Source organism: Mycoplasma amphoriforme A39, assembly GCA_000723365.1.
GTDB lineage: Bacteria > Bacillota_I > Bacilli_A > Mycoplasmatales > Mycoplasmoidaceae > Mycoplasmoides > Mycoplasmoides amphoriforme.
On sequence record HG937516.1, the window covers coordinates 288,358 to 346,028 of the forward strand.

General features: G+C 30.9%; 46 protein-coding genes (1 of these 46 running past the window's edge). 25 read left to right on the plus strand and 21 right to left on the minus strand.

Annotation, left to right across the window (positions count from 1 at the left end; all coding sequences use genetic code 4):
* From ABDB96_RS01110 to ABDB96_RS01175, 14 genes are all read right to left on the minus strand, one after another.
* Window positions 1-259 carry the 5' portion of a DUF2179 domain-containing protein gene (locus tag ABDB96_RS01110; RefSeq protein WP_343251681.1) on the minus strand. The gene continues 1,004 nt to the left of window position 1, outside the view, so only the first 259 of its 1,263 coding nucleotides appear in the window; the start codon lies at window positions 257-259; its stop codon lies off the left edge, out of view.
* A 17-nt stretch (window positions 260-276) separates the two neighbouring features.
* Window positions 277-1,608 (minus strand): DUF2179 domain-containing protein, encoded by a 1,332-nt coding sequence (locus tag ABDB96_RS01115; RefSeq protein ID WP_343251682.1) that lies wholly within the window; start codon window positions 1,606-1,608, stop codon window positions 277-279.
* Between the two features lie 36 nt (window positions 1,609-1,644).
* The gene (gene aspS, locus ABDB96_RS01120; RefSeq protein WP_343251683.1) at window positions 1,645-3,399 is read right to left on the minus strand and encodes an aspartate--tRNA ligase; all 1,755 of its coding nucleotides are present in this window, start codon (window positions 3,397-3,399) and stop codon (window positions 1,645-1,647) included.
* Window positions 3,399-4,667: a histidine--tRNA ligase gene (gene hisS, locus ABDB96_RS01125; protein WP_343251684.1), complete on the minus strand. Its 1,269-nt coding sequence runs from the start codon at window positions 4,665-4,667 to the stop codon at window positions 3,399-3,401. Before hisS ends, aspS begins: the two co-directional genes overlap by 1 nt.
* Window positions 4,668-4,888: 221 nt before the next feature.
* Window positions 4,889-5,476 (minus strand): NUDIX hydrolase, encoded by a 588-nt coding sequence (locus ABDB96_RS01130; RefSeq protein WP_343251685.1) that lies wholly within the window; start codon window positions 5,474-5,476, stop codon window positions 4,889-4,891.
* 11 nt (window positions 5,477-5,487) lie between these two features.
* Window positions 5,488-6,222 (minus strand): nitroreductase family protein, encoded by a 735-nt coding sequence (locus tag ABDB96_RS01135; RefSeq protein WP_343251686.1) that lies wholly within the window; start codon window positions 6,220-6,222, stop codon window positions 5,488-5,490.
* An 11-nt stretch (window positions 6,223-6,233) separates the two neighbouring features.
* Window positions 6,234-9,113 carry an excinuclease ABC subunit UvrA gene (gene uvrA, locus ABDB96_RS01140; protein WP_343251687.1) on the minus strand — a complete coding sequence of 960 codons (2,880 nt, stop codon included), beginning with the start codon at window positions 9,111-9,113 and terminating at the stop codon, window positions 6,234-6,236.
* A gap of 17 nt (window positions 9,114-9,130) precedes the next feature.
* Entirely contained in the window at window positions 9,131-11,785 is a 2,655-nt protein-coding gene (locus ABDB96_RS01145; RefSeq protein WP_343251688.1) for a hypothetical protein, read from the minus strand.
* A 32-nt stretch (window positions 11,786-11,817) separates the two neighbouring features.
* Window positions 11,818-13,815 carry an FtsK/SpoIIIE domain-containing protein gene (locus tag ABDB96_RS01150; protein WP_343251689.1) on the minus strand — a complete coding sequence of 666 codons (1,998 nt, stop codon included), beginning with the start codon at window positions 13,813-13,815 and terminating at the stop codon, window positions 11,818-11,820.
* A 52-nt stretch (window positions 13,816-13,867) separates the two neighbouring features.
* Window positions 13,868-15,559 (minus strand): ribonuclease J, encoded by a 1,692-nt coding sequence (locus ABDB96_RS01155; protein WP_343251690.1) that lies wholly within the window; start codon window positions 15,557-15,559, stop codon window positions 13,868-13,870.
* Between the two features lie 119 nt (window positions 15,560-15,678).
* Entirely contained in the window at window positions 15,679-15,948 is a 270-nt protein-coding gene (gene rpsO, locus ABDB96_RS01160) for a 30S ribosomal protein S15 (RefSeq protein WP_343251691.1), read from the minus strand.
* A 158-nt stretch (window positions 15,949-16,106) separates the two neighbouring features.
* On the minus strand, window positions 16,107-16,814 hold the full coding sequence (locus tag ABDB96_RS01165) for a YebC/PmpR family DNA-binding transcriptional regulator (RefSeq protein WP_343251692.1): 708 nt from the start codon (window positions 16,812-16,814) through the stop codon (window positions 16,107-16,109).
* Between the two features lie 152 nt (window positions 16,815-16,966).
* On the minus strand, window positions 16,967-18,550 hold the full coding sequence (locus tag ABDB96_RS01170; protein WP_343251693.1) for an alpha-amylase family glycosyl hydrolase: 1,584 nt from the start codon (window positions 18,548-18,550) through the stop codon (window positions 16,967-16,969).
* A gap of 248 nt (window positions 18,551-18,798) precedes the next feature.
* Entirely contained in the window at window positions 18,799-21,051 is a 2,253-nt protein-coding gene (locus tag ABDB96_RS01175) for an ATP-binding protein (protein ID WP_343251694.1), read from the minus strand.
* Between the two features lie 1,203 nt (window positions 21,052-22,254).
* Here ABDB96_RS01175 and ABDB96_RS01180 point away from each other — a divergent pair.
* The 8 genes from ABDB96_RS01180 (at window position 22,255) to ABDB96_RS01215 (ending at window position 28,315) form a co-directional block, all read left to right on the plus strand.
* Entirely contained in the window at window positions 22,255-23,283 is a 1,029-nt protein-coding gene (locus tag ABDB96_RS01180; RefSeq protein ID WP_343251695.1) for a hypothetical protein, read from the plus strand.
* A gap of 104 nt (window positions 23,284-23,387) precedes the next feature.
* Window positions 23,388-24,068: a hypothetical protein gene (locus tag ABDB96_RS01185; RefSeq protein WP_343251696.1), complete on the plus strand. Its 681-nt coding sequence runs from the start codon at window positions 23,388-23,390 to the stop codon at window positions 24,066-24,068.
* A 687-nt stretch (window positions 24,069-24,755) separates the two neighbouring features.
* Window positions 24,756-25,286 carry a hypothetical protein gene (locus ABDB96_RS01190; protein WP_343251697.1) on the plus strand — a complete coding sequence of 177 codons (531 nt, stop codon included), beginning with the start codon at window positions 24,756-24,758 and terminating at the stop codon, window positions 25,284-25,286.
* A 220-nt stretch (window positions 25,287-25,506) separates the two neighbouring features.
* A complete protein-coding gene (gene rpmH / locus ABDB96_RS01195) occupies window positions 25,507-25,653 on the plus strand; it encodes a 50S ribosomal protein L34 (protein ID WP_343251698.1) in 147 nt (48 codons plus the stop codon).
* 8 nt (window positions 25,654-25,661) lie between these two features.
* Complete coding sequence (gene rnpA / locus ABDB96_RS01200; protein WP_343251699.1) at window positions 25,662-26,015, plus strand: ribonuclease P protein component; 354 nt, start codon at window positions 25,662-25,664, stop codon at window positions 26,013-26,015.
* Window positions 26,016-27,170 (plus strand): membrane protein insertase YidC, encoded by a 1,155-nt coding sequence (yidC, locus tag ABDB96_RS01205; RefSeq protein WP_343251700.1) that lies wholly within the window; start codon window positions 26,016-26,018, stop codon window positions 27,168-27,170. It abuts the gene before it with no gap.
* On the plus strand, window positions 27,160-27,981 hold the full coding sequence (rsmA, locus tag ABDB96_RS01210) for a 16S rRNA (adenine(1518)-N(6)/adenine(1519)-N(6))-dimethyltransferase RsmA (RefSeq protein ID WP_343251701.1): 822 nt from the start codon (window positions 27,160-27,162) through the stop codon (window positions 27,979-27,981). The genes yidC and rsmA overlap by 11 nt, the downstream gene beginning before the upstream one ends.
* A complete protein-coding gene (locus ABDB96_RS01215; protein WP_343251702.1) occupies window positions 27,962-28,315 on the plus strand; it encodes a GHMP family kinase ATP-binding protein in 354 nt (117 codons plus the stop codon). The genes rsmA and ABDB96_RS01215 overlap by 20 nt, the downstream gene beginning before the upstream one ends.
* An 87-nt stretch (window positions 28,316-28,402) precedes the next feature.
* Here ABDB96_RS01215 and ABDB96_RS01220 read toward each other — a convergent pair whose 3' ends face one another.
* Window positions 28,403-28,555: a hypothetical protein gene (locus tag ABDB96_RS01220; RefSeq protein WP_343251703.1), complete on the minus strand. Its 153-nt coding sequence runs from the start codon at window positions 28,553-28,555 to the stop codon at window positions 28,403-28,405.
* Window positions 28,556-28,579: 24 nt separating this feature from the next.
* On the opposite strand from ABDB96_RS01220, the gene ABDB96_RS01225 reads away from it, so the two are divergent.
* The 5 genes from ABDB96_RS01225 to ABDB96_RS01245 all read left to right on the plus strand — a co-directional run bounded on the left by ABDB96_RS01225 (window position 28,580) and on the right by ABDB96_RS01245 (window position 33,541).
* The gene (locus ABDB96_RS01225; protein ID WP_343251704.1) at window positions 28,580-28,711 is read left to right on the plus strand and encodes a hypothetical protein; all 132 of its coding nucleotides are present in this window, start codon (window positions 28,580-28,582) and stop codon (window positions 28,709-28,711) included.
* Window positions 28,704-30,164 carry a glutamate--tRNA ligase gene (gene gltX, locus ABDB96_RS01230; protein ID WP_343251705.1) on the plus strand — a complete coding sequence of 487 codons (1,461 nt, stop codon included), beginning with the start codon at window positions 28,704-28,706 and terminating at the stop codon, window positions 30,162-30,164. Before ABDB96_RS01225 ends, gltX begins: the two co-directional genes overlap by 8 nt.
* On the plus strand, window positions 30,164-31,522 hold the full coding sequence (locus ABDB96_RS01235; RefSeq protein ID WP_343251706.1) for an HD domain-containing protein: 1,359 nt from the start codon (window positions 30,164-30,166) through the stop codon (window positions 31,520-31,522). Before gltX ends, ABDB96_RS01235 begins: the two co-directional genes overlap by 1 nt.
* Before the next feature lie 211 nt (window positions 31,523-31,733).
* On the plus strand, window positions 31,734-33,230 hold the full coding sequence (locus tag ABDB96_RS01240) for a serine hydrolase (protein WP_343251707.1): 1,497 nt from the start codon (window positions 31,734-31,736) through the stop codon (window positions 33,228-33,230).
* Between the two features lie 2 nt (window positions 33,231-33,232).
* Complete coding sequence (locus ABDB96_RS01245; protein WP_343251708.1) at window positions 33,233-33,541, plus strand: hypothetical protein; 309 nt, start codon at window positions 33,233-33,235, stop codon at window positions 33,539-33,541.
* A gap of 509 nt (window positions 33,542-34,050) precedes the next feature.
* On the opposite strand, the gene dnaK is transcribed toward ABDB96_RS01245, so the two are convergent.
* Window positions 34,051-35,832, minus strand: coding sequence for a molecular chaperone DnaK (gene dnaK, locus ABDB96_RS01250; RefSeq protein ID WP_425528237.1), 1,782 nt, complete (start codon window positions 35,830-35,832; stop codon window positions 34,051-34,053).
* 217 nt (window positions 35,833-36,049) lie between these two features.
* Between dnaK and ABDB96_RS01255 the strand changes: the two genes are divergently transcribed.
* Entirely contained in the window at window positions 36,050-37,036 is a 987-nt protein-coding gene (locus ABDB96_RS01255) for a glycosyltransferase family 2 protein (protein WP_343251709.1), read from the plus strand.
* Between the two features lie 144 nt (window positions 37,037-37,180).
* Window positions 37,181-37,411 (plus strand): 50S ribosomal protein L28, encoded by a 231-nt coding sequence (gene rpmB / locus ABDB96_RS01260; protein ID WP_343251710.1) that lies wholly within the window; start codon window positions 37,181-37,183, stop codon window positions 37,409-37,411.
* A 57-nt stretch (window positions 37,412-37,468) separates the two neighbouring features.
* On the opposite strand, the gene ABDB96_RS01265 is transcribed toward rpmB, so the two are convergent.
* The 4 genes from ABDB96_RS01265 to ABDB96_RS01280 all read right to left on the minus strand — a co-directional run bounded on the left by ABDB96_RS01265 (window position 37,469) and on the right by ABDB96_RS01280 (window position 42,633).
* Entirely contained in the window at window positions 37,469-39,607 is a 2,139-nt protein-coding gene (locus ABDB96_RS01265) for an MIP family Ig-specific serine endopeptidase (RefSeq protein WP_343251711.1), read from the minus strand.
* Between the two features lie 496 nt (window positions 39,608-40,103).
* A complete protein-coding gene (gene dnaA, locus ABDB96_RS01270; RefSeq protein WP_343251712.1) occupies window positions 40,104-41,447 on the minus strand; it encodes a chromosomal replication initiator protein DnaA in 1,344 nt (447 codons plus the stop codon).
* 7 nt (window positions 41,448-41,454) lie between these two features.
* Entirely contained in the window at window positions 41,455-41,871 is a 417-nt protein-coding gene (locus ABDB96_RS01275; protein ID WP_343251713.1) for a hypothetical protein, read from the minus strand.
* Window positions 41,872-41,877: 6 nt separating this feature from the next.
* Window positions 41,878-42,633 (minus strand): ParA family protein, encoded by a 756-nt coding sequence (locus ABDB96_RS01280; protein WP_343251714.1) that lies wholly within the window; start codon window positions 42,631-42,633, stop codon window positions 41,878-41,880.
* A gap of 1,222 nt (window positions 42,634-43,855) precedes the next feature.
* Between ABDB96_RS01280 and dnaN the strand changes: the two genes are divergently transcribed.
* From dnaN to ABDB96_RS01330, 10 genes are all read left to right on the plus strand, one after another.
* Window positions 43,856-44,986 carry a DNA polymerase III subunit beta gene (gene dnaN / locus ABDB96_RS01285; RefSeq protein WP_343251715.1) on the plus strand — a complete coding sequence of 377 codons (1,131 nt, stop codon included), beginning with the start codon at window positions 43,856-43,858 and terminating at the stop codon, window positions 44,984-44,986.
* Between the two features lie 3 nt (window positions 44,987-44,989).
* Window positions 44,990-45,970 carry a J domain-containing protein gene (locus ABDB96_RS01290; RefSeq protein ID WP_343251716.1) on the plus strand — a complete coding sequence of 327 codons (981 nt, stop codon included), beginning with the start codon at window positions 44,990-44,992 and terminating at the stop codon, window positions 45,968-45,970.
* A 250-nt stretch (window positions 45,971-46,220) separates the two neighbouring features.
* On the plus strand, window positions 46,221-46,433 hold the full coding sequence (gene yaaA / locus ABDB96_RS01295) for a S4 domain-containing protein YaaA (RefSeq protein ID WP_343251717.1): 213 nt from the start codon (window positions 46,221-46,223) through the stop codon (window positions 46,431-46,433).
* A 28-nt stretch (window positions 46,434-46,461) separates the two neighbouring features.
* Window positions 46,462-48,426 (plus strand): DNA topoisomerase (ATP-hydrolyzing) subunit B, encoded by a 1,965-nt coding sequence (gene gyrB, locus ABDB96_RS01300; RefSeq protein WP_343251718.1) that lies wholly within the window; start codon window positions 46,462-46,464, stop codon window positions 48,424-48,426.
* 144 nt (window positions 48,427-48,570) lie between these two features.
* A complete protein-coding gene (gyrA, locus tag ABDB96_RS01305) occupies window positions 48,571-51,063 on the plus strand; it encodes a DNA topoisomerase (ATP-hydrolyzing) subunit A (RefSeq protein WP_425528241.1) in 2,493 nt (830 codons plus the stop codon).
* Window positions 51,064-51,234: 171 nt separating this feature from the next.
* Window positions 51,235-52,503, plus strand: coding sequence for a serine--tRNA ligase (serS, locus tag ABDB96_RS01310; protein WP_343251720.1), 1,269 nt, complete (start codon window positions 51,235-51,237; stop codon window positions 52,501-52,503).
* Window positions 52,503-53,210, plus strand: coding sequence for a dTMP kinase (tmk, locus tag ABDB96_RS01315; protein ID WP_343251721.1), 708 nt, complete (start codon window positions 52,503-52,505; stop codon window positions 53,208-53,210). The genes serS and tmk overlap by 1 nt, the downstream gene beginning before the upstream one ends.
* Window positions 53,211-53,213: 3 nt before the next feature.
* A complete protein-coding gene (locus ABDB96_RS01320) occupies window positions 53,214-54,044 on the plus strand; it encodes a hypothetical protein (RefSeq protein WP_343251722.1) in 831 nt (276 codons plus the stop codon).
* Window positions 54,037-55,380 (plus strand): tRNA uridine-5-carboxymethylaminomethyl(34) synthesis GTPase MnmE, encoded by a 1,344-nt coding sequence (mnmE, locus tag ABDB96_RS01325; RefSeq protein WP_343251723.1) that lies wholly within the window; start codon window positions 54,037-54,039, stop codon window positions 55,378-55,380. Before ABDB96_RS01320 ends, mnmE begins: the two co-directional genes overlap by 8 nt.
* A gap of 2 nt (window positions 55,381-55,382) precedes the next feature.
* On the plus strand, window positions 55,383-56,168 hold the full coding sequence (locus ABDB96_RS01330) for a TatD family hydrolase (RefSeq protein ID WP_343251724.1): 786 nt from the start codon (window positions 55,383-55,385) through the stop codon (window positions 56,166-56,168).
* Here ABDB96_RS01330 and ABDB96_RS01335 read toward each other — a convergent pair.
* Window positions 56,165-57,490, minus strand: coding sequence for a DUF2130 domain-containing protein (locus ABDB96_RS01335; RefSeq protein ID WP_343251725.1), 1,326 nt, complete (start codon window positions 57,488-57,490; stop codon window positions 56,165-56,167). The two genes, ABDB96_RS01330 and ABDB96_RS01335, sit on opposite strands and share 4 nt — an antisense overlap.
* Between the last annotated feature and the right edge of the window lie 181 nt (window positions 57,491-57,671).

Consider the following 57,671-nt stretch of genomic DNA (forward strand, 5'->3'; position numbering starts at 1 on the left):
CATAAATAAAATAAAAGGCGATCCGACCAATTCCTTGGCTAAATGCACTAAGACCGATATCATATAAACCGGTATTTTCAACAATTAAAACGCCAAAAATTGCTGATAAGATTCCCAAAAAAACTATTCAAAAAATTTGCAATCAAAGTTTTTTAACGTGATGAATGGAAGAAAAAGTCAGAATTGAATCAACAATCCGAACCCGAACAATTGAACCTTCAATTTTAAATTGGTGTTTTGGTTTAAGGTTTTTTAACATTTTGATAATCTAATAATTTATTTTTGTGAATCATTTTTTTCGGTAATCGATCACCCGGTTATTAATTTGTCAGTTTGGTTTAAGTTAATTAAATTATTAGTATCGTTTGGGTTTTGTTTTTTCTTTTTAAAAAAAATAACTGGATTTTTTTTATCTTCTGGTTGTTTTCTAGTTAAATTAATATAACCATCAACCTTCTTAATACCGCTTAATACAAATAATGCATTCGGATCATAACGCCTAACGACATCAAGTAAATCAGCGGTTTCTAAAAACATGCAATTTGTTACTAAAATTTGCTGGGTTTTTTTCGAATAGCCACCTTTAACCTCATGAATACTTAGCGAGTAAGGCCGATTATCAGCAATTAAGGCATCAGCAATTTCTTCGGCCTTCGATGAATAGATTTCAGCACGCATCATGCGAAATTTAGGAAACAATAAATCGAGAAGAAAAATTGTAATTAAACTCATTAGAAATGAAGACAATAAATTTGGCGAAAAGAAAATCCCCGGACTTCATGCTTGTGAGTTTAAAGCAATATCACTTCGATCAATCGGATTGGCATTAATCTGTTGTAGTGCTAAACTACCAGGAATAAACGTCCCGATAATATAACCGATAACTAAGGCAATAACATTAGTGATAAATAAAAGAAAACTAATATCCTTGTAGCGTGATTCTGAGTACCATATTGCCAAAAAATCAAAGTCACCACTTGAGCAATCGGTAATTAAAAGTCCGGCTAAAATTACTCCCTGCAATAAGCCTCACAAAACACCGTATAAAAAAATGGTTAGGTGTTTTTGGGCATCTAAATCATAATTTCACAAAACTAATTGAACAACATGTCGATCAGTGAAATTAGGATTATTAATTCTTAAATCACCAAACAAAAAAATCTTATTAACATTGGGAATAAACGAAATTGCTAACGCCCCAAGGGTTGCTGTCAAAATGTAAATTGATGATAAAATCGTAAATTTTTTTCCAATTTTCAATGCTGAAAAAACAATTAAAGGCACATTTAATAATAAATATAATCCCCAAAACAAGAAATTGAAAATAAGAAACGATCTTGTTTGATTTTTTGTTTGTTCAAAAACTAAATAGTAAAAAAATCGAGCAAAGCCGGCAGCAATCGCATTTAACCCCGTGTGGTAAAGGCCAGTATTTTGAATTAAAAAAACGCCAAAAACTGCAGATAATAAACCAAGAAATAAAACTCAAGAAATTTGAATTTTTATTTTGTTGGTTTTATAAATTGGCGAAAACTTTAAAATCGAGTTGGTAATTTTAACCCGAATGTTATTGCCCTGAACTTGAACATCAAGTTTTTGTTTTTTCACATGCTTGGACATATCCCACTATTATATTAAAAAGGACTAATCTAAAATTTTAATTGATAATTCTTTTAAAAAATCTTCGTCAACAACCGCACTAGGAGTTTCCATCATTAAATCAAAGCCATGTGTATTTTTTGGAAAAGCAATGACTTCACGAATGCTTTGTGTTTTTTCTAAAAGCATCATAATCCGGTCCAGCCCTAAACCAATGCCGCCATGAACGGGTGCTCCGTATTGGTATGCTTCTAATAAAAAACCAAATTTTTCATTGATTGCTTTTTCGCTAAGACCTAACGAAAGCATCACTTCTTTTTGTAATTGCGGGTCACTAATCCTGATGGCTCCGCTACCTAATTCATAACCATTTAAAACTAAGTCATACGAATCGGCCAAAGCCGTTTTTTTATCGCTTTGATAAGTATTTATTGTTTTTTGGTTTGGTGAGGTAAACAAGTTATGAGCAGATTCGTATTGATTGGTAAGATCATTTCATTCGTATAACGGTCAGTCAGTAATTCACAAGAATGCAAACCTATTCGGATCATATAATTGAAACATTTCGCCTAAAGCTTTGCGAATTGCTCCCAATGCAGTACGCACCGTATTGATTTTTAGATCAGCAATAAATAAAAATGTTCCCTTTTCTTTCAATTTAAAGTGCGTTTTTAATTTGGCAAAATTAAGAAATTTACTAATGCTTCCTTCCTTGATTTGTTGTTCATCATAACTAATTCAAGCAAGACCGCTGGCATGATGATCTTTAGCGATTTTTTCAAGTTCTCTAATTTGCTTAGGACTAATTAAATGATTTTCCAAGTGCAATGCTTGCACAAAACCGTTTTTTGCTAAAATTTCTTTAAAAATTTTTAGATCGCTGTCAACAAAAACCGGAGCTGCATTTTTTAATAATAATTCAAAACGAATGTCGGGCTTATCACTGCCATATTGTTCCATGGCATGAGCAAAACTCATTTTTAAAAAAGGCTGTTCTAACTTAATGTTTAAAACTTCTTGAAAGACATAAATGAATAGATCTTCAACGGTTTTTTGAATCATTTCTGCAGATACAAAAGACATTTCTAAATCAATCTGGGTGTGCTCGGGCTGCCGGTCCTTGCGACTGTCTTCGTCGCGATAGCATCGAGCTATTTGAAAGTATCTTTCAACACCGCTAAGCATTAATAATTGCTTGTAAATTTGTGGCGATTGCGGCAATGCATAAAATTTATTTTTCCCCATGCGAGTCGGTACAACATAATCGCGAGCCCCTTCTGGAGTTGGCTTAGTTAATGTTGGGGTTTCCACTTCAATGAAGTCTTTGGATTGTAAGTAATTGCGAATGGCTTGTAATAAATGAAAGCGTCTAGATAAGCGCGATTGCATAATGGGGCGGCGTAAATCTAAATAGCGATACTTGAGTCGAATTTCTTCTAGTGCATCGGTTTCGTTTTCAATAATCATTGGTGGAATTTTCGCAACACTAATAATTGAAAAACTAGATAATTTTATTTCTAAATCGCCAAGATCAATATTGTTATTAGGATTCGAACGCTTTTGCAAGATTCCTACAACACTAATGACGGTTTCTCTTGTTAAGGATTGAAAACGATCAAAATCATGAAAGGATTGTTCAGCAACAACCTGAATCATGCCGGTTTTATCAGCCAGGTTAATAAAACATAAATTACCTAATTTGCGCACTTTTTTAACCCAACCGACGACCATGACTTCCTGGCGTAATTTTGTAATTTCTTTTAATGTTTTGATAAATATACGGTGGCTAAAATCCATCATTATTTCCTCTTTTGTCATCATGATCAAAGTTCGGTTTGCAAAATAACTGTTTGCTGATGTGTACTTAAATCTTTAATTACAATAGTCTGGTTATTTAACTCAGATGTACCCACAATTGCAAGGTAACGGTAATTTCAAAGCGTTGCTAGTTTAATGGCTTTATCAACCTTGAAAACACTACTATTAAAATTAATCGGAATGCCTGCCTTTTGTCATTGTGAGCACACAACATATAGATCATTAAATCACTTCGCATCTAAACCAATTAATAAAATCCGCATTGCATCTAACTCGTGCTTTTCTTCAATTAGTTTTATATCCAATAATTCAAGACAACGATCCATGCCAATGGCCAAACCAATTCCGGGATGGTTTTTTCCAGTTAATTCGGCAACCAAGCCATCATATTCGCCACCAGCAATTAAAGTTGCCTGTTGTGAAGTACTTTCGTTTTGAACAAATTCAAAAACCGTTCCCGTGTAGTAATCTAAACCACGAACGAGACGATGATCAATTTCATAAGCAATTTTTAAATGATCCAAAATTGCTAAAACTTTAGCAAATGTTTCTTTTTCTGCATTAGTTAAAAATTGCTCAATTTTCGGGGCATTTTTAACAAAATCTAACTGGCTGTCGGTTTTATCGTCCAAAATTCTTAACGGATTAACTAATAATCGTTCTTGGGATAATTGGGACAATTCATTTTTAAAAGGTAAAAAGTAATCTTGTAAACTTTTAATTCACAATTTTCTTGAATTAATTGATCCTAAATAATTAATTTTTAATAAAGTTTTGTTGCGAAGATTTAAATCAGTCAAAAAACAATCAGCAAAACTAATAACATCAACCACATCATAGATCAAATTGCCAGCGATAATTTCGACATCAAATTGGTAAAACTCGCGCTGTCTTCCAGTTTGAGGGCGTTCGTACCGAAACACCGGGCCATGAGTAAATAACTTAATTGGTAAGGGTTGGGTTGCTAATAGTTTGTTTTCGCCAACCATTCTTACCATCGCTGCAGTCATCTCGGGGCGTAATGCCATTTTTCTTGCACCACGATCAAAAAATTCATACAATTCTTTTTTGACAATATCAGATGCTTCATTTTGCCGATGAAATAGTTCAGCCCGTTCAAAAATTGGCAAAAGCACTTGACGAAAACCAAAACGTTGGGCGGTTTTGATCGCAGCATTCAACACGATTTCGTACTTATCAAATTCTTGATCAAAACGGTCTTTAGTCCCGCGCGGCTTAACTATATTCATGGAAATCAAACTTAAAATATCTCAGCATATTATAATAAAAATTAGTAAACAATCGTCATGGATTATTGTTAAATGAAAATCATTTTAACTGTTTTCATTTAGTTAACAGAAATTGAAGTAATTTATTGAAAAAAGTAGATGTTTCAATTTTAAACAAGGATCCAAATCACAAAGATTGACGTTAGTTATAAGCAATAAATTAAATTAAATGATTTGATAGACTACTTGTTATTTTTGTTTTCGTTATATTTTAGTCAAAGTAAGTAACAAACGTGTAATGAACTTAACTTCACATTATTTTCGTTAAAAATAATGTTTTTAATTTCTTTTACTGGCGTTCATTTGTTTTCGGCAAATTGTTCAAAATACGATCCATCGGTTTTTGGTTTTTCTTGAATAATCCCAGTCACATCAAATAAAAAATGAAAAACTTGTTCATTCATTTGGGTACTAACAACCGTTTTGGTCATTGCCACAAAGTTAGTTTCGTTAATTTTTAATCCACCTTCTTCATAAACTTCACGCACGGCACATTCAATTGGTAATTCATTTCCATCAAAACCACCAGTAATTGGGCAAGGATAAAAATCAGTACTGTAAATTTTTTCAGCAATTTGGGGCATTTGTTGGTAATGAACAAGAAAATCAACACTACCATTATTATAACGAAAACATAATGCGGCAATGCTATTAACATTTTTTCTTTGACAATAAAAGAAACCTTTTTCTGATTGGTATAAATCAACATAAGGCGTGTGGTGTAAAAGTTTGTTTTTAGAGCGATCAACTAACGTTTTTTTCAATTTCATATTAATGTGATTTATAAATCAAATTTTCAAATTGATTTCACGTAACTACCAGATGCTTGCGACCTGCTTTTTTTGTACGAATGGGCCATGGAACTTGACCAATTGTGATCGGTTTTTTGGTTAGAATTGCGTTGGGCATAATACTTAGCAAAAATTGAATTATACTGGTCGACTTCTGCAGCAATTTTATTAGCATCATAAGTTTCAAAATATAACCGATTCATTTTTGGTTTAAGGTCATTTTCTTCTAACGCATAGCCAAAAGTCATGCCAATTAAGGGCAACATTCTTCCTGATAAATTTAATCATTCCCTAATTTCTTGTAAATTACGGCGAACCAAGCCAATAAAACAGGTTGAAATATTTAATTGGATAGCCACATCTTGAGCCATAGTAGCGGCAATAAAAGCATCACCAGTACCGACAATAAATTGATCAAAATCATTAGTAATTAAGTCTAAGTTGTCCTGCTTATTAACATAGTCAATCCGGTTTCAGTCAGCACAAAACAAAATAAATAATGGGGCTTGAATTATTTGTTGCTGGTGGGCAACTGTTCCGGCAATCTTTTTTTTCATTTCCAAATCTTTAATGACAATTGCACTAAAAGCGTGACCATTACTGGAGGTTGGTGAAGTGTTAATGACATTAAGAATTGCTTGTTCATCTTCAGGCTTTAAAGGGGTTGTTTGGTAAGAACGAACTGAGGTTCGTTTCAAAAATTTATCGAGTATGGGGTTTGTCATGGTTTATTTTATTAGTCCTTTTTTAGATCTCATCGTTCAAGATGTTTTTTTAAATATCTTGCAGTATAAGAAATGTCTGTTGTTTTGGTTAATTTCACTAATTCTTCGGGCGAACCAGTGGCAACAATTTTGCCACCGCCAACGCCCCCTTCGGGTCCTAAATCAATAATGTGATCGGCCACTTGAATTAAGTCTAAATTATGTTCAATCACAATTACCGTATCACCGTGATCCACAATCCGGTTTAAAACCGCAATTAATTTTTTAATGTCATGGCTGTGTAAACCAGTGGTCGGTTCATCTAAAACATAAATCGTTTTTCCAGTTGCACGTTTTTCTAAATGCTTGGCAAGTTTAATCCGTTGGGCTTCGCCACCAGATAAAACGGTCGCATTTGTTCCTAATTGTAAATAATCTAAACCAACATCGCACAATAATTGGAGCTTCCGGTTAATATTGGGAATACTTTCAAAAAACTCTAAAGCTTCAATTGTTGACATTTTTAGAACATCACTAATTGATCGTCCCTTATATTTAATTTCCAAAGTTGCATTGTTATATTTTTTACCATGACATTCTTCACACTTAACATAAACATCTGGTAAAAAATGCATTTCGATTTTCAAAACGCCATCACCACTGCAGCGCTCACAGCGCCCTCCGGGACGGTTGAAAGAAAAACGACCCCGTTCATACCCGCGTGCTTTCGCTTCAGGCAGCATGGAAAATAAATCGCGAATATCGTCAAATACACCAACATAAGTCGCCGGATTGGACCGTGGCGTTCGACCAATTGGATCCTGGGAAATTTTAACAATTTTATCGACATTTAAAATTCCATCAATGGTTTTGAACGGTTGGGGCTTGGTGAATTTACGTAAAATTAATTTTTCAATTGCCGGGACAAGGGTTTGGTTAACAAGGGTGGATTTTCCGCTACCAGATACCCCAGTAACAACAATTAACTGGTTTAAAGGAAAGTGTACATCAACATTTTTTAGGTTATTTCCTGTGGCGCCTTTTAAAACAAGTTTTTTACCATTGCCCTTCCGGCGGGATTTGGGAACTTCAATTTTTAATTTTCCACTTAAATATTGACCAGTAATAGATTTTTTATTGGCAACAACTTCAGCTGGTGTACCTTGAGCAATAATGCGACCACCATTTTCACCGGCTCCTGGACCAATGTCAATCAAGTGATCAGCCACTCGCATCGTATCTTCATCGTGCTCAACAACTAGTAGGGTATTACCTAAATCCCGCATGTGTTTTAAGGTTTCAATTAACCGGTCGTTGTCCTTTTGGTGTAATCCAATTGATGGTTCATCTAAAACATAAAGTACGCCAGTTAAATGGGACCCAATTTGGGTCGCCAATCGAATTCGTTGGCTTTCGCCACCGGAAAGTGTGGCGGCACTTCTTGACAATGTTAAATAATCAAGACCAACATTTTGTAAGAAACCTAAACGATCGCTAATTTCTTTTAATGCTAGATGAGCAATCTGTTTTTGTTCATCAGATAATTTTAATTCTAAAAGGTATTCAATGGCTTTATTAATTGTTAACTCAGTAAAACTAATAATATCCAAATTACCAACCCGAACGCATAGTGCACTTGGTGCTAATTTTTTACCAACACAAGTTTGGCATTTTTTTTCAGCCATGTATTTTGAATAATACTCACGAGCTTGTTGGCTAGTGGTTTCAATGTGGCGCCGTTTAATTAAAATTGCCACACCCTCAACAACTTCACGCTTGTTATAAGCATTTCCAGAAACGGTAAGAAAATTAACCTTAATTGGTTCTTGTGAACCGTTTAAAATAATTTTTAACTGCTCTTTTGATAAATCACTTAAAGGCACATGTAAAGGGATTTTATAATGTTTTAATAATGCTAAAAAACGTTGCCATTCCATTGAAGTTGTACCAATTACATTTTTAAAATAATCAATCCCACCATCAAGAATGGACAAAGTTTTATCAGGCAACATTCGTTCTTCATCAAATTCGTAAGTAAAGCCTAAACCCTTACAATAAGTACAAGCACCAATTGGCGAATTAAAAGAAAACAAGCGTGGTTCTAATTCGGGTATATTAAAGCCACAGTGTTCGCACGCGTGGTGTAAGTTAAATGTTAATAATTTTTGGTCTAATAAAACGTGAACGTTACCTTTTCCGGCATGAATCGCATTTTCAATCGCATCATTCAAACGGGTTTTTGTTGCATCGTCGTGACGTAAAATAATCCGGTCAATAACCACGCTAATGTTGTGCTTGTTATTTTTATCTAATTCAATTTTATCATCTAGCGAGTAAATTACATCATCAATATAAACCCGCTGAAATCCCCGTTGTTTTAATTTTTCAAATTCATTTTTGAACGTGCCCTTTTGTTCGCGAACAATTGGGGCTAAAATTAGTAAGGTTTGCTCTGACTTTAATACATATATTTGATCAGTAATCTGTTGAATTGTCTGGGTTTTAATTAAACCATGACCATTTGGACAATATGGTAAGCCGATTCGGGCCCATAAAACACGCAAGTAATCATAAATTTCGGTAACTGTGCCCACTGTTGATCTGGGGTTATGAGAAGTGGATTTTTGATCAATCGAAATCGCGGGGGATAACCCTTCAATTGAATCCACATCAGGTTTTTCGTTACCGCCCAAAAACTGCCGGGCATATGACGATAATGATTCTAGATAGCGGCGCTGGCCTTCGGCATAAATCGTGTCAAATACTAATGAAGATTTCCCTGATCCTGATAGCCCAGTAATCACTACTAATTGGTTTTTAGGAATATCAATATTCAGATTTTTTAAATTATTTTCTCTAGCTCCACGAACACTAATAAAATCGTGGACACCTTTTTTTATTTCCTTGCCCATTGATATTGATCCTTAAATTAAAATTGTGGCAGTAATCATGATGCTACTTGGCTGTCATCAAAAGATTGTAGAAAAATAATAGCATATCCATAGCGGTTCTGGTTACCAATCAACAAACCTTTCACAAAATTAATCTCGTGTTTACTACTTAATTTTAAACCATCATAAATGATTAGTTTGGGACTTAATAAAAACTGTAAACCTAAATACATTCTTAGAAGATCAGCGTGGCTAAAATTATCAATTGCTGTATACAAGTAAAATTCGTTTAAATTCACTTGACTTAAAGTTAAGGCGATTTGAAATTCGTTAAAATATTTTAGACACTTTCGTTTTTGTATTTTGGTTTTAAAGTGCGTCCAGTGCTGAAATAGTTTAGTAAGTCATAAGCATCTTTTTAAAACATAATTATTAGTTGCAAAAATTCTTCAAATTTCCCCGTCATTAATCGCTTTTTTAAAAATGACCATGTTGTTTTTTTTAGCAACTTTATTAACAATATGTACTTTTTTCAAAAGTTCGTAAGCATTTTTTTTAAAATACGAATGCAATAACCGCATCTTGTCAATGCTAGTATTAAAATTGATTAAATTTAACTTTCGGGACACCAATGATTGCTTTTTTAAATTAGTTAACTTTTCTTTTAACCACTTTTTTTGGCTGGATAATAACGCAACGTGATCATACAAGTATTTTAAATAACGATCACGCGATGATTCATATTGCTGATAAGGATTATATCTTAAATTTGCAAACGTCGATTCGTTAGTTGTAGCGTCTGAAAAATTAGCCTCATCATTTCTAAAAATATTCAAAATAGGGTTATTTTTAACAGCAATTATCGGTTTGTTAAAGTTTTGTTTAATTTTTTTTCTTCATTCTAAGGAAACTTTCGTTTTAATAAACCGTGATTTCGGAAAATCAACCACACCTTTTACCGATAATTCAATATCAGTAATTGCTGAATGGTAACGTTTGTTAATGATATTGATGATTAATTTATAACGTGACACAAAACTAAAATATGGGCATGGTAAAACAAACTTACTACGTTTCTTAAAATCAAGTTGGTTAATGGTTAATAAAATTTCCTTTCACATAAAAATTTTGGTGCACGCCACTGAAAAAACCAAAATGTTTTTCGAAGTCAAAAATAAATTATGAAAATGCTTGATGAAATAGTTCGCATACAAAACCTGGTGTTTGTCAAAAATAGCAATCGCTTTCGACAATGCCGGCGATTTTTGGGAATTTTGTTCAGGAAACGATAAGTTTTCCCAATTATTAAAAATTGCTTTGTTAATATGGTCTTTTTTAAAAAGATCATGAACTGCGATTCTGTTTAGTAAACCTTGCTCAAGCATCGCTAGATGGTAGAGGTGCTTTTGTAATTTATCTAAGTGTTGTTCATAAATTTCTTGCAATAAATTACTAGCTTCCAAACTTCGCTTAAAAATTGATTGGTAAGCCTTTTTTGCAAAAATCGTCGTTAGATCTTTATAAAAAAGGGACAAAGCATCATCTTTTACCAGCGTTTTTTCATGTTTAAAAAAATCTTCCACGCTTAAATAAAAACGATCAATAAGTTCTTTGATTTGTTCAATAGCTTTTTTGCATAAATCAACTGAAAAAAAGTTTAATTTTAAAATTTTTTTAGCAAATTGAATTTGGTCTTTCTGTTTTTTAATGGCAATTTTAATCCGTAATTTTTTTGATTTTTCTAATCAGAAGGGGCTATTAAGATTCCGTCAGTATTGGGTTCGCAAGGTTTTGATTCATGATTTTAAAATGATTTTGCATTCTTTCAAACCATCCTTGTAATGACGCATGTAATCATTTTTTAGTTTTTTAACGCGGTTAATCTCTAGAACCATTTCGTAAGTTCCAATGCCGGCTTTTAAATTATGCTTGGCTAAATTAATTCGTTCATTAATGGTGTAAAAACGCTGGACTAATTTTCCAGAAGCAGAATTTTTTTGGTTATCAAGGGAATGGAAAATGGTTTTTTGACACGTAAAAGATAGATCAATCAAATCACTATCAAAGTCACGATTATTATCAATTAACATCTGTGATTCGCGCATCAATAGTAATAAGTGAGTAGTATTGATTTGCCCAACGTTATAAAACTGCAGCCTTAATTCTTTGTATGCATTATTAATTAAATATAAGCGTTTTTCAAAGTAGGTTTTTAATAATGACAATAACTCATTAGCTAATCGAATCCGGTCGGTATGATGCAAGCTTTTTATTTGCTGAATTTGGTTGAGAATTAACGCTTTTTTGAACGGATTAGTTTTTAAATAAGTTAAGTGCTTTCTAGAAAATCGATTTGGGTTTTTTTTGAAATCTTCCAAATAATGATTGCTAATAATCCGGATTCGTTGTTGGGCAATTTTTACTGACACCGCTCGCGTGTTATTCGCTTTAATTCAATTTTGGCCAAGTTTAATAATCCCACCATAAACTGTGCCTTTTCGCTGCATAACATTTGCCAAAAATTGTCAAACGTGAACCATGTCATTAGATACGATAAAACGATCATATTCATAAAACTCAAGATTCGGAGTTAGATAGGTGATAGAGCGATTGCTAGGTCGGTTAAAAACAACTGGAAAAAGAACAAAATTTAGTTCGATTAAAAGTGAACGTTGCTGTCGATTATCAATCAAAAAACTCTTTACAATCTCATTCATAAATTTGTTTAATAAAAATTTTCATTGCCTTTTTGCAGACTTTCCAAAATTTTATTTAGTTGTGAATTATCAACATAGCATGATAAACCCCTGACTGTATGGTGATTTTTGAGGTTTAACATAATAAAGTCACCTTTGCCATATAATTTAACTAAGTGATTTTTATTTAATAATAACTGGCTTTCTTCACTAGATTCAGCTTTAAATGCATAAATTTGATCATAATTTTTTTTGGATTGCTCATTATAAACTAACTCGTTAATTTGTGATACCGAAAGGATTAAACTAACACTTAAACGTTGGGCATAACCGTGAATCGTGTTTAAAAACTTTAAAACATATTCCTGATCATCCTCTAACATGTCGCCAAAATCATTAATGACAAGAATCAAGGGTTTAATTCGCTCAACAGTTGTTTTTAATTGATTATATTCATTAATTGTCGTTACTTCGTATTCTCTTAATAATTGGGCCCGATATTTTAATTCAAGCAACACTTCTTCAAATAAAGTAAAGGCGTCACCAACAGTATTAGCAACATCAGTCACTAAATGAGGAACGTTAACAAACCGTGACAAGTGACTTGATCTAGTATCAATAATAACTAACATTATTTGTTTCGCACTAAAATTAGTTACTAGCGACAAGACAATTGAAGTTAACATCATTCCCTTGCCAGAACCCAAAATACCTGTTAACAAAACCACAGGATTTTCAGCAAGGTTAACGGTGCAAATTTGATTTTGGTGCGTTTTACCAATTGCGGCAACTAACCTATTAGCTCCGAAAATAGTTTCATTAACTTGTTTAAAACTAATTTGATTGCTATAAGCCACAGGAATTTGAATTTCTAGCGAATTACCTTTTAAATAAACATCTAATTGCTTAACTTTTAAAACGCTTTGCATCTCATTTTTATATGTTGCAAATTCTTTAACAACATTAGGATCACTAAGTTCATAATACATGCTGATCATACTCGGACCACAATGAAAATTTTTCGGAGTGGCATGAATTGATCTAACGATAAAAAAATCGGTTAAATTTTGCATCCCTTCGTGGGCAAACGCTTCATTCTTTTCACGATTATCTATAAAAATATCATCATATTCCAAACCATATACCACATTACTAAAAATGTGATCCTGTAAACTATATGGCGTGGCCACTGGTGCGATTTCGTGAGAAGTGCTAACGTGTTCATGACTTTGTACTAGAGAATGTTCAGAATCCAATGAATAATTAATGTCAGTCATATCGTGATTTTCGAAAATCGGAGTGCTATCATCAGTTTTCATTGTGTACGGGTTAATAAAGTCATGAGTGTTAACCACTTTGCTGGGTTTTGAGTTTTTGACAAAGCCACCAAACCAAACAATCATTCGTTCTTTGAAGGCGATAATTTTTTTTCATTTAAGTTTCAAACCCACAATTAAAACAATAATAATGGTGAGTAAAAAAGTCAATACAAAAAATAATAATATGGGCACTTGGGCATTAATGGCTACTGCTAAAGTTCATCATAAACTGCCATTAATTAAAACATCACGTTGTCACACTAAAGTTCCGTTAACTCATGTTTGCATTCTCCACGAAACAAAAAAGTTATTTAAGTATTCTTGAATATCAATATTGTTTCTATTAGGAAACCAATCTTTAAAGTAATTAACAATCGCAAAAATTAAGGCTAATAAACCAAAAACAATTCAAGAACTATAAATTCACCGTTTAGAAATAAATGATTTTCAGTATGGTTTTTTTAGTAATAAAAAGAAAATGCCAATAACAATTAAATAAAGGTACACAAAATATTTCGCTGTTCCAAATAGGAGTAGGTCAAATAAAACCCCATCGAAAAATTCTCCTAAGTAAGGGATTCGAATCAAAAAAAGAATTGGCAAAATTACCAACAAAATTCCTGAAAAAATACGAACAACTAATTGCTTGGTATTTTTATTATCAGCAACTGTTTTTAAACGCTGTGTTCTTCAATTGTTACTGGTCATGTTGTCTACTGGTAAGAGTTTATTTTACTATCTAAACGAAAAAAATGGATGATTACAAATTAATAATAGTTGGAAGGACGATTGGTTTTTTATTAACGGCTTTCTCAAATAACTTACCGACCCCTTTTTTCAAGCTGTTTTTAAATTCACGCATTTCAAGTGCTGATATTTCTGAAGTTTCAGTTTTCGCCTTGGTTTTTTCTAGGTTTTCAACAATATCATTAATGAAAGTTTTCATCTTCGATTCAACTTCAGCCATTTTTTTCGTATCTTCTGAAACGCCTAAAATTTGGTGTTGAAAATCCTTTAAAAATTTTGTTTTTTTTGCATTATAAAATAAGGCAATGGTAATTACACCATTTTCGGCCATTTGCTCGCGTTCAAATAAAATGCTGGCCCCAACATCTTGAATACCGGCTGAATCAACACACTTTTCTAATAAGTTAATTCTTTTAGGGTTTTTACTTAAAACACCATTTAAGATACTAGCAATGTCACCATCATATAAAATCTTGATTTGTTCACTACTTATTCCCGCATGTTTGGCAACAGTTGTGTATTTAACAAAATCTTTATATAAACCACTAATCGGGATCACGTATTTTGGTTTTAATAAATTTAATAAAAACTTATGGTCCTCATCAGACGCTTGCATTGGCAAGACATCATTGGTTAACTTAAAATAGTTAACATCATGTCTGGCAATATCATCCAATATCTTGGCTTCAACAGCTTCATACCCAGCAACTCTTGGGGTAATAAAAACAAAAGTATCAGTAGCTTTGTAATGAATTTTTTCGTCTTCATTATTTGCAATTTTACTTAACTTCGCATACAACCGATACGGGTTGGAAGTAATGCAGATAATGGCGTTTTCTGATTTATCAATTTCGCCAATTGGTAAGGTAATCAGGTTACGACTATTAAAAATTTTATTCCGAATGGTGGCAACAAAAACGTTGATAAAAGTGTGCGAATAAATAATAAACGGGCGACTTTTTTGCCGTGCTAGTTGCCCAGCTGTTAAAATGGTGTAGGCATTAGAATCGTAACAGGCCACAAAAACACGACCCTTAGCATTACTGACAATTTTTTCCAAAATGCCCTTAGACTTGTGGCTTGGTGATGTGTATCCACAATTTTTACCCACACTACCAATGGCAATAATTAGCAATAAAATGTTAGTTCCTATTTTTACCACTAATTCGTTTAATTGGCTTTCAAAAGCAAAGTTTTTGTCATTGTTGGCGATAAAATCGTCAATGTACACAACGTGCCCATTGTTTGTTTTTAAAGCGAATCCGTAAGATCATGGCATGGACGAAGATACTTTAAAAGGCATGACATCAACATTGCCAATTTTAAAGTACTCTAAAGGATTAAGGGTATGGATTTCAACATCATTACCCCCTAAATTTTGAATTCTTTTTTCAACAATAGTCTGAACAACAACTTTCCCAATGATACTTGTATAAATCGGGATGCTACCTAAGGCTTGAAACAAATAACCTAGTGAACCAACGTTATCGTAAGATGGATAACCAATTAAAATTCCCCGAATGCGCTTCCGGTTTTTAACTAATCAATCAAAATCTGGAATTAATTGTTTTACTCCTAAAAGCGAAGTAGTTGGCACTAATGTTCCCGAATTAAAAATAAATAAATCTTCACCAATTTCTAAAACTGAACAATTTTTGCCCCGCTCATCTTGACCACCAAGTGCAAAAAAATTTACTCTACTCATTTTGACTCCTGCTGATAAATACGAATGATCGTGCAACTAGATCAATGATCAGTTCAACTTGGGATTAATAATATCTTAAAAAATAAAAAAGCGAAACTCGCTTATTTAATACTTAAAAACTAGCGACGTAGTCCTAAACGCTTGATTAAATCACGGTATTGTTCAAGATTGCGTTCTTGTAAGTATGCTAACAAACGTTTTCTTTTGGAAACTTTTTGGTATAAACCACGTTTGGAAATGTAATCCTTTTTGTTATTGATTAAATGTTCAGTAATTTGTTTAATTTCGCTAGTTAATACTGCTACCTGTACAAAAATACTACCAACATCTTGATCATGCATCTTGTATTGATTAATTAAAGCGGATTTTTCAGTTTTAGTTAAAGCCATACTCGCCTCCGTTTATAAAAATACCTATTTAAACTGCTGTATAAAAAATACTTTGTAATATTATACCCAAGAAATAAATAATAAATTAAAACTTTTTTCTAGTAATGCTTAAAAAGCCTCAATAAGTTCTTGTTAATAAAATTAAAAATAGTTAATTTCTAATAAGGATTATTATTGGCAACAACTCACTGGATGTCATCATCATTTTCGCAGCTTTCTAAAAAATGGCTAAAAACTTCTTGCTCTTCAGTTGACAAATCAATTAAAAGTAAAGGATCTAGTTTCAGTTCGCTATGGGTAATTTGAAAACCTGATTTTTCTAAACAGTTTTTAATGTCGTAATACGATTTAGGTGAACAAACAATTTCATAACCATCGCTATCACTGTTTAAATCAATTAATTCATATTCCATTAATAATTCTATCATTTGGTCTTCTTGGTAATTATTTAAATTAGTGTGAATAATCCCGTGCTGCTCAAAATTGATTTTAACGCTATTGGGCTTTGCTAAATTGCCGCGTAATTTACTAATGTATCCATTAAGGTTACTAATAGTCCGATTCGTATTGTCAGTAAGTGCATGAACAATGATCCCAAGGCCGCTAGGGCCATAAATCTCATATTCAACATCAACCATATCAGTGGCATCCTTATTTGAACCATTAATGTTTTTAGCAATTGATTCCCGGGATAAATTAAATTGCAACGCTCGGTCAACTGCTGCTTTTAAACGGGGGTTGGCTTCAAGATTTGGCCCCCCAATTTTGGCAGCAACTTTAATTTCTTTTGCTAATTTTTGCCAGATCTTCGCATTATTTTGTTGTTTTTTATAGGTTTGACTTGCAACTAAATGTTTTCGGGGCATAAATAATTCACCATCCTTTTTTTAAATTTTCAGCCGTTAAATTTAATTTTTTAACAACAAAATCGATTATCGTTTGTATAAAAATTTTAACAGTGAATTATTAGAAAATCAAAATTAATAGCATCACTAATGTTATTTTCACAATATTATACTTAGAGTTGAATAACAACTGTTTGTCATGGTTTTAAAAAATTTGTTAATTTCTCTTCATTAGTATTAATAATTATTTTTTTAAATTTAGGTAACTTTAATTTAACTAAATTATCAGACCAATTAGCAAGAGCCATAATTCTTTGCTTACGGTAAATTCGTTCGTATGCAAAAATATTTGGATGTTTCAAAAATCGAAATTTAGTTTCGCCAAAAAATAAAAGATTTTGTAAATTATTTTTTGTTGTTCTGAAAGCAATTAATTTTTGATACCAATGTCATATCGATTTTTTTTCCTTTATTTGGTTATCAACATTAATCTGCTGATAATTTGGATTAGTTAATAAGGATAAGTGTTTTTTTTGACTAAAACCACCATTTAAATCAGCGTTTCACTGCATCGTTGTTCTCGCATTATCTCTAGAAATTAATTTTGCTGCTTCTAAAAATTTTTCTTTATCCTTAAATAAATCAGAAGTATTAATCGTTTCTAAATCTCTAAAATCAGACAATTTATCAAAAGGGTAATTTGTCATCCCGATTTCTTCTCCGTTAAAAATAAACGGAACGCCCCGTAAAAAATGCATTGTGATGGCTAGTGTTATTGCTGATTGTTTTAAATAAACATGGCTTCCAAAAAAACTAACTTGTCTTGGAAAATCATGATTTGATAAAAATAAAGTTGGCATTCCTTTTTTAAAAGTAATTTTTTGCTGCTTTTGAATGATTTTTTTAAATTTAACTAAATTAAAATCAGATAATTCTCACTTGCTCTTTGTTCAATTGGTGGTCATATGTACAAAGGTAAAAAGCATTGATAACTCGTTTCGGTTTGGATCAGAATATAAGTTAATTTGTTTACAATCACGATTCCAAGATTCGCCAACGGTAACAATATCATTATTAAGTCAAGATTTTTTGGCTCATTCTTGAACATACCGGTGGGTTTTATTCATGTCAATTACCGGATTGTTATTACGATCAATTTTTTTTCCAATTAAATCAATAACGTCAAACCGAAAACCACCAATCCCTTTTTTAATTCAATAATTAGTAATATCGATAAATTCTTTTCTTAATTCTGGATTATTTCAGTTAACATCAATTTGTTGTTCGCCAAAAGTATGTAATAGTCAATGATTATTTTTTAATAAAGAAACTGATTTTGTCCCAAAAACACTAACCGTGTTCGTAGGTTTTTTTTCTAAACTAACATAATAATTTTGAAATTTTTCATCATTGTTTAAAAATTTTTTAAATCACTCGTGTTGGTCTGAAGTGTGGTTAGGTACGATATCTAAAATGACTCTGATTCCCGATTTTTTGCATGTTTTAACAAGATTATCAAAATCTTTTTCTGTCCCATAAATTGCATTAATTTTTCGATAATTACTTACATCATAGCCGTTATCTTTCATGGGTGACTCAAAAATCGGGCACAATCATATGGCATTGATTCCCAAATTTTTAAAATAAGAAATTTTTGTAGTAATTCCATTAAGATCGCCAATTCCATCATTATTACTGTCGTGAAACGTTAGGGGGTAAATCTGGTAAACAACAAGATTTTTAAGATGGTTATTCATATCTAGTTTTTAATTGGTAATAGGGTAAATTTAATAAAAAGACAGATCTGACACGCAAAACAATTTAACATTTACTCTTATGTTTAGTCGTTATAAATTGACACCAGATATTATAAACTAGATTAAAGGCTTAAATAAATTTTGTTAATCACAGTTCACGGTAAAATAATTCGCTAGTACAATGACGATCAGCACTTATCATTTTTAGGTTATTCTCAATCAATTTAATTGTTCTCGTTTTTCGCTAACTAGTCATTGTCTCCTAACAAATCATGGAAAAATTTGTTTTTATCTGAATTTAATGCTCGTCTTCACGCCTTTAAAAAAGCTAAAATCAAATCATTTTTTGCATCTAGTGTTTTTTCGCTATATTCATTTTCGTAAGCCAAAACAAAATGTGCTAAAAATTCAATTAATCTTTTTTTATCAAGTTCAATTTTATTGTTTGAATCAAAATAACTATATATTTCGTTTTTTAAAAATTCATGATCCATACATAAATAAATATTAATTTGTCTTTTACTGTAATCTTTCACAATATCAGCAATAAATTCTTTTTCAGTAACAATTTTAATATGTATATCAAAAGAACTACTTCTAATTTTGGTTTTTTCTTCCGGACCATTTTCATCTAAAATTTCAAATCTTAAAGTGTTAGATTCGATCGGAACAGGTTCATGATCGGGAAAATATTGATAAATTAATTCGTATTGACCAGGTCCAATTGCCGCAGCATTGTAATCATACTTAATCCGCCCATTCATTGCGTTAACATTAATAGGCTCAAAATATTTTCAACCTAAAAACCCTTTAATTTTCGGTAAGGCTTGATTATTTATCTCTTTTTTAGCAGGAGTTGTAAGATATATGGAAAACGCATAATTCTTGTAAAATTTAGACTTTGTTGTGGTAATGCTAATCTTTTCAATAATATTGGAAAAATTTTCACTGTCGTCAAGGCTTATGTGATGACCATCACTACTTATTGACAAAAGTTGATTAATATTCTGATCGGGGAGATAACTATCTTTAAGTTCTTTTTTTAAATCTTCTAAAAATTTCGAATCTATCATTCCTTTCACTGCTTTTTGTTGAAGAATTTCATTGATTTCAAGCAAACTAGACAAATTACTCAATTCTTTAATAATTTGGTTTACAAAACTATTAACTTCTGCAGTGTCTTTGATCCCATCCCGATTAGTAGTAAAAAAATCATATTTTCTGGGACCAAAAACATCTAAATTAATGACTACAAGTAAACGGTGTTCTAAAAAAGATAAACCTTCATTTTTAAGCCTTGTAAAACCTTTATGAACAATAACCTGACCGCTAACTGTAAAAATTATTGGCTTAAATTGTGTGTTAAACGTTCCAAAAGTTTCCCGGCATTTACTATCATTCACCCAGTTATTTTCGTCAACTGGTAAAATGGTATAGTAATCAATTGGACAATCAATATCTCAAAAATTTACTTTGAACGTTCCTGAATACTTTTTTTGCACATATTTCGTTGTTCACAAACGGGACTGAGCACCATAAGCATTACGATTTTGGCTGCCACTTTTATCAATATATTCCCTTCGATTTTCGCGAATATTAATTGGCAAGGCTACATTAAATAATTCAGTATTAACATAATCACCAAACATTCCTGGCTTATTAATATCTTGGCTGAAATATCTTCCTTTTAAATTAATATCAATCATCCTAACTAGTGTGCCAGATTCGGCGTTAATAAATTCTTGCACATCTTTGTGTAACCCTGAAAGATCAATTCCGTTAAAGTCTAAATTTATAATATTACCATTAGTGGTTAGATACATGTAAATAGGTAGTTTATATTTTTTAATTTTTACTTCTTTAATAACGGTATAAAAAAATTCATTATTCTTCTTAGAAATAATAATTGTTGCTGCACTAAAAGGTAAAGATGTCGAACCACCTTGTCCAAAAGCACCAATTAAATAACTCTTATCTTCATTTAACTTATTTCCATTGTGTAAGGATAAGATTGTGTTTGCAAAATCTTTTCCTTCAATACCAGACCCTTTATCAACAATATCAATTGTAGATGAATTTTTTCTACTACCATCATAGATCGCAAGATAAATGACACTATCAGCATCACGAGCGTTATTTCTTAATTTTAAATCATCATTGCTGATGTCAGCACTATGCATAATTTCTTTTTTAGATTTATAAAATTCTGGAAAAGCTTTTTGAATGATGGGTTCATAGGAATGGATATTGTCTAATGCGTGTTTTTCTTTTTGTTTTTCTAATACAGCATCAATTCCGTTTGTGATTCTTTCAATAATTCCCTTTTCACCATTAGTTAGCATTCCTATATTAGAATAATTGGATTCATTATTTCCAACAAATTTTCAATCATTTTGAATTTGCTCAAGAGTTAAATTTTTTTCTGATAAAGTGTAAATAGTTTTCGTTTTAAGAAAATCATTTAAATCTTTAATATTGTAAATTTGAAAAATATTTTTCATTTTGTCATAACTTTCGTTCAGTTTTACAGATACTTGCTAGAACATTAAATGAAGTCTGGCATGTTTAAATAAATTTACATTTAATTATTATCGACAAAATACGCTAAGACTTGGAAAATAGTTAAAAAGATTCAACAAGAAATTACCTAAAAACAATTATCACAAATTTGCAAAGGCGAAAATAGAGATTTGAGACCAATTATTTACATATTTGTAGTACGAATGCATGTGATTTAAGAGTTATAAATCATTAACTTAAAATTTTGATAATGAACTCAAATTAACAACTGGATTTATAAGAACAATATTTGATTTTGCAGAAAAGTAGCCAGGAAATACATGAATTGTTTTAGAAACTTGATTATAGATTTTATTACAGCATCTTAGTAATTCAAGGTCTACTAAAACAATTTAAAAGAAAACAAAAAAGTGATTAATTAAGTGGTCATTCTACTAATCTAAATTAAATAAGAAAGAAACGCCACAAAGGCAAATCTCAAACAGAATAAAATCATAATAAAACTAACTTAAATAATGTAGTAATGGAAACCTAAAAGAAAGAACATTTAGTTAAGTTTAGTAAAAATTTTGAATTCAAAATAACTTCAAGTTTATTTAAAAAACCAAATTACAACGTAAGATTTAATGAACAACGAAACAAGAAAAGAAAAACGATGATTCTAACTTGTGAATGTTTAATGAAATAATTAAACAGTGTCTTATAAATCAATCACGTTAATGAAAAAGTACTGGAAAACTATTTCACCATCCTATTGATAACTGAATAAATAGTCATAAATAAAATGAAATTCGCTTCATGGATTATTGCTCTTTTTACAAGAACTCATATAACATCAAAAAAAATAATTTAACTGGTATTATGCGACCAAACCTAAAACACATTCATCACCAAAAAAATTTGGGAAATATTGAAATAGTCATCGATTTACTTAAAGTTAGGTACCAATTAATTCTGATTTTTCTAAAAATTAAGAATAATATGAAAGCCTAGTTTGCTGTCTTTGGAAGACATAATAGTATAATTAAAACCACTTGTATTGGTGACAAATTTGAAAAATTATCAAAATTTTAATTACTAAAACCAACTGAAATTAATTTTTACCAAGATCCAAATACATTCAAAACGCTAATGTAAGTCATAAAACGACTCGCGATACAAAGTGTTAACGTGTGAGGAGAAAAATGATAAAAAGAAAAAAATCCAAATCCATACTTACTTTAATAAGTATCTCAACTTTTGGTTTGATGCTAGCTAGTTGCTCTAATACAGTTGAAAATTCTTCATCGCCGACTCCAAATAATAACAGTGCGAGTTTAAGTGGCAAAATAATCAACACAGACCAAACTAAAAAACAGCATCGTTTAGAATTTACAAAAGTTGTAAATAAAATTTTTAAAAATAAAAAAATTAAGGCAAGCCGTGCTCATCTTGAAAAAAATTATGTCGCATCTGAATTACAACAAAATATTGATTCGTTATCTAAATATTATGATTACCAATTACCAGCATCAATAACAATTGACAAAACATCAGTGAAGATAAAAACTAATCAAGACTCGATTTTCGTTCAATTTGATGTTAAAAACGAAAACGAATCCGTTCATGTTTCTTTTTTGATTTTAGAGTTTGATAGACAATCGCAATTCGAAAATACTAAAAAATTATTTCCAGATAAGGTTCACAGCAAAGCATACAGTGGCTTATCCATTCAAGATGCATTAAATAAAATCGTTCCAAACGGCGAGTTTGACCAATTGGAATTCAATAAAGCCTATGGCAAAAATGTGGAACTACCACAAGGCGTAAAGTTAACCTATAGTTCATCAGAAATTAATCAATTAAAAACAGCCATCGAATTTAAGTTTGCCTACACATACAAGCAATCAAATATTCAGGGTTACATCATTGTTAAGATTACGGGTTTTCAAATAACTATTGATGAATTAGCACAACAGTACCAAAACCTTAACGCTAATGCAATTACTCTTAATGGCTCAAACATAGCTGCGAAAGAAGTTTTGGCTAACCCCAAACAATATTTTCAAATTAAAATTCCTTTAATTCCAAAAGAACGAAAAGCAGGATTAGCAATTTTAGATAAGGTACAAATAAACGAAAAAGATGATTCCAAAATTGATTATACTTATAATATCAATTTAGCAGATGATTCAACTCAACCGAAAAAAGCAACAAGATTACAATTCCTGTAAGTGGGTTCTATAAATTTGCAGCCCCACCAAAAAAAACAGCAGGAATCACCGATAAGGTTACACTATTAAACCAAGACTTTTATACAGGCCAAGAAATTACGAAAATGAAACAAGTTGATGTTAACCATTTCATTAAACTTAATTGAAGTAATAGCATTGCCTATGACATTAATAACATTTTAAGATTAATGTTTTCTAGGTATTTTGAAGGTGTTGCCCAAACACAAATCCAACTTGCCATTATTAAAGGCTATGAGAATGGCAGTCGTAATTATTGAACTCCTGGTTATTTAATCGCTCACAAATTAAGTTGGATCGGTTGAAAAGGCGACGAAATCACTCCGGGTGATGTTTTAAAGAAAATTAAACCTACTCAAAATGTAACAATTAACACTAATATTGCTAATAATTCATCAACATTTAATTGAAATTGATATTTAAGTGAATTTGATATATCAGGAAGAGACCTCTTAAGCCGATGATTAACAGCAAAGATTGATGGAGCTGGAAACCTAAATTTTACATTGAGTTCAAAAACTGCCATTACTCAAAAAAATAATAAAAAAGTTGTTGCTAAGGTTTGATTAAAAACAAGTTATAGTCAAGTTGTATTACAAGGCGATAATATCTTTACAAGAAAAACAAGAATTTTTTCTAAAGAAATTGAAATTCCAATTGGGGACATTCTTTATTGATATTTTCACCAAACTAATCATTTTTTAGCTCAACATATTGTCACGTCTCTAGCACAAGAATTTTATGATCCTTTAAGTAAAGGTTATTAACAATAATAAATCCTTTTTTATTAATTAATCTCATTCAGGGAAAAACTGTTCACCATAATTGGACTCTAATCTGTAAACTAAAATAAAATTATAAGACGGTCACTTGAGTTTGATGCAGTAAAGTTATTTATCATTAATTGTTTTCTTACATTTTAATTTTTACCAAAACAATTTTACTTTTACAATTTGTACTTATTCACAATTACGTTTTTATTGAATGCAAGTTCATTACATTCAACCTTAGATAATCATTAATCATTTAGATAAAAAATGAATAATCAAGTACTTAAAACTATAATATTTATAACAAAAATATTGGCAGAATTTTACATGTTTTAATTGTTTCATTATGATTAATTTTTATTAAAACAAGCAGCAAAGCATTATTAGTGGTTTTCAAATTGAAGTTCTTGACAATCGTGATCAAGTTTGGTTGTATGGTTGTTATTCTTCTAAGAATTCTTCCTTTTAAATAATCAAGTCAACTAAAATTTAGTAAAGTTACAAAAGTGGCAAAACACAATCCAAAAAATTAACTAATATTTATAAATTTAAAAATATTAAACGATTTTCAATTGTTCATTAATATAGATATATTAAAGTGAAATTTTTCGAATCGCGACAACACTAAATTTACCAATATTGTATAATTTTAAGTAATGTTTAAAAATTTTGAAGGAGGTTCAAGTGAATAATAATTTAAACAATCAAATGCACGATTTACCAAGTGGAAATTCCAATAATCCATACGCTAATGAACATATGGATCCTAGAGCAATGAATGGGCCATATAATCATTACAATTCTCCAAACCCTGGTGATCTCCCTCGTCATAAAATAATAGGCCTTCGAAGAATCGCTATCGCTTACATATCTTTGTGGGTTATTTTAGTTGTTTCAATCATTGCTACTATAATAATTTCTGTAACTTCTGTAGCCGTGCTAGTTTCGCCAAATTCTTTTTCCATTTATTCTTCTGGGATTCTGCTAATTTTTTTTATTGCAGTGACTGTTATTGCTGCAATTTCACAATTTATAACTTTAATTATTTTAGGAGTTCAATCTGCTGAATATGCAATTTATTTTAGAAATGTAAGTTCTTCTGACTCCTGACCAGTTTTAGTATGATTAGGTTTGATTATAAATATTACAACATTGGTTGCAGCATTCATGATTTTGGGTGCTACTAATAGGACATTAATAAATCGAAAAAGTTAGCTTCTTTTAAACATCATTTTCAATAATTTATATACACATCAGTATGAAAAATTGCGAACACTTTTTATAAACAATGTTGTTTGTTAAATAAATTTGATTTATCAAAATTTATATAATAACAGTAACCAAAAGTTTTATCTTTAGTTAATTTTCAAGTATAATAAGGCAATCAATATGCATGTTGCTAAAATCTATAAAAATAGAAAGTTTTTCGATAATTATGAAACGAACTTACCAGCCTAATAAAAATAAACGTGCTAAAACCCATGGTTTTCGTGAACGCATGGCTAGTGCCTCAGGTCGCACTGTTCTAAAAGCAAGAAGACGTAAAGGTCGAGCTCGTTTAACTGTATCCGACGAAAAATAGTACCTTCTTTGAAAAAAAAATTTCGATTAACAGAACGTAAAGTTTTTGCCAGTATTACGAAAAGCAAAAAAAAGGTATTTTCGCAAAAATACTTAATCCATTTTCAAGAAAACAGTTTGCCGCACATTCGGATCGCAATTATTACAAATAAAGTTAATTTTAAATCTGCTGTTGTGCGTAATAAAATTAAACGTCAAGTTCGTACTTTTTTTGATTGTATACAAAATAAAAATCATTCTCTTGATTTATTATTAATTATCAATACAGCTTTTTTGACCGGTCAATACGATGCGAATAAAAAAGATTTTTTAAATTTAATAAACAAAGTGATTAATTTTAACAAATTTAAAAAAGGAAATTAAATGTCTAAATATTGAGCAAGTGAAATAAAATCAAAAACATTTAACCCTTTTTGATCGGCTAGTGTTGTTAACGAAAACAAGTACAAAGAGCCGTTAAAAAAAGCAAGTTTAGTTCTTTATAAATTTCTTAAAATTGCCATTTTTCTTTTTCTAACAGTGGTTGGGTTGTGAGGATGTACCCAGCAGTTTGCTGAGTCATGAGTGGGAACATCGCCGCGCCTTGGATCAGGTTTAGAAATCGGTTATAACTATGGTACAACTGGTGATTACCGTTATGACTTACAATCAAGTGGCAATACCCCATATTTTTCATTTTCTGATTTTTCATTAGCTTATGGTCCATTCTATGCATGGTTTGTTTGACCAGCTTCACAAATTGTTTTACCGTTGATGTATGCAACCCGCACGCCACTTAATTCTAATTCAACCGAGTTAGGATTTAACACACTTTTATCCATTTTTATTCTGTTATTAATTATCCGAATCATCACCATGTCAATCACTTTAAATTCGACGTTGGCTACTGAAAGGATGACAGAAATTCAGGGCAAAGTTGCTGAAATTAACGCTAAGTACAAAAATCGTAAGGATCCGCAATCAAAACGAAACAAACAATTAGAAACGATGCGACTGTACAAAAAACACAAAATTAAGTCTTCGGCGATCTTTGTGCAAATGTTTGTAACCTTACCAATTTTTTTAATTGTTTTTCGGATTGTATCGGCCCTGCGACCAATTAAAGCAACAGTTCTATTTACCATTTGGGATTTATCAAAAACCCCAACATCCGAATTATTTAGTAACTTTACTAATAATGGCTATCTATATATTTTCTTTTTATTGCTTGTGATTCCCATCCAATTTGTTTCCCAAAAATTGCCACAATATTGGGCTCAAAAACGAAACCGTAACGCTCGGGCACAATCTTTAAAAGGTGCTGAACAAATTAAAAAAACGAAACGAATTCAATTAATTTTTTCGGTTGTTATTGCCTTTATTACCGCTTTTTCTGCAGCTGGGGTTGGTTTGTATTGGTTCTTAAATTCAATCTTTACTATTTTGCAATCCTATCTTACTCACGTAATTATCCTTAAACGTCGCGAAAAAATTAAAGGTTTGTCCAAATTAGATAAAATCTTAAATCGTGACGCTTAAAAAATCAATAATTAGTTATTTAAAAAAAAACAATTTTCACCCTTCTAAAAAAATGGGTCAAAATTTTTTGTTTGATGAAAAGATCATTAACAAAATTGTGAACATTATTAAAGATAATGCTGATGGACATAATATTTTAGAAATTGGTCCAGGACTAGGATCAATTTCAAAAGAAATCGTCACGTTTGCTGATAATTATCTAGCAATTGAATTAGATAAAAGAATGTCTGATTATTTAATCAAAGAAGGTGTTTTTAAACCAAGTCATTTAATTAATGCAGACGCTTTAAAAATCGACTGAAAGTGCTTGTTTAAAAACTCTTTACCCGTATTAATGGTTGGCAACTTACCTTATTCAATATCAACTTTATTGATTGGTAAATTTATTAAATCGAACAAAATTAATAAAGCCATAATCATGGTTCAAAAAGAAATGGCCGATCGGGTTTGTGCACTAGTTAATTCTTGTAACTATAATGGGTTTAGTGTTTTTTTACAATCTAATCTAATTGTGAAAAAAGAATTTTTAATTAATGCTAGTGTCTTCTTGCCACAACCCAAAGTTCAATCGGCATTAATAAAACTTATTAAAAAACCGTTAGCAAATGATGCTGATTCTAACCAGTATCAAAATTTCTTAAAAATGTGTTTTTTACAACGCCGCAAAACCTTATTGAATAATTTAAAAAATTATTTTAACGCGGAAAAAATTGACAAAGTTTTTCAGCAACTTGCAATTCCTTTAATGATCCGTCCCCAAGAATTGTCACCAAAACTATTTCACGATTTGTATGAAGCCATTAATAACTAAATTCTTTTCATACCCTAAAGTTAATTTATTTTTAAAAATTACTAATTTTAATGATGATGCACAAAAACATAACATTAATAGTGTTTTTTTGTTATCGAAACAATTTCATGATGTCATCAAAATTATTCTTAATTCAAGTCAGCCAGGGATCTTTTATTACAACTTTAAAAACCCTGTTTTTGTAAAAAAAGATCTGGTTGATCAGATACTTTTTTTTCTGAATGAAAATTACCATAAAAATACAAAAAATTTAAGAATTGAAATTATCAAAAACATCCCTATTGGCAGTGGCCTAGGTGGTGGGTCGTCAAATGCTGCAGTCATTGTAAAGTAATATTACCAACACTTTAAAATTGCCAAAAAGGATCAACTTAATTTTTACCAGATTGCTAAATTCATTGGCTCTGATATTCCCTTTTTTTTATCTAGTTATGATATTGCCATGGTGAAAGGGATTGGCGACATCATCACTCCGATAAATTGGACAAAAACTAACCATAATATTATAATTAACAATGTTTGCTGCGAAACTAATAAAGTGTTCGCTAGATATAAAAACAATCCCAAGTTTCATAATCTCAATGTTTGGAATGATTTAATGTATCCAGCATTTGAAATATATCCTGAATTAAAACTGATTTACGATAAATTAGTAGTTAACAATAAAAAAATTATTTTGTCAGGTTCAGGCAGTAGTTTTGTTGATTTTAAAGGATTAGAATATGAGTAAAGTTAGAACGCGATATGCACCATCTCCAACGGGGTATTTTCATATTGGTGGGGCTCGAACCGCACTTTTTAATTATTTATACGCGAAGCATTACAATGGTGAATTTATTGTTCGGATCGAAGATACTGACATCGAAAGAAATGTTGAAAAAGGGGCCGAATCACAACTAGAAAATTTAAAGTGGCTGAATATCTTCCCTGATGAATCAATTTTAAACCCGACTGAAAATGGTCCTTATAAACAAAGTGAAAAAATCCCGGTATATAAAAAACTAGCATTCAAATTATTAGAAGAAGGCAAAGCGTACCGTTGTTTTTGCACAGTTGAAGAACTAGAAAGGGCACGCCAGACGGCTTTGCTTCGTGGTGAAACACCAAAATACGGGCGAACTTGTTTATTTTTGAGTGCTCAAGAAATCCAAGACAAAATTAATGCGAATATTCCGTTTGCAATTCGGTTAAGATTGCCTGATAAGACCAATTATGAATGGTATGATTTAATTCGCAAAAATGTTAGTGTTCCTTCTTCGGCAATGACTGACCCGGTGATCTTAAAATCCAATAACATTGCCATGTATAATTTTGCATGCGTAGTTGATGATCATGATATGAAAATTACCCACATCCTTCGTGGCGAAGAGCACCTTTCTAATACCCCATACCAGATGGCTATTAAAAAAGCACTAAATTTTCAAGACCAATTCGTTTATGCTCATCTACCAATCATTGTTGATGAATCGGGAAAAAAATTATCCAAAAGAAATTTGGTTATCGAACAATTTATTGAGAAATTCCGGACTAAGGGTTATCTGCCTGAAGTAATGGTTAACTTTATGGCCTTATTGGGATGAACTGATGAACAAAACCAGGATATCTTATCAATCAATGATTTAATTAAAAAATTTACCATTGAACGGGTTAATTCAGCTCCTGCTTATTTTGATATAAAAAAGTTAAATTGATTATCCAATACGTATTTTAAAAAAATGAACGATAGCTCTTATCTATCATTTGTTGATTCCTTTTTTGAAGTCACTAACTCGCTTTTAGTTTCGAAGAAAAAGGAATTAGCCTTATTGTTTAAACCACAATTACAATATGCACAAGAATTAACAAAATTAATTACTGACAATTTTCTCGTGAAACTGTCATGAAATGCTTTAAACAAAGAAGATCAAAATTTCATTAAAAACAGCCCGGCCAACAAGATCGTTTTAAACCGTTTTGTTAATAATTTAAAAAGAATAAAACAGTGGAATGAAAACGAAATCAAACAGGTCATTATTACCCTTGGAACCGAATTAAACATTAAAGGGAAGAGTCTGTTTATGCCAATACGGCTAGCTGTTTCTAACCGCAGTCATGGTCCAGAATTAAACAAAATTATTGCCATGTATCCCCAAGAAAAAATTTGCCAAGTTTTAGAAGAATTTATTCAAAACGCAGGGTTGTAATGAATTTATCAACAAGCAATAAATACCGCATATTACAAAGTGACTCGAATGCAAAAACACAGTTTCTAAAAGATCCCATTCATAACGAAATTGTATTTGAAATTGACCATAAATGAATTTATGAAATCTTAGAAACGACCGAATTTAAACGGCTGCAAAAAATTAAACAACTTGGGTTATCACCACGATTTTTCCCGGGTGCTACCCATACGCGTGCTTCCCATTGTTTAGGCGTGTATGAAATTATGCGTCGCATTTTAAAAAATCCTAGCTTTTCTAAAATCACAAACGAACAAGTAAACGTGTTATTGTGCGGGGCTCTTTTACATGATATTGGTCATGGTCCGCATTCCCATGCGTTTGAAGAGTATTTTTATTCTGACTTTTGTATCAATTATCAAAAGGGTTTTGTGCATGAAGAAATGTCCGCAAAACTAATTACTAACCCAAAGGGTGAAATTTATCCAATTTTAAAAAAACATCACGTGAATCCGCAAGATGTGGCCGACTTAATTACTGCAAATGAAAATAATAAAAATTTAACTCACTGAATGATTCAATTATTATCATCGCAACTCGATGTTGACCGCATTGATTACTTGCTACGCGACTCTTATTATTCAGGTGCTAGTTATGGTCAAATCGATGCTAATGTTTTATTACATTGGATCTACTTTATTCCTAAGCAAAACTGTGTTGCTTTTTCTAGAAAAGCAATCCCAACGATTGAAAATTTTTTAGTTGGGCGATTTCACATGTACCAAACTGTTTATTTAAATGATAAAACCGTTCTGGCTAGTGCCGTGTTATGGCTGGCATTTAAAAGAATTAAATATTTGGCTGAATACAAAAAGTTTTCCTGCACGGCTTTTGATTATATTAGTGATGTACTAAATGTTTTATTTAATAATCAGGGTGTAAACAGCATTAATATTAACAACTATTTACAAATGGGTGATCATTCTTTTGAAACGTTTTTAGCCCATATTTATGAAGCAACACAAGATCAAGATTTAAAAAATATCTTAAATTCATTTTATATCAAAAATGAATACAAAATTATTTTTTATGAGAGTAAAAAAAGACGTGACGAAATCTGGGATAGATTATCAAAACAAAAGAATAATTTAACATATTTAGCTACCAAGTATGATTGACAACCAATTAGTTTTTATGAAAAAAACGAACAAAAGTCGATTATGATTTGTGACGAATCTGGCGAAAAAGCCATTCCGATTGAAAATGAAAGTGCTTTAATTGCTAATGGAAATAAAATTTTTGAGAAACACCTAAAATTTCAGCACGGAATCCTACTACATTCAGACTTATTTAAAAGTTTTCCTTTTTTAAAAAATTAAAGGTAATTCTTTAATAATATTAACGCTGGATCGAATATCGTTTTCTAAAAGACTAAAATCAACAAATTACCAAAAATTTGCTAATTTACTTTAATAACTAAAACCATTATTTTTTAAGTACATTTTTTCTTTTAAAACAAATTGTACTTATATAATTATGTGGTAATATGATAGTAAATTTTGATTATTAATAAGGAAAGAAAAAAGCAAAATGAAAAATAACGTTCGTGGCAGTTATGACATCAATTTTAATGGTGCTCATGTTGATAAATTAGTCGCCAAATTTATGGAAGAAAATGAAGTCGAAGGATTAGCACTTTCAATTGTTCAAGCCCCTTACATTACCCGTGTAGCAAATTATGGGGTGGCTTCTTTAGGTTTGGGCGGAGAAAAACTAGTTAGTGGGAGCACTATTTTTCCAATTGGCAAAATTTCCCAGGGATACATGGCGATTGCTGTAATGCAAGCATACGAAGAGGGGTTGTTAGATTTAGAAGATTCAATTACCAAATTTTTTAGGGGTGCTGACCAAATTTTTAATACGATTACTGTAAGAAACTTGTTACAACATACTAGTGGATTAATTGACTTTACAAAACTAATTAATTACGATCCGCAAAAAGTTTATGAAAAAATTGATGTTTTAAAAATGATTTTAGGGCATCAACCAATGTATCCTGTTAATACTAAAGTTACTAGAAACCCATCGAACTTTTATTTGTTAGCGTTGATTTTAGATTATGTGACAAAAATGGCTTACGAAGACTATGTGACTAAAAACCAATTTGAACGCTTAAAATTAAAAAACACTTTTTTTGCTAAAAACAAATCGAAAAAAGAAATTCAAGAAGATGTTAATAGCATTCAAAATCATGAAAAATTTAAACACGATGCCACATTTATTGATGGTTTTGAATTTGCAACAAGTCAAGATAATCAATCCTATTTAGACTTAAATTTGCGCGGTTATAGTGATGTTTATTCCACAGCATACGAAGTTAGTTTTTGGGATATCGCTCTAGCTGGCACAATTTTAATTAAAGAAGAGCAAAATCGCAAATTTATTTATAATGGTTTTGAGTTAAACGGACAAACATACAACGCTTCATGCGGATGACAATTTACTAATTCTAAAGGTTTTATGGATATTTATGATAATGCTAGTGGTTTTACAACCTACTTATCAAGATTTACAGCACGCGAAGATTTAATTTGTGTAACCATTTTAGCCACTAAAGGCAACTTACATGCTAACGAACTAGCACGGCAAATTGCTGCTTGTTATAAAACAGACGTAATGATTGATGCAAATCAAGATTTGTTTACAACTATTGAATCACACTTAAATGCCCCTCAAACTTATGAAAAACTTCGTAAATTGATTCTGTCTAAAAAGAATACAATTTTTGCAGAAATCGATCATCAAAAAAATGCATTATCAGCGAACATGGATCTAAATTATAGTAAAACGGTCGTTTTTGGTAATCCTGTTGCTGGAACCCACTTAATGCAAGTCAAACCATGAATGGCCACAATGTTGCCCCTATCAATTAGTGTTTATGAAGATCAAAATAAACGTGTTTGAATTTCGGCAGAAAATATTGCAGAATTTACTGTTCGCTTTAATTTGAGCGAAAAACAAGAAGTTTTAAAGAACATTAAATCAAGCGTTGTTGAAATCATTAACAATGCTGCAAGTGTTTATTAATAATGTCTAGTTCAAGGAAATTAAAACCTCATCAACAACAAGAACTAACTAATTCGTCAAGAGCAAGTTTAGACAAAAAAAACATCGAAAAGTTTGATGTAATTGATCAAATATACCAATACCAAAGTGAGTCTAAACTAAACCGGCTACCACGATGATTACGAATTATAATTGTAGTTTTTTTGATAGTTTTAGTAATTGGCGTAATTGTTGGGGGAACTTTTGCAATCATGAAAGTGAATGATAAAAACCGTGAAAACCAAAAGTTGATTCAAAATAGTTTAGTAATTAATTCCAAACCAATTAATTAAACATTTGATATTTGCATGTATAGAAAAAATCAAAGAAAGTAACCTAAATTTAGGTGCTTTTTATTTTTAATCAAAGGGTTTTTTAATTAAACACTCAATATAAATAATGCTATAAAAACAGAATATCTTTGTAAATTAAGGTTTATTGCAGATAAAATAAGCATCCGTTAATTTTTTATTTAAAAATAATAAGCAGAGATGAGTCCTGTAATGTAACCATTATTTCTTGCAATTAAAACCTAAAAAAATCTCTTAAATTAAACCCTAAATTATAGCAAATGGTTTTTATTAGCATGAAAATTAATCAGTACTACTCAGTAATTAATAAAAAACCATTTAAATTTTAAAGATAATCTAAAAAAATAACACTCCGAAGTGTAAGAGTGTTACGGTAAATGAACAATAACATGGTTACATAAACTTTTTAAATTTGTGAAAAATTTGAAAAAAAATAAAAAATCTAGGCCTAAACCTAGAAATTTTTAAATTGATATTGCTAAGTAAGCCAATTATTTTTTGTCAGCACCGCCAGCTTGGGCACCGGCATATTTTTTAGTCATGTCGTCCCGTCACTTCTTAAATCCTTCAATTTGTTTTTTTAATTCATCCCAATTTTCAGATTTAAGAGCACCGTTAATGCCATCGGTAATTTTTTGTAAGTTTTCCCGTTCTTCTTTCGGCAACTGTTCGGCTTCTTTGGATGCTAAAATTTCGCTAATTGTATTGACGATACCTTCGCCTTCGTAACGCATTTCAATTCGCTCTTTAATAATTGCATCACGTTCTTTGTTTTCTTCCGCTTCTTTTTTCATGCGTTCGATTTCAGCATCTGATAAATCACTACTATTTGTAATGGTAATGCTATTTTCTTTACCTGTTGTTAAGTCTTTAGCTTTAACGTTTAGAATACCATTGGCATCAATGTTAAAGGTGATTTCAATTTGGGGCTTACCGCGTGGGGCTGGCTGAATGCCACCTAAACTAAATGTTCCTAACGACTTGTTCTCACGAGCCATCGGTCTTTCCCCTTGGCAAATGGAAACATCAACACTTTCTTGATTATCTTGGGCGGTGGAAAAGATTTGGCTTTTACTTACCGGAATGGTAGTGTTTCGCTTAATTAATGCTGTTGCAACTCCACCCAATGTTTCAATCGCTAAGGTTAATGGGGTCACATCAAGTAATAAAATGTCTTTAACATCACCACGCAACACCCCACCTTGGACAGCAGCACCGATCGCTACAACTTCATCGGGATTAATGGAGCGGTTTGGTTTTTTATTAGGAATCATGCCTTCTACAAGTTTTTGAACAGCTGGCATTCTTGTTGAACCACCAACTAGTAAAATTTCATCAACTTCTTCCGCTTTAATTTTTGATTCTTTTAAAACGTCGCTAATTGGGGTGCGGGTTCTTTCAAGTAAATTTTTGGTTAATTCTTCGAATTTGGTTCGGGTCAATTTGTATTCAGCATTAACTGGTCCGCTAGCAGTTACGGCAATAAATGGTAACGAAATAGTTGTTTCAAACTGAGCTGATAACTCAATTTTAGCCCGTTCTGCGGCTTCTTTTAAACGTTGCATCGCGATTTTTTCTTCACGAATTTTCACCGTTGGATTTTCTTTTTGAATGTTATCAACAATTCAATCAATGATCCGGTTGTCCCAGTCATCACCACCCAACCGGTTATCACCTGCTGTTGCTAAAACTTCAAAAGTGCCATCAGCAATATCTAATAATGAAACGTCAAATGTTCCGCCCCCAAGGTCGTAAACTAAAACTTTCATTTCCCGACCTGATTTATCAATACCATAAGCTAATGCGGCAGCTGTTGGTTCGTTAATAATTCGTTCCACATTAAGCCCAGCAATTTTACCAGCTGTTTTGGTCGCTTGCCGTTCGGCGTCGTTAAAATAAGCTGGAACCGTAATTACCGCTCGGGTAATTTTTTTACCAGTCTTTTTTTCGGCATAATCTTTTAAGTAACTTAAAATCTGTGCAGATACTTCTTCGGGTGATAATTCCTTATCAACCCCGTTTTCATTAATGGTAACTTTTTTGTTAGTTCCCATTAAACGCTTAATGGAGGAGATGGTGTTAACGTTGGTTAGCATTTGGCGTTTAGCAGCATCACCAACAACGATTTCTCCATTACGGTACGAAACGATTGAAGGGGTCGTTCTTTTTCCTTCGGGGTTTTCTAAAACAACTTTTTGGCTGCCTTCCATGACTGCTACGCACGAGTTTGTTGTCCCTAAGTCAATTCCAATAATAATTCCTGAATCGGCCATAATCACATTGATTCCTTTCACCAATACTTTTTGTAAATTGTTCAAACCATTGAAAATTTTACGTCATCAATTATACACAATATTTTCAAAAAATTAGCACTCAATATGAAAAAGTGCTAACTTTACTGAAAGTTTGTGCCTGGTTTATCCATTGAAAATTAATCCAAGATACGCTTATAGTAATTTATAATAAACAAAATCACATTTATTAAAATTAATGAACTGTAGCATAAATCCAAAAATTACCGTTTTAATTCCGACCCATAATTCAAAAAAAATTGTTTTGCGAACAATAGATTCGGTGTTAAAACAAACTTTTAAAAATATTAAAGTTATTATTATTGATGATTGTTCAAGTGATGGAACCTATGAACACATTTGCAAGCATGTTCAAAACAATTCGCGTGTTCAGGTTTATCGCAATGAACAAAATTTAGGGATTGGATTAATACGCAAGAAGCTCTTTGATTTGGTGACAACAGACTTCTTTTTCTTTATGGATGATGATGATTTTTTATACCCATCAGCACTAGCAAAAATGCTTAATGAATTCATTAAAGATCCGGATTTTGATTTTGTTGTCTCTAAATCAAAATTTGCTATCAAGTTTTGAAACACTTATTGAACGCTACCGTTTATGCAACAAAAATACCAAACCCCAAATCATCCATTGGAATGATATTGTAATAATTGGGTTTATTTTTGAGGAGTTTTATTTAAAACTAAATTTGTTAAAACTCAAGGCGATTCGCTTTGGTTTCAAGGCAGTCGTTATGAAGATTCAGTTCCCTTATGCAAACTTTTTTCAGCTGCTAGGAAAATCGGTTTTTGAAATGGTTATGCTGTCCAGTATTTACGCAGGAAAAATAGCATAACTTCAACTAATTCGGTTGATAATGTTATCGCTAATTTCCGTGCACTAATTGATGTTTATTCAGAATTATTTGCTTTCCAAGCAACAAAAGTTGTTGATATAAAATGGCGTCAAGCAATGATCAATGGCAAATATAATGATTTAGTTTCGACTTTTTGTGTTCATTACTCATTATTCAAAAAATGAAACAAAATGGCATTTTTTTACCAAAAACTCGAAGAAGTTAACCAACTAAGAATTAAATACAATGCTAAATTTTTAACTAAAGATAAATGACTGTCAAAAGCATTCAAAATTTTTTACTGGCATCTTTTTAAACGCTTACAGTAAATTAAATATCTCCAAAGTTTCTTTTTACCTGTTTTTAAGTTCGCAAACTAAAAATCAAGCTGATTTAACTAATTACGAAAAATTCTTGATAAATTTTAATTTTCTAGATACAATATTAATAATAACAAATTAGGAGAACAACCTATGGCACGTCGTGATGAGTTAACAAATCGAGGTCCACTCGGTGGCAATAATCGTTCACACGCAATGAATATTACCAAGCGTCGGTGAAACCTAAACTTACAAAAAGTTAATATTAAAACTGATGATGGTAAAGCGGTAAAAGTAAAGGTTAGTGCAAGAACAATTCGGACTTTAAAAAAACAAAATCGGATTATTACACCAAGTAAAATTAAACCAAAACTTACGAAATAAAGATAATAAAACCCTTGCAACAAGCAAGGTTTTATTATTTATTATTTGTTAAAAAAATTATAGATGTCTTGGATATAAAAAAGTGTCTTTGTTATTGCCTAATGAAGTTTTATACGAATTAATCATCTGATCGGTTCCGTTAATCAAATCGTAAGATTTTAATCCGATTTCAGTTAAAGCCCGGCCACGTTTCGTATTTGGATTAATGTCCATTTTTATAGCATTGGCTAATCCTAATGAAAGGCTAATATTATTTCCTTGTGGATCAATTAAGCCAAATGTTCCGAAATAAATTCCCATGATTTGATTATTTTGGTTCAGCAACATACTTCCAGAAGAACCGCCTGATAAATTCGTATTGTGTAAAACATAACTAAATCCGTATTGGCGGTACTTTTTGCCACGGAATTCTTGGATTCAGTTACGACTTAAACGTTGATTATACATGCCTAAAGGCGTACCATAATCGGTTCATTCGCGAAAACGATCCCATTTATTTTTTACATCGAATGGTTGTCCTTGATCAAGATTATTTCCATAAGAATTTAATGACCAAATCGGACTAGAACCAATAGATCGTTTTTCTAAACCTAAAGCCTCAACATTATATGGTTCTCTAAAACCATGTAATACCGGATAACCAGCAACAAATCCTCGCATTTCTTTTAATCTATCACTATGGATGTAATCAGTATCATCGAATAAACTTTTTTTAGTTATTTGATCTTCGGGTTTTCCAGATTTGAAAGTATTAAGTCGGGTGATCGCTGGAGTAATTCAACTATCGTAAACAGCCTTTTCGGCTTCTTCTTGAAATGTTAAAGGTTCATTAACGACATTAATGGAAATTGCTAAAACAGCAAAATCGATATAAGGGTTAAAATCTTCCTCACGTTTACTTGTGTCAACAACATCACCAGTTAATAAACTTCTTACTTTAACCTTTGTCTTTGCGTCAAAAAAATTAATCGCAGCAAATTGTGTTTTTGGAAGGTTTTTTAGTTTCACGTAGCTTAAGTAGGTTTCATGTAAAGTTGACGATAGTAGGGGATGATTAGAATTATCAAATTTTCCTAATGAAAACTGAACGGTTGTGTCTAGTTTTTGCTCTTTGTTAACAGTTGGTTTTGGGGGTTTGTATGGATCATTATCATCAGGATTTAGTAAACCATCTGCTACATGAATATTAGTGGCAAAATAACCGGTTCAAACAAACCCTTTATCGGTAGAAATTTTTTCAGTATTATAGTCAAACAATCAACTTGTTCCGGTTGCTGTATATGAATGAAGATTTTTAAAAGGTTGCGACCCATTGCCATCCTTATTAGCATTATAGCCACCTGAATTGATAAAACGAAGACTAAATGATAAATCATGAGCAACAGCATAAGGGGTGTTAGCAGGAATTTCATTTTTTTTATAAACTGCTTTTAGATATCCATCAATAGTAAAGTTTAATCCTGATGCATCAATTTTTTCTTGTTGAACGTGTGCCTTTGTTGCTTTCAACTGTTTGTTAGAAGCATCTTCTATAAGATCGCCAACTTTAGTTTTAGAAACAGTTATATCACCATCATAAGAATAGTATTCATAGACTATTCCAGCAAGTCGGTAAACAAATAATCGAAACGATATTTCGCCCTTTTCAGAATTAACTTTCGGTTGCTGGATTTTAACACGATATCCAGCATTTTCTAATGACTCTGGAAATTTAGGTAACAATTTCTTTGTATCTAAAACTTTATTAATTTGATCAATTGAGTACAAACTATAAACGTCAACATCTTCCGCTAACTTATCTGCTTCTTTTGGATTAACATGGTAAGTTTCATAAATATCAAAACTTTTATAAAATTTCGAAATTTCTTCTTTTGGAGAAAGCGGTAAAATAGAAGATTTTGAATCGATAAATTCTTCCGGTTTCTCATTTGCAAGAATAGCATTATTTACAGCAATTTCATTGTTTTTATTTTCTTGTTCGTCTTGATTTTCTTTTAATGTCTCATTTTCATTCAAGTTTTGCGAAGTGTTTTCTTGTGCTTGTCTTGATTTTGTTGCGTCAATTTTAGATTTATTACTATTTAATTCAGGAGTCCTAGAATTATGTGCACCGCCACACGATGTAGATAAGATTCCAAACAAAGCAGTAAATACAAAAACATTAGTAACTTTAAATTTTTTAGGTTTCTTTTTCATGATTTTTACCTAACCTTGTTTTTTTATGAATTAACGAATTTAAATAGTGAATTAATAAAAACTAAAGTAGTGAAAATTAAAAATCGGAATAATTATTCACCAATTCTTACCCTTACAACCTTGATAGCATAAAAGTGCATATACAGAAACAGCACAAAATTAATATTTTTATTTTTGTTTTAAATAAATTGATTTGATAATGTAAATTTAGCACTTAATAAAACACTTTAGTCATTTGAATCTTAGGGCAGAAAAAATTTTTATTTGAGTACGAAATGATTTTAACATATGAAAACTAGCTGATTGATGAAATTTTAAAAATTATAGCGGGTTCCCATAATTTAAATTAATATAGATATAATTTAAAAATTGAATTAACTAAAAAGGGTTTTTACGAAAATTTTAATGTTAATAAGATACTGTTGTGATTGCTTTTATTCTGTTGAATTTTGCTTATTTTGAATAAAGTCATCCTAAAACAAATATAAAAATGATCTTATAATTTTGAAATCATCGATTCAATAAATTGGCGCAACGATGAATCTTTTAGCATCATTTTTTCAACACCGTCGATTGAACTTTTTACAGTCGAATGGTCTCTTTGAAAGGTTTTACCAATTTCGGCAAGAGTCATTTTTAATTTATGTTTTAAAACATACATGCAAATTTTTCGAACATTTGTTAATTCGCTTTTTCTCGACTCTGATAAAACCCCGCTTTTCGAAACATTGTAATTACGACAAATTATTTCAATGATTCCTTCAGGATTTTTATTCAATTCAGTGGTTATCGTTCGGTATTCAGACTCAAGAATTTTATCAATGTGCTCTTCATCTAATAATGTTAAATTCTCATAGTTTGACATAACATAAAAAACGATTCGATTTAAGACACCTTCTAATTTTCTAATATCCGTGTTAAATAAATTTATAATTTTCGCAATTGCCTTTTCAGTCATTTTAAAAGCACAGTCAGCTTCTTGTAATTTTAAAGTTAAAATTTCACAAACAGTTGAAGAATCTGGTTTCGTAATTTCCACAGATAATCCTGAGGAAAAACGCGATATCATTCGTTCGTCAAAATCACGTAATTGATCGGGTTTTTTATCTGATGTCATTACAATTCATTTCTGATCTTTTACCATGTTATTAAAAATATCAAAAAAGATTTCATTGGTCTTTTCTCTTGTTGCCAAAAATTGAACATCGTCTAAAATTAACAAATCAGATATTTTTATTTTGTTTTTAAATTCTTCAACTTTTGAGTTACTTATGGCTGCAAATACTTCTCTCGTAAAATCATCAATATTGGTGCAAATAACCTTTTTTTCTGGAAAATTTTTAGAAAACTCGTTACCAATAGCGTTAATTAAATGGGTTTTACCAAGTCCTGTTGACCCATAAAGAAATAAGGGATTTCATTTGAGATTTTTTTCTGATGCAATTGCTTTTGCTGCGTTAAAAGCTTGTTTATTAGATTCACCAACAATGAAATTAGAAAAATACATGTTCTTGTTTAATCCACTGTTAGCATTAGTATTTTTTTTTTCTTTTTCCATGTTTTTAGCAATTAATTCGCTTTTGGAAACAAATTGAATGGTGTATTCTTCACCAGAAATTTCTTGAACTGCTTTATTAAATTGATCAATATATTGGGAATCGTTTAGTACACTTCGAGCAAAAGCCGAATTTGGAACAACATAAATAATATTGTTACGAAAAATTTTTGGAGTTAAATTTTTTATATGTTCGTCAAAAAATACTTCAGGCTGAATAAATTTTTTTGCTTTTAAAAGAACTTTTTTTCATAATTCTTTTAGTTTTTCCAAATCCATATTCATAAATTTATTAGTCTCTTATGCTTTTATCAAGAATCATGGTAATAAGTTTTGATAATTTAATATTTTTTTCTTTGGCAAGTTTCTTTACTTTATTCATTACGCGATCATTTGAATAAAAATGAAAGCCTTTAACAAGTGGTTCCTCTTCAACAATATCAATTGCTTCGATAATTGTGTTTTTTTTTAGATTTTTTTTTACAATTTTTAAATCTTCTTTTTCGGTTTTGTAATCACTTTCTGTGTCATGTTTTTCTGAAATTTTGTTTGAATTTTTAATTTCTTCAGATTCTGTTCTAGCAATGGTTTTATTTGTAGATTCATTAATTTCATCGGTATTTTTAGTTTTAGTTGGTGTGGAAGAAAAAATGTCATCTTCTAATAAATCAATAAATGTTTTTCGTTTTTTACTTGATTGTGAACTCATAATAACCTACTTAACTAAATTTAATATTTCTTTTGCAATAGAAATAAATTCATCGTGATATTTAGTTTTTTGTCCATTTAAAACAATTGGAAGTTTTTCATAGCCAACAGATGCTGCAGACTTTGTTGTATATGATACAAAATTTTTACTCATTGGGATTTTCTTCTTAACAAGATCTATAACTTCCGAATGCAATCTTGTTCTTAAATTAACTTTTGTAGGAACTACAAGAACTGATAATTTTGAATTTTTTTTCACTTTTAATTCGTCAATTGTTTTTGCTATTCTTCTTAAACCTAAAATAGAGTATTGATCTGGTTCAAAAGGGATAACGATTAATCTTGAAACTCTCATTGCTACCAATACAGCCAATGACATCGCTGGTGGGGTGTCTATAATTACGTAATCATACATTTTTTCAAGATCTTTAATAAGATTTATAATTGTAGATGCTTTATATTTACCTGAAGATATGTCTAAATCAATATAGTTTAATTCTGAATTACATGGAAGAATATCGACGCCGTGGAAAACATTTAAAATACATTCTTGGATATCTTTTTTTCCATATAATATATCGATTAATGTATCTTTTAATTTTTCTGGATATTGTCCGAAAGTTGCAGAAACATTACCTTGGCCGTCCAAATCTATAATAACAGTTTTAGAGGTAGGGTGAATTTTTGAAATTGCACCAGCAATGTTTGTTGATAAAGTTGTTTTTAATACTCCACCTTTGTTATTAATAAAAGAAATAATCACATGTAAACCTCATATCCGATATTAATTCTATATTATAACAATATAGATTTATATTAAAATAATATTGTGATAATATTATTTAAATACTAATTTGCTATTAATGTAATATTGTTCAAATATTATTCTAGTATTTTTTTAGTATTACTTTAATATTTAACTCTTAATTCTATAACTATATAAACAAGTTTTTCAATCCCATGCTAACTTTTATTAATATGATTAATTAACGATCAGGTATCAAACATTTAGCATTTGGTTAAACCAAAAGAATTATTCAGTATTTTCATGATGTTAGTGCAGAAAGAGGTATATATAACTAAAACAAGGGTTTAATAATATTTTTATAATATTAAAATAATATTGTAATAATATTATTTAAATACTAATTTGCTATTAATGTAATATTGTTTAAATATTATTCTAGTATTTTTTCAATGCTTTAATTATTAAGAGACTGTCTCTATAAACATAGCATCTATATAATTTACAATTTACTTCTTTATTAAATCATAGATTTATTTAATAATTTTTAAATTTATCCTTAAAACTGCTCTTGAAAAGTGCGTTAAAGATTCTCTTTTTTAGTTGTTTAAAATTACAGATGTTTCTATGATGTTTTCTTTATAAAGTTTGTTCTTAATTAATTTAATGCAAATTGTATGTGATTGATAATTGGCATCAAATGCTTGATTTATTCCTGCATTCATAGCAAAATAATTAACTATATTACTAGTAATATAGTTATAATATATTTTCTATATTATATATAAGTGGATTTTTATTCTTTTTCCTTATTGTTTTAAGAATTAAATATTTATATTTAATTCTTGTTCTATATTTACTATGATAAAATATCCTTACAGTTACCAAAACGATTATTATTTGTTACGATTTTAATGTTTGGTTTATTTCTTGTTATGTTAGTAACCTTAATTGTTTTTGTCTGTAATTTTTTTTAGAGATATCTTTTTTGTAAAACTTTTTTTTGTTATTTAATGTTTGCGTCTGTTACGACAAATAGTTAAATTATTAAAAAATAAACTTTTGTGCGTTTTTGTTTTTCTTTGGATTGTTTGACTTTTTTTTAAATCGTAGAGTGTTTTTGCATATTATTGAAAAATTTTATTTTTTAAATTTTAAGTTTTCCACAATTTTTGTTTCAACTAATAATAATATTTAATATAATATAAATCAATAAAATAATTATTAAGTAATCTAAGATTTGTCAAAATTAATTATGAAAATAACAATAAATAAAAACGTTTTGATGGAAGCTTTGAAGTTCTCCAATAACATTATTTCGAGTAGTGTTTCTAGTGCTATTTTATCTTGTGTTTTACTTGAATCGAATGAAACTGAATTTAAATTAACTACTTCCAATGGAATAATTTCATCCTGTTTTAAAATTAGTGAAAATATTGATATTGAAAATTCAGGAAGAGTCTTAGTTAAGGCCAAGTTGTTACTTGATGTGGTTTCTAAAATAAGAGAAGAAAACATTGAATTAGAAGAAATTGATTCTTCTCTTAGAATTCGAGCAAAAAATTACACATCAAATATAAATACGCTAGATTCTTTTTCTTTTCCTAATATTGATTTTGATACAAACGGTTGAACAGAAATAAAATTAAATTCTAAAACATTAGCAGTAGCAGTAAGAAAGGTTTCTCACTCGGCTTTACGACAGTCTGAAAGATTAGATCGTTTGAACGGAATTTACTTTGACAGTGAAAGTGAAAAAAATAAATTACGTATTGTTGCATCTGATTCCCTTAAACTTTCTGTTTTTAATACTCCTTACAATGGTGAACCTTTTAGTTTTTTAATAAATGCAAACGTTTTAAATTTAGTTAATTCTTTTTTAAAACTTAATGAAGAAATTATATTCTTGACTAAAGATAAAAATATTACAATCAAAACAAAAGATTTTATTCTTTCGTGTAATGTCATTGATGACAACTATCCAAAAATTGATGGACTTATTAAAAGCGAAGGCGAAACAACGTTTAAAATTTCTCGAAATAAACTTATCGAAGCTTTAGAACGAGTTATTGTTTTTGGTTCGACTGAAAAAATTTCCAATTGCAACATTAGTATATCTAAACATTTATTTTCAATTAAATACAAAAGTATCGAATTAGGAAGTTCAATCGATAAAATAGAAATTGAAGAATTTTCAGGAAAAACTATTGATCTATCTGTAAATGCTAATTTTTTAATGGAACACTTAAAAGTTTTTGATAACGATGAAATTGTTTTTAAACTTGAAAATAACTTAAAACCTTTTATGATAATAGATGAAAAAGAACCAGGTTTTTTGCAAATTCTTGTACCAACAATTAACAGTTTTTAAAATATGACTTTATACGATCTTCTTGAAATTTCATCAAATGCTAGTTCTAAAGAAATTAAAAATGCATATAAACGAATGGCAAAAAAATATCATCCTGATGTGAATAAAAATGGCCACGACATGTTCGTTCGCATAAACAATGCTTACTCAATCCTTAGCGATCCGGTTCAAAAAGTTAAATACGACATGATGGTAAATATTAGTAATGCGGCAACTTTTGAAATTTTTACTAATCAAAATCCACATTCTAATTATCAAAGTCAAAGTGATTTATGACATGAATCATTCATGAAAAACAATACACCAACAAAACAATGAAACTTCGATTCAAATTACGATTATGATTCTAGTTCCTGTGAAAACTACAACAACTATTATCAAAATTTAACTATTGATGGTTTGGGTGCATTTTTAGACAAAGATATTTCACAAGCTTTTTACGAAATTTACAAGGATTTCAAGATTAGTCTTAATTTACAGCGAGTTTTGTTATCAAGACATGAAACACGTACAAATTATGTTAATGCTTCTAATCTTGTCGAATTTTTAAAGATTAAATACGACTATAATGCTTGGATTGAAACTAAGCGTTTTTTTGATATCGAAGCGATTTTAGAGTTAACTCCTGAAGAAATTAAAAAAAGTTCAAACATTCGGATGCCTCTGAAAATTAAAGTTATTAACGAGGATCGACGACATGAAATTTGACACGAAGAATTAAGAAACTACGCTTTTACAATTCCGTCAAATACTCAAAACGGAGAAATAACTGAATTTTTTAATAAAGGCAACAAAGCATTAGGCTGGCAAGGTGATTTAGTAATTACAATGCGAGTCGTTCCCAAAATTAACAAACGGCTCAAAATTTATACGAATATTTTGAATACCGATAAAACCCATTTGTGATTTTTTGTTCCAAATAATCAAGTGGAAAATCCTAACAACCGGATTTTTGATTACAAAACATATGAGTACAAAGATTAATTTTGAATGAAGCAATTAAGCATTAAAAACAATGTTACCTAGTAGATGTTTAAAAATTAGCAATAATATTAGTTTTCATTCTTGAATCATGTCACCTGAAAACCCACGGTTTTTAAGTAAATAGATTTAATAATTTAATTTATTTTAATAGGCTTTCACTAAATATAATAAAATGTTACAATTGTTTACGTGTTGTACTTAATTAAAGTTGATGAATTTAAATTAAGTTACATTATGTATTAAGAGGATCATGAACCAGATAGTTAAACTAAAAACTCAATTTATTACACTTGGTCAATTATTAAAACTAATCAATAAAATTTCAACAGGAGGAGAAGTTAAAAACTTCATTAGTACCCATCAAATTATCATTAATGAAGAAATCGAAAAACGTCGTGGTCGAAAATTGTACGAAGGCGATATCGTAGAAATCGACGATGAGGCCTTTCAGATAAGTCGTTAACTTTTCATTAAACAAATAAGGATAGAAAATGGCTAAAACAGAAGAAATAGCTAATTATAGTGCTGATAATATTAAAGTTTTAGAAGGACTGGAAGCGGTTCGAACAAGACCTGGTATGTATATTGGATCAACAGGTCAAGATGGTTTACACCATATGATTTGAGAAATCGTTGACAATGCAATTGACGAAGTTATGGCTGGCTTTGCCACCATCGTGAAAGTGACAATTTTGGACGAGGAAAGAGTTTTCATTGAAGATAATGGCCGGGGAATTCCTACCAATATTCATCCAAAAACAAAAAAATCAGGTGTTGAAACAGTATTGACCGTTTTGCATGCAGGTGGTAAGTTTGATAACACCAATTATAAAGTTGCAGGTGGACTTCATGGAGTAGGTGCGTCTGTAGTTAATGCATTAAGTGATTCATTTAAAGTCTGGGTTTATCGTGATAAAAAAGTTCACTTTATGGAATTTGAACGCGGCGGAATACCGAAAGGTGAATTAAAAATCATTGAAGAACTAAACGAGTTGCGTACAGGAACATCAGTTGAATTTCGACCAGATTTTACGATTATGGAAAGGTTTGAATACGATTCGAAAAAAATTCAAAATCGTTTGCAACAATTAGCTTTTTTAAACAAAAATTGTCGAATTATTTTTGAAGATAAACGAGTTGGAAAAGAAACAAACCAAGAGTGGCTATACAGTGGTGGTATTAAAGAATATATTGAATACCTAAATTCGGAAAAAGAACCTTTAATTCCGACTATTATTTATGGTGAAAAAGAAGAAAATACAAAAGTTTCAAACGAATCAAATAAGTCTTATAATATCAAAGTCGAAGTTGCTTTTCAATACAATAAAACCTACAATAACTCAATCTACACTTTTTGTAATAACATTCATACAGTTGAAGGCGGAAAGCACGATGATGGCTTTAAATTTGCTATTGCAAAAATTGTAAATAAATATGCTTTAGAAAAAAAGCTTTTAAAAAAAGAAGATGGAGATATTAAAAAAGAAGATATTTGTTCGGGATTAACTGCTATCGTTTCGGTTAAACACCCCAATCCTGAGTTTGTAGGTCAGTTAAAATTAAAACTTGGAAATTCTGAAGTTCAAACTCTCACAAACAATATTGTTAGTGAAATTTTTGAGCGCTTTATGATGGAAAACCCTGATGAAAGCATTCCAATTATTCAAAAAGCAATTGTTGAAATGAATGCACGTAAAAAAGCACTGGAGGCTCGGGAATTAACAAGAAGAAAATCGCCATTTGATTCTGCTTCTCTTCCTGGTAAGCTCGCTGATTGTTCAACAAGAGATGCTGAAATATCTGAAGTATTTATTGTCGAGGGAGATTCGGCGGGTGGTTCGGCCAAAATGGGACGCAACCGATACTTTCAAGCAATCTTACCGTTACGCGGTAAAATCATAAATGTTGAAAAAATTACATCAGAAGAAGCTTTTCGTAATGCTGAAGTTGCAACAATTGTAACGGCGGTTGGTGCCGGGGTTAATCCAGAATTCGATTTAACAAAAATTCGTTATAATAAAATCATTATTATGACCGATGCTGATGTGGATGGTGCCCACATTCGGACGTTATTGTTAACATTTTTCTTCAGATACATGCAACCATTGATTGAAAACGGTCACGTTTATATTGCCCAACCACCTTTATTTAAAGTTAGTTTTGGAAAAACTAACCTTTACATGAATACGGAAAGTGAATTGGAGGATTGGAAACAAAAAAACCCTAATCAAAAATATGATTTGCAACGCTATAAAGGATTAGGAGAAATGGATGCAGTCCAATTGTGAGAAACCACAATGGATCCTGAAAAGCGCGTATTACTTAAAGTTAGCATGGAAGATGCTGTAGTGGCTGATAAAACTTTTTCACTTTTGATGGGTGAAGATTCTTCACCACGAAAAGATTACATTGAAAAAAACGCTAAAAACGTTCGTAATATTGATCTTCAAGCATAACCTTATATTTGACTATAGAAGGATAAAGTAATAATAATGAAACCTGATGATATTAAAAATGAAATTCGTTCAACCCTAGAAAAAACGGTTATTAAAAACGTCTCAATTGCTTCTGAACTTGAAGAATCATTTTTAGAATATGCCATGTCAGTAATTTTAGGCCGGTCGATACCTGATGCTCGTGATGGTTTAAAACCAGTGCATCGCAGGATCTTATATGCTGCTCATGTTGGGGGCATGACATCTGATAAACCTTACAAAAAATCAGCAAGAATTGTTGGTGATGTAATGGGTAAATTTCACCCCCATGGCGACGAAGCAATTTACAAATCCATGGTGCGAATGGCTCAAGACTTTTCAATGCGTTACACACTAATTGATGGCCACGGAAACTTTGGTTCAGTCGATGGTGACCCAGCTGCCGCTTCGCGTTATACTGAAGCAAGATTATCAAAAATGTCGGCTGAAATGCTACGAAACATCGATAAAAACACTGTGGATTTTATTGATAATTACGATGCAACTGAGCAAGAGCCACTAGTTTTGCCATCACCATTCCCTAATTTATTAGCCAACGGTGCATCAGGAATTGCTGTTGCGATGTCAACTAATATTCCACCGCATAATTTAAGTGAATTAATTGAAGGTATTCAACTGTTAATCTCTAATAAAGATGTTAGTATTCAAGAATTAAAAAAAGTTATTAAAGGTCCAGATTTTCCGACTGCTGGCGAAATTTTAGATGATTCAGGAATCACTAACTATTTTGAAACCGGCCGCGGCACTGTAACGATGCGCGCGAAGGCTCACATTGAAACCCATTCAAATGGCAAATCATCTATTATTGTGACAGAAATTCCCTATGAAGTAAACAAAGCCGATTTAACTGAAAAAATTGCTAATTTAGTAAAAACTGAACAAATTGATGGTATTACTGATTTGCGTGATGAATCTTCTCGTGAAGGGATTCGTTTGGTGATTGAAGCAAGAAGGGATATAGTTCCGGAAGTTTTACTAAATCAATTATTTAAAAAAACCAATTTACAAACAACTTTTAGTGTTAATTTACTATCAATTGTTAAAGGTGAACCGAAACTTTTAAACGTTAAACAAGTTTTAGAAATTTATTTAGAACACCAAATTGAAGTCTTAACAAGAAAAACCGAATTTGAATTGCAAAAAACCAAAGAACGAGTGCATGTTCTTGAAGGCTTAGTAATTGCTACCAAAAACATTGATGCAATTATTAAAATCATTCGTGAAGCATCTAATAATGAAGTCGCGATGCACGATTTAATGGAAAAATTCGCTTTAACTGAGATTCAAGCAAAAGCAATTTTAGAAATGCGTTTGCGTAGTCTAAGCGGCTTAGAACGGGAGAAGTTACAATCAGAGTTATCCAATTTGCAAGCACAAATTAAAGAATACGAAAGCATTCTTGCTAATTTTGACCATAAATTAAGAATTATTAGCGAGCAATTAGACGAAATTAACAAACGTTTTGGTGACAAGCGAAAAACCGAAATTATCCAAGGTGTATCTTCGTCAATCGATGATGAAGATTTAATCCCGGTTGAAGATGTCGTTGTTACCATGTCAGTCCAAGGTTATCTAAAACGCATTCCAGTGGATACATATCGATCGCAACGCCGTGGTGGAACCGGCGTGAAAGGAATGAATACTTACGAAGATGATGATGTAAGTAAATTATTAATTTGTTCAACCCATTCTGATCTATTACTTTTTACTGATAAAGGAAAAGTTTACCGAGTTCGAACTCACCAAATTCCGGTTGGCTCAAGAATTGCTAAAGGTACACCTGCACAAAATATTATTGATATTGAAAAGGATGAAAAAGTGCAATCTTTATTATCTGTTGATGAATATCAATCTGGCTATTTATTTTACTGTACCAAAAAAGGTGTGGTGAAACGAACAAAGCTCTCTGAATTTGAAAGAATTAATCGCAACGGTAAGATCGTAGTTAGTTTGAAAGAAAACGATAATTTATTTTCTGTTATTAAAACAACTGGAGATGATGAGATTCATATCGGGATATCTAACGGTAAACTAGTTCGTTTTAAAGAAAAAGATGTTCGGGCCATGGGCCGAACAGCTGCAGGTGTTCGGGGTGTTCGTTTAGATCCTAAAAAAGATAATGTTATTGGATTATCTTCATCAGCAACTGGTGATCTAGTTTTATCAATTGGCGACAATGGTGTAGGTAAACTTACCGATCGGTTATTATACCGTTTGACCAAACGGGGATCTAGCGGCGTTGTAACCTTAAAAGTTAATGAAAAAACCGGCAAAGTGATTTCTACCAATGTTGTTAAGGGAAATGAAGATTTATTAATGATTTCATCAACTGGTAAAATTATTCGAATTGGTTTAAGTTCTTTATCATCAATTGGTCGGGGCACTTCAGGTGTTAAATTATTTAAACTTAAAGAAAACGAAAAACTTCAAGCGGTTTCTTTATTCGCGGCCGAAAATTCATTAGATAGCGAAGGTGATTCACCGAGCGAAATGCATGAAGTAGAACATAATATTGAAGATGCATCACAAAACAGCATAGTAGATGTGACAACTGTTCAAGAAGTTAAGAATGATGAAAACGAAGATTCAAATTCTTAACAAATAACTAGACAATTTTTAATAATCAATACTTTAATTTTAATTCTTAGATTAGCAAACCAATAACGAACCTTATTAAATGAACAATAAGTTTTAAACAGCGAAGATAACACTTATCAAAATTTAATCAAATTAAAACTAATGTATAATTAATATCGTTATAAGAAAATTATGTTAGATAAAGCATTGTTGAAAACTAATATCGAAGAGCTTAGACAAAAATTTATCAATCGTGGCTTTGATTTAAATTTATTAGATGAATTTTTAAAACTAGATAAACAGGCCAGTAGTCTGCTTCGTTCAATCGAAACGTTAAATAACCAACGAAATATCTTAGCCAAAAAGATTAGTTTAACTAAAAGCACAGATGCTACAACAATTAAAGAACTGCAAAAAGAAGGAGCGAAACTAAAATCAGCTAGCGAATCACAAGAAGCAAAATATAGAGAAATTTCTAAAAGAGTTGAAGCAATTGCTTACATCATGCCCAATTTGGCAGATGCTAGTGTTCCAATTGGAAAAGATGAAAAAAATAATTTAGAAATTTTTAAAGATGGTATCAAACCGTCTTTTAAATTTAATCCTAAACCACACTGGGATTTGGCGAGCAATCTTGACTTAATTGATTTTGAAAGAGCGACAAAAATTACAGGTAGCAGGTTTGTTACTTATAAGGGCTTAGGAGCGAAATTAATTCGGGCACTACAATCATTTACGTTAGATGTTCACACGAAAAAATATACAGAAATAATGCCGCAAGTTATTGTGAATGCAACCTCCTTTTATGGCTCTGGCCAGTTTCCTAAATTTAAAGAAGATGTTTTTAAAATCGAAGGGTCTGATTATTATCTATCATCAACTTCAGAGGTTCAATTAATCAATTATCATCGTGATGAAATTTTGGAAGAAAAAGATCTACCTAAATACTTTGTGGCTTCAATCACAAACTATCGCTCTGAAGCTGGTAGTGCTGGCAGAGACACCAAAGGCGTGATTAGACAGCACCAATTTTATAAAACCGAATTAGTAAAAATTTGTTTACCCAACGATTCAAAATTAGAACACGAAAAACTTACTCAAGACGCTGAAAGTATATTAAAACTCTTGAAACTTCCGTTTCGTCGGATTATTTTGTGTACAGGTGATATGGGTTTTAGTGCTAGCAAAACTTACGATTTAGAAGTTTGATTACCTTCTTACAATAGTTATAAAGAAATTTCATCATGTTCTAATTGTGGTGATTTTCAAGCACGAAGGGCCAAAATTCGTTATCGTGATAAAGTATCCAAGAAAACTTCTTTTGTTCATACTTTAAACGGCACTGGAGTTTCCATCGACAGGCTGTTTGCGGCTATTGTGGAAAATTATCAACAAGCAGATGGAACAATAACCGTTCCCAAAGCATTAATCCCTTATCTAGGTGTAGAGGTCATTAAATAATGGATCATAAGGGACTTTTTGTGACCTTTGAAGGACCTGATTGTTCTGGCAAGAGTACAGTTGTAGAACGATTAAAAAGAGAACTTGATCCGTATTTTTCAAAAGATGAAAATCAAATTTTTAATCTAATCAACAAAGAGAGACATCCTGAATTTTTTTTTATAAATGAACCGGGTGGAAGTGATATTGGTGAAAAAATTCGGGAGTTATTACTTTCTAATAAAAATAAAATGAAAAGCATGACCGAAGCGTATTTGTTTGCTGCTTCACGGGCGGAGTTATTTCACGGTACAGGTTTAGATTATCTAAAGAATGGTGATGTTGTAATTTGCGACCGTTATGTTGATTCTTCAATTGCTTATCAAGGGGCGGGAAGAGAACTTGGCGAAGATTTGATATTTAAACTGAATGCACTAGGGGCAACAAATAATTTAGAACCCCAAAAAATCTTTTTTTTTGACCTAAAGCCAGATCTAGTTTTAGAGCGCATTAAAATGCATCGAAATGACCCTGATCGTTTGGAACAATTGGATGTAAATTTCCACAAACGTGTTTATGATTCTTATACTAAGCGAATGAAAAAATTGAAAAAACTGGTATTTTCTATTGATGCAAATCAATCTAAAGAAAAAGTTTATAATGATGTTTTTCAAGAATTAACTAAAATTATTAAAGATCATTATAGAAGTAAAAAACACCATAAATAATTTATGCAAATAAATTTACCAATTTTGTCGCATGCTGTTTTAGTAACCGAATTAGAAGGCAGTTACTTTAATCTGTTCTTACAAAAATATATCAAAAATATTGTTTGTAATGCTAAGGTGGATAATTCTTTTTGCGATACTTGTTTATATTGTGTTAAAGTAAATACCAACACTTATTTTGATTTAATTGTGGTCGACGGCGGAAAACAAATTATTTCCAAAAATCAGATCATTGAAATTCAAAACAAATTTTTAACAACTGGGCTAGAACATTGCAATCAAAAAATTTATGTTTTAAAACAAATCGAAAACACTTACCCGCAAGGAATCAATGCCTTACTTAAATTTTTAGAGGACCCACCGCGTAATACATATGCGATTTTAACTACTAGAAATGAACAAACCGTTCCATTAACAATTCGCAGTCGTTGCCAACATTTCTTTTTAAAAAAAATCAATTTTGATTGATCAACAATTATCACCAACAATAATCTAAAAAAAACCGATATTAAAATTTTACAAAACTTATACTGAACAATCGATGAGGCTATTGAAGCAATCAGTGATAAAAGTTTTTTTGAATTGTCTGAAATTGGAAGTAAGCTTCTAAAAGCAAAGAAGAGTTTATCAGAAGTTAGTTTTTTATTTGAAAAATTTAAAAAACTGTCTTACTTACAAATTCGACGATTGTTAAAATTTATTATTAAGAATTTAAAAATTTCCTGTTGGGGAAAACTGGTTAATCTTAGTAATGATATCGGTTTAAATCCAATTCGAAGTAGTATTTTTTGACAAATTATTCAAGAAATTGAAAAGTGTAAGCGACATGAATAAAACAATTTATGCGTTAAGTACAGCACCAGGAACCGGAGCAATTCACATTGTTCGGGTTAGTGGTCCGAAAACATTTGATATTTTAAATAAAATTTGTAAAACTGAAGTTTTTATTAAACATTTTCACATTCAAAGAAATGTTATTTGAAATTCAAAAACGCAAAAGGTAATCGATGATGTGCTCTTGATGAAATTTGTCGCTCCTAACACATATACCGGTGAAGATTTAATTGAAATTAATTGTCATGGTAGTATGCAAATAGTTCACCAAATTTTTGAACTTTTAGCAGCAAATGGAGCGATTTTAGCAACTCCTGGTGAATTCACTAAAAGAGGTTTTTTGAATAATAAAATGGATTTAACACAAGCAGCAGCAGTTGATGTCCTTGTTAAATCGTTGAACCCTTATTCGAGGGCTTGCGCGTTAGCATCGCTTTTTGGAAAAACTTCTGAACAACTAACAGTTTTTCAAAACGAAATCTTTCAGTTAATTGGCACAATTGAAGTTTTGATTGATTATCCTGAATATGAAGATTTAGAAAAAGATCTAAACACATGAATTAATAAAACAAAAAATCTAAAACAAAAACTTATAGCAATAATTAACCAATCTTCCAGATTAATTAGCATTAATTCTGGTTTTAAAATTGCTATTATTGGTGAACCAAATGTTGGTAAGTCTTCTTTACTTAATGCCTTGGTTAACAAAGAAAGAGCCATTGTTTCGAACGTTGCTGGAACAACGAGAGATGTGATTGAAGCTTATCTAGAAATTAATCAATTTTCAGTATCATTACTTGATACCGCCGGTATTCACGAACACCGTTCACAATTAGAAAAAAAGGGAATCGAAAAAACACACGAAACGATTAAAGAAGCTAACCTTGTGATTTTAGTTCTAGATGCTAATAAAAAAAGCTCGAGACATCTGGAAATTTTAAATGATTTAACCAGACTAGAGAAAAAATATATTCTCTGCTATAACAAAAAAGATTTGATTAAAACAACCCAAATAAAACCAGAAAACAATTGTGTTTTGATTAGTGCGAAAAATAATGAAATTAATGATCTGATCCACCAAATTGAAAGTTATTTAGAAGAATACAAACAATCAGCAAGCAACCTAATGTTAAATCAAAAATGACAAATTGATTTAGCCAATCAATGCGTTTATTTTTTAGATGAATTCGAAAAAATCTGCATGACTCATCCCTATTTGGATTTGATTATCGAGCCTTTGAAAAACGCAAATGAAAGCCTTTTAAAAATTCTTGGTAAAATTCAAAATTATGATTTAATTACTGAAATTTTTAAAAATTTTTGTTTAGGAAAATAAGCATGAAACTATATGACACTCACTGTCACTTAATGGTTGAACCATTATTAACAATCAATGATTTAGTTTTGAATACTGCGATTGAAAAAAAGATTTTTATGAATGTTGTTGGCTTTGACCTAGTTTCTTCAAAACAAGCGATTGAATATGCCGCCAATTATGACTTTATTAAAGCGTGTGTTGCAATCCACCCTAATGATGTGCAGAACCACGATCTCCAAGATTCCAAAAACACTTTAGAAAATTGGTGCAAAATATACCGAAAGCAAATTGTCGGCATTGGTGAATGCGGCCTAGATTTTCACTATTCTACTGAATTTAAAAACCAACAATATGAATTTTTAAAAATGCAACTAAATCTGGCTGTTGCATTCAATTTACCGTTAATGCTTCACGTTCGCGATGCTCATGATGAAATTGTTAATTTTTTAAAAAAGTATTCGCTGAAAATTCCTGTTATTTTTCATTGTTTTAGTCAAGACGAAAGAATTGCTAAACTAATTTTATATGAATTGAACCATCTCGATATTTATTTTTCAATTCCTGGTATTATTACTTTTAAAAACGCAATTAGTGCTCAAGAAGCCGTGAAGCAATTGCCATTAGAAAGATTGCTGGTTGAATCGGATGCACCTTGATTAGCGCCAACCCCCTTTCGTGGTAAAACCAACCAACCTAGTTATGTTGAGTACACAATTAGACAGATTGGTTTGTTAAAAAAGATTGATCCTGAAACTGTGGCTACAATAACTTTTAACAATGCTTGTAAAATTTTTTTGAAGCGTTAATCTTCAACAGCTTTTAATAATGAATTTAGTTTAAAGCCTTCAATTTTATTTACTACGGTTTCCAAATGGGTTTCACTAACAATCCGGGCAGATTCGGAGATCTTGTTTGCATCTTTTTTAATGCTTTCGGCATGTTTTAAAATATCTTCAGTTTTTGTTCGAATATTTTTTACAGAATTATTTAAGATTTCAGTTTTCATCTTCTCAAAACGTGACTGAATATCTTCCTTTTTTGCAAAATCAGGAATGTTTAGTTTTAGTTCTTCATTTTTCTTAAACAAGTGCCGCATTAATCCTAAAAAAGTGTTCGTAAAATCGGGACGACACATGAACATGTTGTTTTTTTCTTTTACCATCTGTAAACTAATAATTTCTTCTGGTTCTAATTCTGTTACTAGTAAAGCGTATTGGGTTTGATTTTTTTGTGCATCTTTTTCTAATTTATTGAAGTGAGCCGAATTTTTTTTCCCAGCTACTGTTAGATTACTTTGAGTTTTTGCCTCAATAGTTACAACTGGAATAAAATTATTACTTTTTTGTGATTTGATTTCAAAAATAAAATCAGCCCGAGTATCGTCTTCATCGGAATTATGGGAGGTGGTTTGTTTAACCAAACGACAGTCCTCTAACAAACCAAAACTTTCTTCAAAACTTTCTTTAATTCTTCGTTCTAAATCTTCACCTAATAGTTTCACATTGGTATTTAAGGTCTTATACTTTTCCGTGTAACTTTTTTTGAATTCTTCAATTTCCTTAAATTTATCTTGTTCAATTTTTGATTTAAACTTTGTTATTTCTTGTTCAACTTGAGCTGTTAAAGTAACTTCTTTCTTTTCGAATTCTTGTTGTAAGATGGTTTTTTGATATTCATGATCCTTTTTTAAATTTTCACGTTCATTATTTAACTGATCGTTCTTATGTTTGTATTCTTGTTTGATATTTTCTAACTTATATTCATGTTCTTGTTTGTAATTTTGCAATTGATGTTTATATTCTTCATGTAAGAGTTTTTCTTTTTGTTCAATTTTTTCTTGTAAACTCTTTTCTAAATTTTCATTCTCGAGTTTTAATTTATCGACTGCTTCTTTTAATTGAACATAATGATCACTTGAGCGAAACTCGTTTTCCCAATGTTTTTTATCTTGTTCAAGTTTCTTTCGATAACGGTTTTCCAATAAATTAGTAATTTCGGTTTCAATTTTGGAAGTATCAAATTCTAATAAATCCTTAATTGAAAACCAATCACCTTTGCTTGCGTCTTCTTGTAATTCAAATTCATAACCATCTAAACTAAGTGCAGCAACCCTTACTTTTTTTGCCATATTTATTTTCTCCAATACTATATGTTATGCCTGGATATTATATTAAATTTTAGTTTAAGTTAGAGAGAAGTTATTTTTCAGTGAATTTTAAACCCAGGTTTCTTTAAAAAAGAAAACTAACATTTTTATTTTCTTAATAATTCAGAATCTGAAAAATATATAATCTGTATAAAAAATAACC